We start from the raw sequence: 56616 nt of genomic DNA, 5'->3' as shown, positions 1-56616 counted from the left end.
GGCACGTCGACATCGCGGTCGGCGATATCGATGTGGTGTCCGGCGGCGGCCTCGGCGATCTCGCGTGCGACGTTGCCGGCGCTCTGCCCATGCCTGACCAGCCAGACTTCCTGTGGCCACGTTTGTTCCATTAGCTGCCCGTCTTCGATATTGACATGACGGCATCATAGACGGATTCTTCGGGCGCCAAGCGCACGATTGCAGCCCTTCCGCGCAGGCTCGCGGAAGCGTCGGAGCCCTCTTACAAAGAGGGCGAAATCACTCAGGCGACCTGTTCCTCGCTGTCCAGGTTGGCTTCGGCATCGCTGTGGAAGACCCGCAGGTCGGTCTGCCCCAGGATCCGGCTGGTGAGGGTGCCGGCCGTGATGGAACCGCTCACGTTGAGGGCGGTGCGGCCCATGTCGATCAGCGGTTCCACCGAGATCAGCAGGCCGGCCAGGGCCACCGGCAAGTCCATCGCCGACAGCACGATCAGGGCGGCGAAGGTGGCGCCGCCGCCGACCCCGGCCACGCCGATCGAGCCGAAGGCCACGATCGCCAGCAGCGGCAGCAGGAAGGATGCGGTGAACGGATCGATGCCGACGGTCGGCGCGATCATCACGGCCAGCATGGCCGGATAGATGCCGGCGCAGCCGTTCTGGCCGATGGTGGAGCCGAACGAGGCGGCGAAGTTGGCGATGCCTTCCGGCGTGCCCAGGCGCGAAGTCTGGGTGGCCACGCTCATCGGGATGCTGCCGGCGCTGGTGCGCGAGGTGAAGGCGAACACCAGCACCGGGAAGATGCGGGTCGCCCAGCGCAGCGGATTCAGGCCGCTTGCGCTCACCAGCAGCAGGTGCACGCCGAACATCAGCGCCAGCGCGCAGTAGGACGCGGCCACGAAGCTGGCCAGGCCCAGGATGTCCTGCAGGCTCGAACTCGCGACCATCTTCGCCATCAGGGCGAACACGCCGAAGGGCGTCAGGCGCAGCACCAGGGTCACCATGCGCATCACGATCACGTGCGCCATGTGGACGAAGTCGCTGAAGGACTGGAACGCTTCCGGCTTCTTGCCGGCGATGCCGGTGGCCGAGATGCCGATGAAGATCGCGAACACGACCACGGCGATGGTCGAGGTCTTGCGGGCGCCGGTCATGTCGAGGAAAGGGTTGGCCGGGATGAAGGAGAGCAGCATCGAAGGCAGCGAAATCTCCTTGGCCGCGGCCAGGTTGCCCTGCAAATATTCTCCGCGCGCCACTTCGGCCGTGGAGGCGGTCAGGCCGGCGGCGCTCAGGCCGAACAGCTTGGCCATCAGGATGCCGATCGCGGCGGCCACGATGGTGGTCGCGATCAGGATCCCGATCGTCAGGCTGCTGATGGTGCCGAGCGAGGCGGCATTGCGCAGCTTGAGGATGGCCTGCACGATCGAGACCATGATCAGGGGGATGATGATCATCTGGAGCAGCTTGACGTAGCCGCTGCCGAGCACGTCCAGCCAGGCGCCGGTGGCGGCGATCTCGGGTGCGGTCGCCCCATACACCGCCTGCAGCGCCGCACCGAGCACCACGCCGAGGCCGAGCCCGGTGAAGACGCGCTTGGTGAACGACACATGCTTGACTTGCAGCCAGTAGAGCAGGGCGCAGACGGCCAGCGCCACGCTCAGGTTGATCAGGACAGGAAAGTTCATTGGAGCCTTTTTGGGCAGCAAATACGCTGCGGAAATCATCGCAGCATTCTATAGCCAAAACAATATTGTCGCCTGAGCGCGGATACCGCCCGGCAGCCGGGCCGGGACCGTGCGGACCACGAAACATGTCAGCTTGTACAGACTTTGTGGTTGAGGGGCGACGGCGCGGCTGAATTCGCGCAAACCTGTCGATCTATTTCTCCGCTGGAGGGTAAGTTGTTTCTATAATTCAATTCGTGTTGCTTTTATTGCCGTCCAGCTATCCGAGCCCTTATGTTCAAACACCTCACCATCAAATCGCGCCTGATCTTCGTCATTGCGTTCCTGGCAGCCGAACTGGTTGCCGGCGCCGTCATCGGTATCTATAACCTGGGTGTCGCCAATGCGGAGCTGAAGAGCCTGCACGACGACCGTGTCGTCGCGCTCGGCCAGCTCGGGCGCGTGGTCCAGCTCACCACGACCAACCAGATGCTGGTCGCCACCGGCGCCGACCTCACCGACAATGCCGAGCGCAATGCGGCCCTGGCCGAGATCGACGCCAACCTGGCCAGCATCGCGAGCATCTGGAAAGCCTATGAGCAGACCACGATGACCAGCGAGGAAGCCGCGCTGGCGGCCAAGTTCAGCGAAGCGCGCGCCGCCTTCCTGGCGCAGGGCCTGCAGCCAGCCGTCGCAGCCTTGCGCGCGGGCGACAACGAACGCGCGAATGCGATCGCGGCCGGGGAGATGCGGCGCCTGTTCCAGCCAGTCGGGTCGCTCGGCGCCCAGCTGATGGTGCTGCAGCAGCGCATCGCCAAGGCCGACTATGAGCGCTCGCAGCGCACTTATGAAACCGTGCGCCTGGTGTGCCTGGCCGGCCTGGCCTTCGGCCTCGTGCTGTCGGCCGTGATCGGCTGGCTGCTGGTGCGCGCCATCGTGCGTCCGATCGAGGCGGCGGTGCGGATCGCCGGCGCAGTGGCAGCGGGCGACCTGACCCAGCAGATCGACGTCGCTTCGCGCGACGAAACCGGGCGCCTGCTGCAGGCCCTGAAGGACATGAACACATCGCTGGTGCAGATCGTCAGCCGCGTACGGGCCGGCACCGATACCATCGCCACCGCCTCGGGCGAGATCGCGGCCGGCAACCTCGACCTGTCGAGCCGCACCGAGCAGCAGGCCGGTTCGCTGGAAGAAACCGCCTCGTCGATGGAAGAACTGACCTCGACCGTGCGCCAGAACGCGGACAATGCGCGCCAGGCCAATGCGCTGGCGGCCTCGGCCCAGCAGGTGGCGGGCAAGGGTGGCGCCGTGGTGGAGCAGGTGGTGGAGACCATGGGCGCGATCAACCATTCGGCGACCCGCATCGTGGACATCATTTCGGTCATCGACGGCATCGCCTTCCAGACCAATATCCTGGCCCTGAATGCCGCCGTGGAAGCGGCGCGTGCCGGCGAGCAGGGCCGCGGTTTCGCCGTGGTGGCGGGCGAGGTGCGCAGCCTGGCCCAGCGCAGCGCCGCGGCGGCCAAGGAAATCAAGGGCCTGATCGACGATTCGGTCGAGAAGGTGCAGCACGGTTCGGTCCTGGTCGACCAGGCCGGCGCAACGATGGCCGAGATCGTGCAAAGCGTGGGCCGGGTGACCGACATCATGGCCGAGATCACCGCCGCCAGCCAGGAACAGACCGCCGGCATCGAGCAGATCAACAGCGCCGTGGTGCAGATGGACCAGGTGACCCAGCAGAACGCGGCGCTGGTCGAGCAGGCGTCTGCCGCGGCCCAGTCGATGCAGGAAGAAGCGGCTGCGCTGGCACAGGTGGTGGGCACGTTCCGGATCAATGCGCAGGCCGGCGCGGCAAGCGCGGCCCGCATGCCCGCGCTGAATGCCAGCCCGGCCATGAAGGCCACTGCGCTGACGGCTGGGAATCCGGCCGCAAAAGCAGCCGCAAGGGCAGCCGCGAAAGCAGCGGCGCCGGCGGCCAGGCCGGCCCGGCGTGCGCAAGCGGAGAAGGCGCTGAAGACCCCGAAGGCACAGGCAGCCGAGACCACTGAGGGCTGGGAAGAGTTCTGACGCCAGGTGGCGTGAATGCAAAAGGCAGCGCCAGCGGCGCTGCCTTTTTTTCATCCGGCGATGCCGGCCTTATTCGAGGACGATGACCAGCGCCGCCAGGCCGAGGCACAGGCCGATACCGACGCCGATGCGGGCACGCAGGCGGCGGCTACTGGAAACGACGCGCTTGGCGAAGCTGCGCTTGGGCGTGGCCGGAATGCTGCGGTCGGTCGCCGCGGAACGGATGCTTTGGTGCGAATGTTCGAGGTTCATGCTGGTTTCCTTGTTGCCATCTCCACCGGAGAAAGGCGTTCGACGTTGGTAAGACGGTATTGGATGGATTGGCTTCGTGGCGAGTTCCGGACGCGCGACAGGGAGGTGCTGGCGTGGCCGTCGTAAATATTATTCATTTTACATTTTTCCTTGTCGACTACAAGGGCGCGCACGATTGCTTCGGGTTTCAAGGGCTTTCTTCGATACAACAATATCCGGCCAGTCCACGACAAAGTCAAGCAATTACGGTAAGCAGTCGGCGCAAACCAACACTCACTGGATAAGGGTTCAGCAAGATGCGTCGAAGCGCTGATCCGGCAGATGCGAAATGATGCAAAAGCGGCAGGGTGCGTGCAGTGTTTGCATCATGTCCTTTCGGTCTGACTGCCCCCGGACCGAGACGGTTTCGTGATGTTGCCCGCATCGGCCTTGCGCGAGGCAGGCGCTGCCCTAGACTGGAATCGGGCGCCCTGCACGACGACAGGGCGCATTTTCCGTCCTGAAAGGAAATGATCATGCGTACCCTCAGTCTGGCACTTGCTTCCTCCCTGTTACTGCTGGCGGCCGATGCCGCCGCCCAGTCGCGACAGTATCCCGTCATCGACGAATCGCAGATCTCGAGCGTGCAGGTGACGGCACCGGCGCAGCCGGTGCGGGTCTTGCAGGAAGACCTGGACGCCGTCAGCGGCATGTATGGCATGTCGAACGGCTGGCGCCTGAAGGTCGACCCGCGCGGCAACGGCCTCATTGCCCGGATCGACCGCCAGCGGGCCATGCGCCTGCTACCCCTGTCGCGCGACCGCTTCGCTTCGCGCGACGGCAACGTGGTGATGCGCTTCAACCTGGGCGACAATGGCCAGGACATGGAGATGAGCTACGTTCCCGATTCACGCCTGGCGCAGGTGGTGGTAGTGCGGGCGACCCTGGCCCAGCGCTGACGGCCGCTTGGTGCCCGCTAGGTGACCGTTTATGCGCAGCGCGGCAAAAGCAAAAAGCCCACGAACCTGTCGTGGGCTTCCTGTGTATTCGTGGTAGGCCGTGCTGGGCTCGAACCAGCGACCAACGGATTAAAAGTCCGCTGCTCTACCAACTGAGCTAACGACCCGAAAGAAGCGAGATTATAGGATGTGCCGGGCGCCCTGTCAAATGCTGTGTTGCGGCCGGCGGCGGCCCGGACCCATCCCGTGGATCACTTGAGCGTGGCCAGGCGGTCCTTGGCGGTCTTGGCCGCGCTCGATGCCGGATACTTGGACACCAGCTGCTGCAGGGCCTTCTTCGCGTTCTTGCTGTCCTTCAGCAGGGCATAGCTGCTGCCGATGTTGAGCATCGCATCCGGCACCTTGGCGCTGCTGGCGTAGGTCGTGGTGACCACTTCCTGGGCCGCGATCGCCTTCTTGTAGTCGCCCAGCGCGTAGTAGGCGTTGCCCAGCCAGTACTGGGCATTGGCGGCGTAGGCCGAATCCGGGTAGCGCCGCACGAAGTCCTGCAGCGCGGTCGCGGCGCCCTTGTAGTCGCCCGCCTGGATCAGGGCATAGGCGCTCTCGTAGGCGGTCTTCTCGGCCGGCAGCACCTCGGCGGCCTGGCCATCCACGGTTTCCTGTTGCGGCTCGAGCTTGCGGATGCGCGCGTCGAGGTCGGCGTACAGCTGCTTCTGGCTTTCCTGGGCGCGGCTGATCTGGTTGGCCAGCACCTCGATCTGGCCGCGCAGGCGTGCGATCTCCTGCATGGTCTGCTCGTGCTGGTTCAGCATGTCGAGCTGGACGGTCTTGTCCGACTTGGACTCGAGGCGGCTGGTGAGGTCGCGGGTGATGGCATCGACCTTGGCGCGCAGGTCGAGGATGGCCTTGCGCGCTTCGCTGTCCTCGAGCAGGCCGGCTTGCGCCTGCAGCGGCAGCCAGGCCGCCAGGACCAGGGTGGCAAGACGGGACGGGGACAATTTCATCATGGCAGAGTTCTTTCCGGTTGCAGAGTAAAAACGGGGCGGATGCAGTCTGCACTGCCGTCCGCCCCGCTGTCAATCGGTCGTGGTGCCGACCGGCCGCCGACGCTTACTGGTAGACGATGTCGGCGCGGCGGTTTTCAGCCCAGGCCGCTTCGTTGCTGCCGGTGGCTTTCGGCTTTTCCTCGCCCAGCGAGACGGCTTCCATCTGGCTGTCCGACACGCCCAGTGCGGCCATCGCGCGACGCACGGCTTCGGCACGCTTCTGGCCCAGGGCCAGGTTGTACTCGGTGCCGCCGCGTTCGTCGGTGTTGCCCTGGATCAGGACCTTGCGGTTGCCGTTCTTGGTCAGGTAGGACGAGTGGTTGGCGACCACCGGCTTGCCGTCTTCGCGTACGACGAAGCTGTCATAGTCGAAGTAGACGCTGCGGTTGGCCAGCACGCCGCGCGGATCGTTGAGCGGATCGACGCTACCGGTCTCGACCGGCTGAACGGCGCGGGTGTCGGCCGCGGCCGGTGCCGGTGCCGGAGTCGGGGTCTTCTCGACCACCGGGGTTTCCTGCAGCTTGGTCGACGAGCAAGCGGTCAGCAGGATGGCCGAAGCGATGAGGGCTGCTTTCTGGAAAGTGCGCATGGTTTTTCTCCTTGTCTAATAAAGTTTTACTTCATGAAGGGGCCCCAGCTGGGCTCCCGAATGTTTCCCGCATTGGTACTCAAGCGCTGCTTGACCCGTCCATCCACCGAGACCACGGCCAGCGAGGCACGCCCGCCGCCCTTGATCGCATACATGATGTACTTGCCGTTAGGCGAAAAACTCGGTTCCGTGGCCCCATCGGCCAGGCGAAGTTCCTGGCCCGTGGCCAGGTCCATCGCATACAAGGAGAAATTGCCGTTGCGCTGGGAAATCCAGGCCAGTGTCTTGCCGTCGGCAGACACGCGCGGGCTGATGTTGTAGTTGCCATTGAAGGTGACGCGCGTCGCATTGCCGCCGCTCACGCTCATCTTGTAGATCTGCGGACCGCCGCTGCGGTCGCTCATGAAATAGATCGACTGGCCGTCGGCCGAGAACTGCGGTTCGCTGTCGATCGCCGGGTTGTTGGTCAGGCGGCGGTGGCCGGTGCCGTCCGGGCGCACGGTGTAGATCTCGGTATTGCCGTCGCGCGACAGCGCCACGGCCAGCATGCTGCCGTCGGGCGACCAGGCCGGGGCCGAGTTGTTGCCCTTGACGTTCGAGATCACGTTGCGCCGGCCCGTCATCAGGTCCTGCAGGTAGACCACGGGTTTGCGGTCTTCGAGCGAGACATAGGCCACCTTGGTGCCGTCCGGCGACCATGCCGGCGAAATGATCGACTCGCGGCCGTGGGCGGCCACGATCTCGTTCTCGCCGTCGGCGTCGGCCACCACCAGCGCATGCGCGCCCCCGGTGTCCTTGACGTAGGCGATGCGGGTCGAGAAGATGCCGCGCACGCCGGTCAGTTTTTCATAGACGTCGTCGGCGATGCGGTGCGCCTGCAGGCGGATGTACTTCGGCTGGACTTCGCCGCCCAGCTGCGAGATCGGGGCGCCCTTGACGGTGTCGTGCAGCTTGTAGCGCACGGCGAAGCGGCCGTCCGGCTGGCGGACCACGCTGCCGACCACCAGGGCGTCGGCGCCGCGCGCGCGGAAGGCCGCCAGGTCGACGTTGGCGCTGTCGCTGATGGCCTGGCCGGCGTCGATCACCTTGAATACGCCGCTGCGCTCGAGGTCGGCGCGGATGATGCGGGACACTTCGGCCGGGGCGATGCCTTCGTCGGCGAAGGCCGCGACCGCCACCGGGATCTGGTTGCTGCCGACACCGGCAATCTCGACCTTGATCTGGGCCTGGGCGAACTGGAGTCCGCTGGTGCCCATCAGGAGGGTGGCGCTGAACAGCAGGTAATGGAGTTTTTTCATAGTCTGTCTTTGAACCGGATCAGTCGTAGTCTTTCATCGAGAAATTGACGTCGAGCGTGCGTTCCACCGTGCCGTCCTTTTTCTTCGGCAGCGGGGATGCCTTTTTGATACCATTTTCCACTGCCCTGTCAAATTCCGGCACACCGCTGCTTTTTACCAGGCGCACCGACATGATTTCGCCGGTCGGCAACTGCTCGACCTTGAACACGGCCTTCGGATTGCCGGGCATGGTCGTGCTGCCGCCATAGGCGGTGGCGCTCTTGATGGCGGCGGTGATCGCGGCCACGTAGCCGGCGTCGGCCTTCGGGGCGGTGGACTTCACGGCGCTGCCGCCGCTGCCGAGCGCGCCGGCCATGCGCTTGAGGTCATCCTGACGTATCTTGTCCAGCCTTGCCTGTTCGGCCTTCTCTGCAGCAGCCTTCGCCTTGGCATCGGCCAGCGCTTTTTGTTTGCGCTCGGCGTCGTCTTTCTTGCGCTTGTCGTCGGCTTCCTTCTTGGCAGCGAGTTCCTTGCGATCGGCTTCCTCTTTTTCCTTTTTCTTCTTCTCGGCGATTTCCTGTTTGCGCAGCTCTTCCTTGCGCAACTCTTCCTTGCGCTGCTTTTCCTTCTCGGCCAGCTCGCGCTTGCGCTCTTCTTCCTTGCGCTGCTTCTCGCGCTCGAGATTGATGTCCGGCGGCGGAGCCGGGCGCTCCACCGGCGTCTCGGTCACGCGCGGTGGCGGCGGAGGCGGAGTCGGGACCGGTTCCGGCGCGGGGTCCGGCGCGGGCGGGGGCGGCAGCGGCGGGGCGGCCGCGGTCTGCACCGACATGTCCCACACTTCGGCCTCGACCGCCACCGGTTCGTTGTTCTGCCAGCTGATGCCGAACCACAGGAAGCCCAGCAGCACGGCGTGCACGGCCACTGCCAGCGCGAAGGCGGGCAGGCGGCTCGGTTCTGGCGGCACGCGGTAGGGCGTGCCGGCGGGGGCTGGCGTCATCGCGGACATATCACTTGGTGGCAAGTCCCACCCGGCTGATGCCCATCTTCCTGGCATCGGAGATCAGCTGGATCACATCGTTGTATTTGCTGTCGCGGTCGCCCGCTATCAAGACCGGATAGTCGGGATGTTCTTCGTGCAGCGCGCGCAGGCGCTCGAGCAGGGCGGTGCGGTCGGCCACGTCCTCCATCGGCACCCGGTCCTTGCCGCCGACGCCGATCGACAGCCGGTTCTCCGGCTGGATCGAGACCTGGATGTAGGTATCTGGCGGCAGCGCCGACTTCTCGGCGCTCGGCAGGTTGACCACGCTCGGCACTTCGTTGGCCGGCACGGCCATGAAGATGATGAGCAGCACCAGCATCACGTCGATGTAGGGCACGACGTTGATCTCGGACTTGAACTTGCGCTTGCGTCCGCCGCGCAGGCTGCTGCTGGAAAATGCCATCGCCAGTCTCCTCGTTCAGCGCGCCTGGCGCTGCAGGATGTTCGAGAATTCCTCGACGAAGCTCTCGAAGCGGATCGCCAGGCGGTCGATGTCGTGGGTGAAGCGGTTGTAGGCCACCACCGCCGGGATCGCCGCGAACAGGCCGATTGCGGTCGCGATCAGGGCCTCGGCAATGCCGGGCGCAACCACGGCCAGGGTGGCCTGCTGCACGTTGGCCAGGCCGCGGAAGGCGTTCATGATGCCCCACACGGTGCCGAGCAGGCCGATGTAGGGCGAGACCGAGCCGACCGAAGCCAGGAAGTTCAGGTGGATGTCGAGGGCGTCCAGTTCGCGCTGGAAGGCGGCGCGCATGGCGCGGCGCGAGCCGTCCAGCACCGGCGTCATGTCGCCGGCGTCGCGCGCGGCCTGCTTGCCCTTGATGAATTCGCCCATGCCGGCTTCGAAGATGCGGGCCAGCGGTCCGCTCTGGTCGCGCTGGGCGCTGGCGCTCTGGTGCAGGGTATGCAGGTTGCCGCCGGCCCAGAAGCTGCGTTCGAACTGCTCGGTCGCGGCCCGCGCCGCGCGCAGCGCCAACACCTTGCGGAAGATATAGGTCCAGCTGACCACCGAAAGCAGCAGCAACAGGGCCATGATCAGCTGGACCAGCAAGTGGGCGTTGGCGATCAGGGTAACGAACGAAAGGTCTTGGGTTGCGGTCATCGTGTGTTCTGTTGTCGTGGATCGTTTCAGCTGGACAGGTGCCTATGCGGCGCGCATTTTAGCAGCAGCACTATCGGGGAGCGAGCGCGGCCGCATGGTGGCGGTATCGACGCAGCCGACCTTCACGCTGGCAGTCGTCAGGAGCTGCTCGCCCTTCCAGGCCTGCTGGGAGAACTGGACCGAGGCGCGGCCGAGCTTCTCGACCGTGGTGCGGATGCTCAGCACGTCGTCCAGCCGGGCCGGGGCATGGTAGTCGAGGGATGCGCTCTTGACCACGAAAGCCGCGCCCTCGTCTTCGAGCAGCTGCTGCTGGCCAATCCCGGCGGCGCGCAGCCATTCGGTACGCGCGCGTTCGAAGAATTTCAGGTAATTCGCGTAGAACACGATGCCGCCAGCGTCGGTGTCTTCGTAGTAGACCCTCACTGTCCAGTCAAAAGCTACGGACATTTTTCCTGCCATTAAATGAATATAGGAAATATTTTACGCGATTTTAGGGCATCTTTATGTACGCATGCGCACATATAGGACGAAGCAAGGCATGCCTTCCGGAGGAGGCAGCATTGCTGAGCGGTAGTAGACGTGAAACATGGTCGAAACGCCAATGACTGTAACACTTTCTCACAACTACCGCTGGCCCGATACTTCCAGGCAAGCCGCGTTTGCCGGAATGCCTCAGCCCTGGCGCTTGATGGCAAAGGGCGAGAAGCCCTGGCAGGTCGGCATCAGTTCGATGCTGTTCACGTTCACGTGCGGCGGCAGGGTAGCGATCCAGTAGGCGGTGTTCGCGATGTCCTCGGCAGTGAGGGGAACCGTGCCTTCGTACACCTTGGCCGCGGCCACGTCGTCGCCCTTGAAGCGCACGTTCGAGAACTCGGTGCCGCCGCACAGGCCTGGCGCCAGGTTGGTGGCGCGCACGCCGCTGCCGGCCAGGTCGGCACGCAGGTTCAGGGTAAATTGCTCCACGAAGGCCTTGGTCGCGCCGTACACGTTGCCGCCCGGGTAGGGATAGTGGCCGGCCACCGAGCCCAGGTTGATGACCAGGCCGCTGCCACGGGCGACCATCGCCGGCAGCACGGCGCGGGTCATGCTGACCAGGCCCTGGCAGTTGGTGGCGATCATGGTTTCCCAATCTTCCAGTGGTACTTCATGGGCCGGCAGGGTATTCAGGGCCAGACCGGCATTGTTGATCAGCACATCGATCTCGCGCCAGCCTTCCGGCAGCGCGGCCAGGGCCGCCTCGATCGAGGCGCGGCTGGTCACGTCGAGCGTGACGGGCAGGGCGGCATCGCCCAGTTCGCGCGCCAGCGCCGCGATGCGCTCGCCGCGGCGCGCGGCCAGGATGGCGCGGTGGCCGTGGCGGACGAAGGTGCGCGCCATCGCGGCGCCGAAGCCGGCCGAAGCGCCGGTGATGAAGACGATCATGGTGGATCCCGGAAGCGGAAGAACGGAAAATTGTAGCCCAAATGGCCATGCGCGCGCTGGGCGGCCCCGGCTTGCCAGGACGACAGCGCTTTCCTTGCCCGAAACGGCCCGGATCACATACAATCTGCCCACCTACGTCTCACGTAACTGGCGAAACGCCGCGCGCAGCAGCCTTGCATGCCTGCGCGGCAAAGGTGGACATCCACCGGGGAACGTGAGATGCCATTCGCCGTTCGCCTGGGCAGCCACCGACTGGTACGTGACGTATCGCGGGCTGCCCGTGCGCCTGCCGGTCCCGCCGCTGCCCGTTGCCTGGTATTTCTCTCGATTGGAGTTTTACATGTTTGCAAAAGATCATACGCTTTCCAATATCGACCCGGACCTGTGGGATGCGATCCAGAAGGAAAACCTTCGCCAGCAAGACCACATCGAACTGATCGCGTCGGAGAACTACACCTCGCCGGCGGTGATGGAAGCGCAGGGCTCGCAGCTGACCAACAAGTATGCCGAAGGCTATCCGGGCAAGCGCTACTATGGTGGCTGCGAATACGTCGACGTCGCCGAGCAGCTGGCGATCGACCGCCTCAAGCAACTGTTCGGCGCAGAAGCCGCCAACGTGCAGCCGAACTCGGGTTCGCAGGCCAACCAGGGCGTATTCTTCGCCATGCTCAAGCCCGGCGACACCATCATGGGCATGTCGCTGGCCGAAGGCGGCCACCTGACCCACGGCATGGCCCTGAACATGTCCGGCAAATGGTTCAACGTCGTGTCCTACGGCCTGACCGAGCAGGAAGACATCGACTACGAGGCCATGGAAGCGCTGGCGCGCGAGCACAAGCCGAAGATGATCATCGCCGGCGCCTCGGCCTTTGCCCTGCGTATCGACTTCGAGCGCTTCGCCCGCATCGCCAAGGAAGTCGGCGCCTACTTCATGGTCGACATGGCCCACTACGCCGGCCTGATCGCCGCCGGCGAATACCCGAACCCGGTGCCGCACGCCGACTTCGTCACCTCGACCACCCATAAATCGCTGCGCGGCCCGCGCGGCGGCATCATCCTGATGAAGGCCGAGTACGAGAAGCAGATCAATTCGGCCATCTTCCCGGGTATCCAGGGTGGTCCGCTGATGCACGTGATCGCCGCCAAGGCCGTGGCCTTCAAGGAAGCGCTGATGCCGGAGTTCAAGGAGTACCAGAAGCAGGTGGTCAAGAACGCCGCGGCGCTGGCCAACACCCTGACCGAGCGCGGCCTGCGCATTGTTTCGGGCCGCACCGAGTCGCACGTGATGCTGGTCGACCTGCGCGCGAAAGGCCTGACCGGCAAGGAAGCGGAAGCGATCCTGGGCCAGGCGCACATGACCTGCAACAAGAACGGCATCCCGAACGACCCGCAGAAGCCCTTCGTCACCTCCGGCATCCGCCTCGGCAGCCCGGCCTTCACCACCCGCGGCTTCAAGGAAGAAGACGCGGTCAAGGTGGGCCACCTGATCGCCGACGTGCTGGACAACCCGCATGACGCCGCCACCATCGAGCGCGTGAAGGCGGAAGTCAAGCAGCTGACCGACAAGTATCCGGTCTACGCCAAGTAAGGCAAACCGGGGCCGCCGCCTAAGCGCGCGGCCCCTACGGGATCCGGCGCCATGAAATGTCCGTTCTGCCAGCATGAAGATACCCAGGTCCTCGACACCCGCGTGTCGGAGGAGGCGGATGCCATTCGCCGGCGCCGGCGCTGCACCAAGTGCGACAAGCGCTTCACCACCTACGAGCGCATCGAGCTGTCGATGCCGATCATCGTCAAGAAGAACGGCAGCCGCACCGAGTTCTCGTCCAACAAGCTGCGCGGCAGCCTGATGCTGGCGCTGAGGAAGCGCCCGGTCGCCGCCGAGGCCATCGACACCGCGGTCGCCACGATCGAGGAAAAGCTCCTGACCAGCGGCCGGCGCGAGGTCGATACCGGCTACGTGGGCGAACTGGTGATGCAGGAACTCAGGCGGCTCGACAAGATCGCCTACATCCGCTTTGCGTCGGTCTACAAGAATTTCGAGGACCTGGCCGAGTTCCAGGAAGCGCTGGCCGAAGTCGGCCATCCGCGCAAATAAGCACGCCAACCCGCACGCCAACCCGCACCCCAAGCACCACCCGCGCGCCGCTTATTCCGCTGCGGCGCGCGCTCGGGCAAGGCCGGCTATGCCTGCCCCGCAGTTCCCCTGACACGCTTGCAACAGCTCATGGCTGGCGCCCGCCTGCCTGATAACTTCGCAGCTCGCAGTCGGTGCGCGCCGCAAGGCGCCGCCGCGTTCCCGGTTCAGATCCAAGGGAGGCCGCCGTGCGGGTGCAAGGACAAGGATTCACGCTGGTCGAGGTGCTGGTAGCGCTGCTGGTGCTGGCCGTAGGCGTGGTCGGCGCGGGTGCCACCCAGCTCGGGGCGGAACGCACGCGCCAGCAGTCGGCGCTGAGGTCCGAAGCGGCCCAGCTGGCGGCGGCGCTGGCGGCGCGCATGCAGGTCAATCCGGCGGTGGCGGGCCTGCCGGATGGCGCCAATCCCTATCTCGGCTTTTCCTATGACGCGGCGGACGGCGCGCCGCTGGCCGCCGCCGGCTGCTTCGCCGCCCCCTGCACCCCGGCCGAGCTGGCGCAGTTCGACCTGCACGAGATGCGCCAGGCCGTGCATGCGCACTTTCCGCGCGGCCGCATCCTGGTCTGCCGCGACGGCGCGCCTTGGGACAGCGTGGCCGCGCGCTACCGCTGGGACTGCGACGGCGACGCGGGCGCGCTGCCGGTGGTCAAGCTGGGCTGGGACGGCACCGACGAGGCGCCCGGCTTCGTGGGTGTGCTGCCATGAAGGCGACTCCGCCGCGCCAGGCCGGCCTCGGCATCGCCGAGCTGCTGGTGGCGCTCGGGGTCGGCCTCGGCGTCCTGCTCGGCGCCGGCAGCCTGTTCGTCTGGGCCAGCCGCGCCTTCGCCGCCCAGGCCGAGACGGCGGCGATGGACGACGCCGGCCGCTACGCGCTGGAAGCGATCGCGCGCGCCGTGCGCCAGTCGGCGGCGTCCGACTGGGAGGTCAGCGGCGCAGGTCCCGACCCGACTGCCCCGGCGCCCCTGGCCGGCCTGGATGCGCATCGCGTGCCGCACAGTGGCTTCGGCCTCGACAATGCAACGTCAGCCGCGGTGAACGGCAGCGATGTGCTGGCGGTGCGCTTCCCGGGCGCGGGCGCGCCGCCCAACGGCGACGGCAGCGCGCTCGATTGCGCCGGCTTCAGCGTGCACCGCATGGAGGAAGGCTGGAGCATCTTCTACGTGGCGCGCAATGCCCAGGGCGAGGCCGAACTGCGCTGCAAGTACCGCGGCGCCAGCGCCTGGTCTTCCGATGCCGTGGTGGGCGCGGTCGACGGCTTCCAGGTGCTGTATGGCCTCGACGCCGATGCCGATGGCGCCCCGGAACGCTACCTGAACGCCAGCGCCCTGGACGAGCTCGATGCGGGCCTGGCGCTGGCCGGGGCCACCGCGGCCGAGCGCGAGCAGGACCTGCGCCGGCGCACCCACTGGAAGCAGGTGGCGAGCGTGCGGGTGGCCCTGCTGCTGCACGGCCCGGCCAGCCCGCTCGCGTCGGCGGGTGCGTTCGTGCACGAGCTGTTCGGAGCGGACTACGGCGCGCTGGCGGACGACGACGATCCCGGCGTGCGCTTGCGGGAAGCCGAGCTGGCTGGTGGCGCGGCGCCACGCTACCGCAAGGTGTTCGGCACCACCATCGCGCTGCCGGCGCGCGCCAGGTGAGGGCGGCATGGCGGCTTCCCACGGGCCATCCACGCGCCGCCGGCAAGGCGGGATCGCGCTCCTGACGGCCCTGCTGCTGATGCTGGCGATCCTGATGACCTGCGTCGCCGCCGCCCGCACGGCCCTGAGCGGCGCGCGCGCGGCCGGGCACGAGCGCGACCGCATGCTGGCCCTGCAGGCCGCCATGGCGGCACTGGCCGATGCCGAGCGCGACATCGAAGGCGGGCTCGATCCGTCTTCGGCACGCGCCGCGGCGCTGGCCAGTGCCGGCGCGGCCAGCGCGGCCGCCTTCGCTCCCGGTTGCGAGGGTGGCGCGCCCTACGAAGGCCTGTGCGCGCAGGCGGCGCACAGCGGGGAGATCCTGGCCGCGCTGGCGGACGAGTCCGGTCCGGCGCTGGCGCTCGGCAGCTTCACCGGCGCCGCGATGCCCGCGCTGGCAGCCCAGGCGCCACGCTATCTGATCGAGCGCCTGCCGTCCGCGCCGGACACGCTGCTCTACCGCATCAGCGCGCTCGGCTTCGGCGAGGCCGACACCACGCAGGTGGCGCTGCAGGCCTATTACCGCAAGCTGCTGGCCGCAGCCCCGGCGCCGGCAGGCGGGACCGGCGGGACGGGCGGGGTGGACGGGGGAGAGGAGGGCCCGGCCGGCGCGGCACCGGCACCGGCACCGGCACCAACCGCCGTGCCCGGCAGTCCGGGCGGACCGGGCCTGCGCGTCGGCTGGCGCGAAATCGCGAACTGGCAGGATCTCGCCGCGGCGGGCGGCTAGGAGGAGGGAACATGTGGCACATGCAGCGCAACAGGCAGCGCAGGTCCGGCTTCAGCATGATCGAGCTGCTGGTGGTACTGGCCATCGTCGCCATCCTGGGCGCGATGGCGTATCCGGACTACGCGCGCTACCTGGTCCGCACGCGCCGGGTCGAGGCGCAGCTGGCCCTGGTCGAGGCGATGCAGCGGCAGGAACAGTACCGCGCCCTGCACCATACCTATGTCGCCTTTTCCCGGGACTCCGAGGAGCCCGACAGCCTGGATTTCCACTGGTGGATCGGGGCCCGCCCGGAAGACAGCGCCTACGAGCTGGATGGCCAGGCCTGCGCCGGGCGCGAGATCAGCCAGTGCATCGCGCTGCGCGCCCGTCCGGGCACCGAGAACGTCGATACGGACTTCAGCGATCCCGAATGCGGGGTGCTGAGTCTCGACAGCACCGGCGCGCAGGGTGCCAGCGGCGCCGGCGCGCCTGCTTCGCGGTGCTGGCCATGAAGCGCCCCCGCCACGGCGGCGCCACGCTGGCCGAACTGACGGTCGTGCTGTGCATTGCGGCGGTCCTGTTCGCCATGGCCGCGCCCGACCTGCAGGCCCTGGTGCGCGCCCAGCAGCTGCGCGCCGCGTCCGGCGAACTGCTGGATGCGGTGGCCCATACCCGGGCCCAGGCGATTGCCCGCAACCAGCGCGTCAAGCTGATGCCGCAGGACCCGCAGGGCGCCGACTGGAGCCAGGGCTGGACGGTGTTCATCGATCGCGACGGCGACCGTGAGCCGGGACCGCTCGACGAGGTGCTGGCGGTGCATGGTCCGCTGCCGCAGGGAATGCGGATCGGCTTTTCCTTCACCCAGTCAGCGCCGCCGCAGTACATCGCCTACAATGGCGCCGGGCGCAGCTGCAGCGACACGAACAGCGGCGCATCCCGGCCCGGCACCCTGTCGCTGTTCCACGGCGGGCAGATCCGGCGAATCAAGATCAACATGCTCGGGCGCGTGCGGATATGCAATCCGGCACGCGACGACGGCTGCGACGGCATGCGCGCGCCGCCCTAGCAGGGCAGGCAGGGCGAGCGCCAGCGCAACAATGGCTGGACGAGGCAATGGCAGAACCGAACACGGAAGCGAACGACACGACAAGGATCGCCAGCGACAGCGAGGGCATGGCGCTGGCGCTGGCCTGGGCCGAGAAGGGCATGTACCTCACGGCGCCCAACCCGCGGGTCGGCTGCGTGATCGTGCGCGACGGCGTGGTGATCGGCGCTGGCCATACCCAGCCGGCCGGACAGGCCCATGCCGAGGTTCAGGCGCTGCGCGATGCCGCGGCGCGCGGCGCCGACGTGCGCGGCGCCACCGCCTACGTCACGCTGGAACCGTGCAGCCACCACGGACGCACGCCGCCCTGCGCCGACGCGCTGGTGCAGGCCGGGCTGGGACGGGTGGTGGCCGCCATGACCGATCCGAATCCGCTGGTGGCCGGCCGCGGCCTGGCCCGCCTGGAAGCGGCCGGCATCGCGGTCAGCGCCGGCCTGCTGGCCGAACCGGCCCGGGAGCTGAACATCGGCTTCTTCTCGCGCATGCAGCGCGGCCTGCCGTGGGTGCGCCTGAAGGCGGCCGCCAGCCTGGATGGCGCCACCGCGCTGGCCGATGGCGAAAGCCAGTGGATCACCGGGCCCGAGGCGCGCGCCGACGGCCATGCCTGGCGCGCACGCGCCCAGGCCATCCTGACCGGCATCGGCACCGTCAAGGCCGACGATCCCCAGCTCACCGTGCGCGGCATCGACACGCCGCTGCCGCCGCGCCGGGTGATCGTCGACAGCCGCCTGGAAATCGAACCCGGAGCCCGCATCCTGCAGGGCGCTCCATGCTGGATCGTGGCCGCCAGCGCCGACCCTGGCAAGGCGGCGGCGCTGCGCGCCGCCGGCCACGAACTGATCCTGCTGCCGAACCCGCATGGCAAGGTCGACCTGCCGGCCCTGATGCGCGAGCTGGGCCGGCGCGACATCAACGAAGTGCATGTCGAAGCCGGCGCCAGGTTGAATGCCTCGCTGCTGCGCGAAGGCTGCGTCGACGAACTGCTGGTCTACCTGGCCCCGAGCCTGATCGGGCCGGGCATGGGCATGTTCGCGCTGCCGCCGCTGGCGCGCCTGGCCGAGCAGCGCCGGCTGCGCTTCCACGACCTGGCGCGGGTCGGCGAGGACATTCGCATCCTGGCCAGGTTCGCCCCGGCCGCCACCGCTATCAACCCTGAGGAATAAGTGCATGTTTACTGGAATCGTCGCCGCAGTCGGCAAGATCACATCGGTCACCCCCCTGGTGGGCGGCTCTTTCGCCGGCGTGCGGCTCGCAGTCGACGCCGGCCCGCTGCCGCTGGCCGACGTCGCGCTGGGCGACTCGATCGCCATCAATGGCGCCTGCATGACCGTGGTCGAGAAGGACGGGAGCAGCTTCAGCGTGGACGTCTCGCGCGAAAGCCTGAACAAGACCGCCGGCCTGGATGCGGTGGGTGAGGTGAATCTGGAAAAGGCGCTGACCCTGGCCGAGCGCCTGGGCGGGCACCTGGTGTCCGGCCACGTGGATGGCTTGGGCACGGTGCACAGCTTCGAACCGGTGGGCGAATCGCGCGAACTGGTCATCGACGCGCCCTGGGAGCTGGCCAGGTTCCTGGCCTACAAGGGTTCGGTGGTCGTGAATGGCGTGTCGCTGACCGTGAACCGGGTCGACGATGTCGAGGGTGGCGAGGGTGGCGGCAAGGTCTGCCGCTTCTCGATCAACCTGATTCCGCACACGATCGAGGTGACTACCCTGAAGCACTTGCATGCCGGATCGCGCGTGAACCTGGAGATCGACCTGATCGCGCGCTACGTGGAGCGCATGCTGTCGGTGCAGGCGCAGGGATAGGAAGGGGCGGGCAGCCTCCCGCCCGCGCCCTCAGCCGCCCGGGAGCGGGGCCGGCGCCGCAGCCTGGACGCCCGAGGCCGCCATCGTCGCGGCCGCCTGCGTTTCGGGATTGAGCACCACCTGCACGTAGTTCTGCCGGTTGAAGTAGCGCCGCGCCGCGCCGCGGATGTCGGCGCTTGACAGCGCCTGCACCTGTTTTTCCACCTGCAGGATCGCGGCCGGATCGGTGCCTTCGCTGAGCGCCGTTTGCAGGTGGCCCAGCCAGTAGCCGTTCTCGCGCAGCGAGCGGCGGTGGTTCTGGATCCAGTTGCTTTTCACCTTGTCGAGATCGGCCGCGTCCGGCCCGTCCTGCTGCAGCTTCTCGATCTCGGCAAAGGTCGCCGCGATCACCTTGTCCACGTGTTCCGGGCCGGTCGGCAGGGTCACGCCGATCGAATAGTTCCCGTAGGGGATCTTGCTCAACACGCCAGATGCGCCGCCGCCGTAGATCAGGGCCATCTTTTCGCGCAGCACGTCGATGATGCGCAGGTTCACCACTTCGAGCAGGGCCGACAGGCGCAGCTGCTCGGCTTCGCTGAACTCGGCCATGCCGGTGAAGGTGAGCGAGATCGTGCTCTTCGGTTCCGAACCGCTGCGCACTTCGCGCTTGACCACGCCCTGCGCCGGGCGCAGGCCGACGTCGCGGTAGGCCACGGTCAGTTCCGGTGTCGGCAGGCTGCCCAGGTAGGTCGCCAGCAGCGGCTTGATGGCGGCCAGGTCGAAGCTGCCGACCAGGATGAAGCCAAGATCGCGCGCCGACGAGAAACGTTCGCGGAAGATGTCGATGCTGCGGTCGAGGTCGATCTGCTCGTACTCCTCGGCGCGCAAGGTGCGCGGGGCGCGCGGGTGCTTGTTGTACAGCGCCTCCATGACGGCGTCGCCGAAGCGCGCGCCGGGCTGGGCGGTCTGGTTCCTGGCCTGCTCGACCTGCTTGCCGACGTAGGACTTGAACAGGTCTTCGTCGCGCCGTACGCCCTGGAACTTCAGCCAGGTCAGCTGCAGCATGGTCTCGATGTCGGTCGCACCCGAGGCGCCGACCACCACGTCGGTGTAGTTGGCCAGGCCGACGTTGACCTGGGCCGCCTTGCCGGCCAGGATCTTGCGCATGTCGAGCGGACTGAACTCGCGCACGCCCATGCTGGCCACGATCGCGTTGGCGAAGCGCGCATTCAGGATGTCCTGGTCACCGAACAGGCTCTGGCCGCCGAAGCGGGCGGCGCTCATCAAGACCTGGTCGTTGCGGAAGTCGGTGGGTTTCAGGATCACCTTGACGCCATTCGACAGTTCGAGCCGGGTCAGGCCGAGCGCCTTGTCATGGGTCTCGGACACGATCGTGCCGGCCTTGGGCGGGCGCTCCATCAGGCGCGTGGCGACCGCCTTGTCGTCGTGCGGATGCAGCCGGGCGCGCTCGGCGCCGGCCACCGCCCCCAGCAGCTGGGCGCCCTGGGGCGTATCGGGCCGGGTGACGCCCGTGTACAGCACCAGCTTGCCGGAATCGGCCGGGATGGTGCGGCGCGCATAGGCATTCAGTTCTTCCAGCGTGATGCCGGGCACCAGTTCGCGCACGTAGCGGTATTCGGTGTCGATGCCGGGAATCGCCTCCTGCTGCAGGAAATTGCGGATGTACTCGGCCGCGTAGGTGGCGGAGTCGCTCTTGGCGCGCTCGTTCCAGGCCTGCTCGTAATTGCGCATCAGGCTCTTCTTGACCCGCTCCAGCTCGGCCGCGCTGAAGCCGAAGCGGCGCGCCCGCTCGTTCTCCTCGACCAGGGCGGTAAGGGCCGCTTCGGCGCCGCGCGGTCCGAGCGCGGCCGAGGCGTTGTAGGAACGGTAGCGCGGGGTCAGCTTGCCGAGCGAGCTGCTGGCGCCCATGTAGGGCGGTTCCGGCAGCTGGGACAGCTCTTGCAGGCGCTGGTTCAGCATGCTGGAGAACAAGGCCTGCACCAGGTCGTCGCGGTAGGCGCGTATGGTGCCGGCTTCGACCACCGGCTGCACCGGATAGCGGATCAGCACGGCGTTGCCGGTGGCTTCCTGATCGGTCACGACGAGGGCTTCGGTGGCCTGGCGCGCCGGGATCTCGGCATAGGGGCGCGGACGCGCCGGCACCGGATTCTTCAGGCGCGCGAAATGCGACTTGACCAGCTGCTCGGCGCGGGCCGGCTCGATGTCGCCGACCACCACCACCGCCATCAGGTCGGGGCGGTACCAGTCGCGGTAGAAGCGCGTCAATGCCTCGGGCTGGAAGCTGCGCAGCACCTCCTCGGTGCCGATCGGCAGGCGCTCGGCGTATTTCGAGCCGTTGAAGATGGCCGGCATGATCTGCTTGCCCATGCGGTCCGAGGCGCCCTTGCCCAGGCGTAGCTCTTCGAGCACGATGCCGCGTTCCTTCTCGATCGCATCGAGGTCGAAACGCAGGCCATGGGCCCAGTCTTCCAGCACCTGGAAGGCCTTGGCCACGTGTTCCGGCTTGTCGGTCGGGATCGGCAGGATGTAGACCGTCTCGTCGAAGGAGGTGTAGGCGTTCAGGTCGGCGCCGAAGCCGACCCCGATGCTCTGCAGGTAGGAGACCAGCTCATGCTTGTGGAAATGGGTCGAGCCATTGAAGGCCATGTGCTCCACGAAGTGGGCCAGGCCGCGCTGGTCCTCGTCCTCGAGGATGGAACCGGCCTTGACCACCAGGCGCAGCTCGAGCTTGCGTTCCGGGCGCGCATTGCGCTGGATGTAATAGGTCAGCCCGTTGGCGAGCTTGCCCACCTTGACCTGCGGTCCGACCGGAATCGGGGCGTCCAGGCGCAGCGGCGCGGTGGCGGCGGGGGCCGCGGTGGCGCGCGCCGCCGCGGCCGGCGGCTTGGCGTTCAGCGCCGGGTGCGCGAACAGCATGGCGACCATGCACAGGCCGCGCACGAAATACTTGCTCATCGAAGATCCAATTCTGTGGGCGAGCACGCATTTTACCGTGCGTGCCCGGGGAAACTGTTGCGTAGGTACACAGGTTCAGGGGCATGGATGGCCGCTCATACTGCGACGCGTCCCTTGGCCAGCAGCTGGGCCATCTCGTGCGCGGGCACTGGCCGGCTGTACAGGTAGCCCTGCATCACGTCGCAGCCGATCAGCCCCAGGAAATCGCGCTGGCCGACCGTCTCCACGCCCTCGGCCACCACCGACAGCGACAGGCCCTGGGCCAGCGCGATGGTGGCCTGGGCGATGGCTGCGCTGCGCCCCTCGGTGGTGATGTTGCGCACGAAGGTCTGGTCGATCTTGAGCTTGTCGAGCGGGAAGCGGGACAGGTAGCCGAGCGAGGAGTAGCCGGTGCCGAAGTCGTCCAGCGAGAGCGAGACGCCCATCGCGCGCAGCTCGGCCATTTGCGCCTCGGCGGCGGCGCTGTCGCCCAGCATCACGCTTTCGGTCAGCTCCACTTCCAGGTAGCGCGGCGCCAGGCCGCTGTCGGCCAGGGCCTTGCGCACGATCGCGCACACAGCGCCGGACTTGAACTGGTTGGCCGAGACATTCACCGCCACCCGCACCGGTGCCAGGCCGGCATTCTGCCAGGCCTTGTTCTGGAAGCAGGCACGGCGGATCACCCATTCGCCGATCGGATGGATCAGGCCGGTATCCTCGGCGAGCGGGATGAAGTCGCCCGGCGGCACCGCGCCGATTTCCTCGCTGCGCCAGCGCAGCAGGGCTTCCATGCCGACCACGCTGCCGTCGATGCGCGAGACCTGCGGCTGGTAGTGCAGCGCCAGCTCCTCGCGTTCGATGGCGCGCCGCAGCCGGGTTTCCAGGGCCAGCCAGCGCAGCGCCTGGGCATTCATCTCGCCCTTGAAGAAGCGGAAGCCATTGCGTCCCGACCGCTTCATGTCGCCCAGGGCGGCGTCGGCGGCCTTCAGCAGGTCGCCCGGCGCGCCGCCGTCGCGCGGGAAGATGCTGATGCCGACGCTGCCCGTGACCACCACGTCGTGCCCGCCCACCACGTGCGGCTGGGCGATGGCGTCGATCAGGCGGCGCGCGGCCAGGATGATGTCCTCGTTGTCCTGGCAGCTGGTGAGCAGCAGCACGAACTCGTCGCCGGACAGGCGCGCCAGGGTGTCGGTGGGACCGGCGATCTCGCCGACCCGCCGCGCCACCTCGCGCAGCACGGCGTCACCGGCCGCATGGCCGAGGCTGTCGTTGATGCGCGACAGGCGGTCGACGTTGAACAGCAACAGCGCCAGCTGGCCTTCGCCCAGGCGCGCCGCCGCCATCGCCTGCTGCAGGCGGTCGTTGAATAGCGACCGGTTCGGCAGCAGGGTAAGCGCGTCGTGGTTCGACAGGAAGTCGAGCTGGTGGTGGGCCGCCTTCAGTGCCGACAGGTCGCTCGACACCGAGACGTAGGCGGTGCGCTGGCCGGATTCGTCGCGCACGGCGCTGATGCTGAGCCGCTCGGGATAGACCTCGCCGTTCTTGCGGCGGTTCCAGATTTCGCCGCGCCATTGTCCGTCCTTTTCCAGGCAGTGCCACATGTCGCGGTAGAAGGTGGCGTCGTGGCGCCCCGAACGCAGCACGCGCGGGTTGCGGCCCAGCACGTCCGCCTCGCGGTAGCCGGTAATCTCCTCGAAGGCGGGATTGACCGCGACGATGTTGGCGTCGGCATCGGTCATCATGATGCCTTCCTGGGTGCTGTCGAACACCTGACGCGCCAGTTCGAGCCGGTGTTCGCTCTCGCGCAGGGCGGCGTCGGCGTCGGCGCGCGCCAGCGCCTCCAGTTGCAGCTGGGCGGCGTGGCGCTGCACCACGTCATACAGGTTCAGGTTCTCGTAGGCCACCGCCAGCTGGGCGGCGAGGGCGCTGGCCCAGCGCTCCTCCTCGTCGCTGAAGGCGGGCGCGCCCGGGCTGCGCGCGCAGTACAGCCAGCCGTGCGGATGCTGCAGGTCATGCACCTGCAGGCCGAGGAAGCTGCCGAGCGGCGGATGGCAGCCCGGCAGGCTGTCGAGTGCCGGGTCGCCGCTGGCCAGGCGCAGCGGGGCGCGTGCACGCAGCAGCATGCCGGGCAGGTGGGTTTCGTCGAGCGCGTGCGCGGCCAGCAAACCCCTGTCGAGCGACCATGTGTCGAGGTGGCGCACGCTGCGTTCGTCGCGGTCGAGCAGGCACAGGGCGGCGCAGTCGGCGTGCAGCACGCGCCGGGCGGCGTCGAGAAAGGAAGCGGCCAGGGTCTCGACCCTGCGCTCGCCGATCAGCGCCAGGCACATGCGCTCCAGCTCGCTCAGGCGCGCGCCCAGGTCGAAGGGCAGGGCGCGGTCGTTTTCCGGCGCCGCGGGCAATGGCGTGGTACCGGCGGCCACACCCAGTTCGGCCTGCACGGCGTCGAGGATGTCCTGCGGATCGGCCGGCTTGGGCAGGACGGTGGCGACGCCGCAGCGCGCCGCCATCGCCTGGGTCTCGCGTTCGGCGTAGACGGCGGAGAAGAAGATCACGCGGATCTCGCGCAGGCGCGCATCTTCACGGATCTTCTGCGCCAGTTCATAGCCATCCATGACCGGCATCAGGAGGTCGGTAATGACCAGGTCGGGAAATTCGGCGTGCACCAGGGCCAGCGCTCTCGCGCCGTTTTCCGCTTCCAGCAGGCGATGGCCGGTAAAGCCCAGCAGCGCATGCAGGAAGGCGCGGTTGCTTGGCCTGTCGTCGACGATCAGGATCGTGGCCATCGGTGCCACCTTTCTATCGGGGCCGCGCAGCGACTATCTACAGGTCGACCTGCCATCATGGCAACTCCGGTCGGGACGGCAATGCCGTCAGCAAATAGCCGCAACGACATTTTTAGTCGTAATATTTTTATCATAATCGAGTTAACGACAAAGATGTTGCTTCGTTGCGTGCAGGAAATTGGAGCTTAACAAATATATTTCCGGGCATGCATCGCAATCTTGCATTGTTACCTTCTGGCAACAATGATTGACGAATCGGCGATCTCATGCTGTGGCAAACATCGGCCATCGGTTGAAAGGCGGTAAATCCTTTAAAATAGCGGATTAAGCAAACATTCCCCGTTTCAAGGAAATCCCGTATGTCTATCTCCAGCACCGAGGAAATCGTTGCCGAGTTGCGCGCAGGGCGCATGGTCATTCTCGTCGACGAAGAGGACCGTGAAAACGAAGGCGACCTGGTGCTTGCCGCCGACTTCGTCACACCGGAAGCGATTAATTTCATGATCCGCCATGCGCGCGGCCTGGTCTGCCTGACGCTGACCGAAGAGCGCTGCGACGCGCTGGCCCTGCCGATGATGACCTCGAAGAACGGCACTTCGTTCGGCACCAATTTCACGGTGTCGATCGAAGCGGCCGAGGGCGTGACGACCGGCATTTCCGCGGCCGACCGCGCGCGCACCATCCAGGTGGCCGTAAACAAGGGCACGACGCCGGACGACCTGGTGCAGCCGGGCCACATCTTCCCGCTGCGCGCCCAGAAGGGCGGCGTCCTGATGCGCGCCGGCCATACCGAGGCCGGTTGCGACCTGACCGAGATGGCCGGACTGACCCCGGCCTCGGTGATCTGCGAGATCATCAAGGAAGACGGCACCATGGCGCGCCTGCCGGACCTGCTGGAATTCGCCAGGGAACACAATCTGAAGATCGGTACCATCGCCGACCTGATCCACTACCGCAGCCAGAACGAAAGCCTGGTCGAGCGCGTGGCCGAGCGCCAGCTGCACACGCCCTACGGCGAATTCAAGCTGCTTGCCTTCCGCGACAAGCCGAGCGGCGCGGCCCACCTGGCCCTGGTACACGGCGAGATCGCGCGCGACAAGGAAACCCTGGTGCGGGTGCACCAGCCGGTGTCCATCCTCGACGTGCTCGGCGACTGCGCCTCGACCCACTCCTGGGACCTGGCCTCGGCCATGAAGACGGTGCAGGCCGGCGACAGCGGCGCCATCGTGCTGCTGAACTGCGGCGAGACGGCCGACGAGCTGTTCTCCCAGTTCGCACCGCGCGAGACCAGTGCCAGGACCTCCCGCGCGGCCTCGATGGACCTGCGTACCTATGGTATCGGCGCCCAGATCCTGCGCCACCTGGGCGTGGGCAAGATGCAGCTGCTGGCCAACCCGCGCAAGATGCCGTCGATGACCGGCTTCGACCTGGAAGTCACGGGCTACCTGCCGCAGCCGAGCGCGTGATGCGGCGCGTCCGCACGCGAAATCACACTAATATAACTACATACCAATCGAGAAGAAGAGGTCAGCCATGACGGTAGGAACGTTTGAAAGCAATCTGGCGGGTGAAGGCCTGCGCATCGGCATCGTGCAGGCACGGTTCAACGCCGACATCGGCCACGGCCTGCTGTCGTCCTGCCTGGCCGAACTGAAGCGCCTGGGCGTGGCCGACGAGGACATCCTCCACATCACCGTGCCGGGTGCGCTGGAAGTGCCGCTGGCGCTGCAGAAAATGGCCGAAACCCAGCAGTTCGATGCGCTGGTCGCGCTGGGCGCGGTGATCCGCGGCGAGACCTACCACTTCGAGCTGGTCTCGAACGAATCGGGCGCGGGCATCACCCGCATCGCCCTCGACTACGGCATGCCGATCGCTAACGCCATCCTCACCACCGAGAACGACGAGCAGGCCGAGGCCCGCATGGCCGAGAAGGGCCTGGAGGCGGCGCGCGTCGCGGTCGAGATGTCGAACCTGCTGTTCGCGCTGGAAGAGCTGCAGGCTGAGGAAGAGTAACAGCGAGAATAAGGAAGTAAACACATGACCGACAAGACCACGCATGCCAACCCGAGCAAGAACCGCACCCCGCGCCACCGCGCGCGCGAGTTCGCGCTGCAGGGCCTGTATCAATGGCTGCTCAACAATGAACCGGCCCGCACGGTCGTTACCAATATCCGCGGCGCGCATGGCTTCGACAAGGCCGATGGCGAGTTCTTCAGCGAGCTGCTGAACGGCGCCATCGCCACCTCGGTCGAGCTGCGCGAAGCCATCGCTCCGCTGATCGACCGCGGCATCGCCGAGCTGTCGCCGATCGAGCACGGTGTGCTGCTGCTGGGCGCCTACGAGCTGAAGAACCATCCGGAGATCCCCTACCGCGTCGTCATCAACGAGGCGGTCGAGCTGACCAAGTCCTTTGGCGGCATCGATGGCCACAAGTACGTCAATGGCGTGCTGGACAAGCTGGCTTCAAACCTGCGTCCGGACGAGGTAGGGGCGGACGCGCGCCGCTGAGCGCAAGCTTTCCTCTATCTATATAGAAGCCACTGGCCATGCCAGTGGTTTTTTTTCGTCTAGCGGTCGTTGCACGGCTGCCATGCGCGCGTCCATCGTCCCTGTGATCAGGGCCGCCTCTCCAACGCAAAAAAAAACCACCGCACAGGGCGGTGGCTTTCGGTGAGGAGTGTGTCCGTCCGGCTTACAGGGTCGCCAGCGCTTCCGACTGGATCTCGGCCTTGGCCGGGGCGGATGCCGGCGCTTCGGCGGCCGGGCCGGCGGCGGGCGACTGCTTCGCGACGACGGTCGGGGCCGGTGCAGCCGGTGCCGGCGGATTCCTGGTCGGCACCTTGTGGCCGCGCGCCACCATCTTCAGGCGCTTGTATTCGGCCAGCACCTTGGCGCCATAGCCGGAATCGCTTTCCAGGTCGGCGGCGCCGACGTAGGTCTTCAGGCCGCCTTCGACGGAACCGGTGCGCTTGACGTAGTCTTTCAGGATCAGGGCGCCAACCTTGATGTTGGCAGCCGGATTCAGGGCCGCCTGCTGGCCACCCACTTTTTCGAACTTGTCATGGTGAACCTTGGCCATGACCTGCATCAGCCCCTTGGCGCCCATCGCGCTCTCGGCGAAGGGATTCAGGCCCGATTCGATCGCCATCACCGCCAGGATCAGGAGCGGATCCAGCTTGACCTCATGCGCCGTCATGTAGGCGGTCGAGACCAGCATGTTGGCAGCGTCGCTGGCGACGCGGTAGCGCTTGCTCAGCCAGTTGGTCACCCATTGCTGCTGCTTGCTGTTGCCGATGTACTGGCTGTCGATCGGCTTCGACGCGGCCGGGGCCGACGCCTGCGCGGTGACTGGCGCCACCACGACCGGGGCCGCATCCGCTGCGGCGAGCACGGCAGGCTGTGGATCCAGCACATCGGAAACACGCTTGGCGAGGTCTTCGTTGGTAAAGAGCAGGGCCAGCATGGCAACTGCGGAAAGACCGAAAATACTCAGGGTGTTGCGTGCGGTGTTCAAGACACCACGTGCCGTTTTGCTCACGGAAGACCACGTGACTGGCTGGCTGGCCATGGATTGCACGAACCTTGCGTTCGTGATGAAACGATGGATCATCGAATTCCCCTTGTCGCGGCAAAAAGGACTCCTGTCACGGCGTGTAAACAAATACGCGCTGTGTCGGGTAACTGATTGCCGTGCATCAGAAATATCGTAGGTCGCCGCATCGCGGCCGACTAACGCCGTCATTGCCTTGCTACAGCTGGCTGCTTTGAAACCCAGGCGGGTGGAACCAGTGGCTCAACAACTGTCTCGGGGGGATTGGGCAGACGCCCAGTGAAAACACTCCTCAAAAATGTCATGTGGGGCCCCGACCCCGTGAATGCATGAGAACAGCTAAAATCGTGTCGGAAAGACTGCCTGCCTCATCAAGTAGGACGGATTCTAGTGGCTCGCTTATACCAAGTCAACCCTAGCACGATCCGCTCTTATTACTTTTAGGTCTGATTGCCAAGCCGAAATTTTTAAAAGTCTTCAAAATCAGCTACTTGGCATGCTGCCTTGAACCAGCTTCTACTGACGAGATAACGATCAAAACTTGATGAAATATTCAGATTTACGGGATTTTATGGCGCAACTCGAGCGCATGGGCGAGCTGAAGCGGGTCGGTGTACCGGTCTCGCCCCACCTCGAGATGACGGAAATCTGCGACCGTACCCTGCGCGCCGAAGGCCCCGCCCTGCTGTTTACGCAGCCGGCGGGACACACGATTCCCGTTCTGGGCAACCTGTTCGGCACCCCGCGCCGGGTGGCGCTCGGCATGGGCGCCGAGGACGTGGGTGAACTGCGCAAGATCGGCCACGTGCTGGCGCGCCTGAAGGAGCCGGAGCCGCCCAAGGGCTTCAAGGACATCATGGGACTGGGTTCGCTCGTCAAGGCGGTCTGGGACATGGCGCCAAAAGAAGTGCGCGGCGCCCCCTGCCAGGAAATCGTCTGGGAAGGGCAGGACGTGGACCTGGCGCGCCTGCCGATCCAGCACTGCTGGCCGGGTGACGTCGCGCCGCTGATCACCTGGGGCCTGGTCATCACCAAGGGACCGCACAAGAAGCGCCAGAACCTGGGCATCTACCGCCAGCAGGTGCTGGGCCGCAACAAGGTGATCATGCGCTGGCTGGCGCACCGCGGCGGCGCCCTCGATTTCCGCGAGCATGCGCTGGCCAATCCGGGCAAGCCCTATCCGGTGGCGGTGGCGCTGGGTGCCGACCCGGCCACCATCTTGGGCGCCGTCACGCCGGTACCGGACAGCCTGTCGGAATACCAGTTCGCCGGCCTGCTGCGCGGCCAGCGCACCGCGCTCACCAAGGCCATCGGCAGCGAACTGCGGGTGCCGGCGTCAAGCGAGATCGTGCTGGAAGGGCATATCTATCCGGACGCCAACCACCCGTCCGGCTTCGAGCACGCACTCGAAGGTCCGTACGGCGACCACACCGGCTATTACAACGAGCAGGACAGCTTCCCGGTGTTCACCATCGACCGCATCACGATGCGGCGCGATCCGATCTACCACTCGACCTATACCGGCAAGCCGCCCGACGAGCCGGCGGTGCTGGGCGTGGCGCTGAACGAAGTCTTCATTCCGCTGCTGCAGAAGCAGTTCAGCGAGATCACCGACTTCTACCTGCCGCCGGAAGGCTGCAGCTACCGGATGGCGGTGGTGCAGATGAAGAAGCAGTACGCGGGCCACGCCAAGCGCGTGATGTTCGGGGTGTGGAGCTTCCTGCGACAGTTCATGTATACGAAGTTCATTGTCGTGGTAGACGAGGATGTCGACGTGCGCGACTGGAAGGAAGTGATCTGGGCCATCACCACCCGGGTCGACCCGACCCGCGACACGGTCCTGGTCGACAACACGCCGATCGACTACCTCGACTTCGCTTCGCCGATCAGTGGCCTGGGCAGCAAGATGGGGATCGACGCCACCAACAAGTGGCCGGGAGAGTCCAACCGCGAATGGGGCGTGCCGATCGCGATGACGCCGGAAGTCAAGGCGCGCGTGGACGACATCTGGGGCACGCTGGGCCTGTAGTCCGGCTCCCGTGCGTCGCGCGGGGCAGGGGGCGGCTAGACTGCCCTTTTCCCAACGACCCTGCAGTGGAGGCTGGATGAACATCCTGATGGTGCTGACTTCGCACGACCGCCTCGGCGACACCGGCAAGAAAACCGGATTCTGGCTGGAAGAGTTCGCCGCGCCCTATTATGTGTTCAAGGATGCCGGCGCGCGCTTGACGCTGGCCTCGCCCAAGGGCGGCCAGCCGCCGCTCGACCCGAAGAGCGACGAACCGGACGCCCAGACCGAGGCGACCCGGCGTTTTCGCGCCGACCCGCAGGCCCGGCAGGCGCTGGCGCAGACGGTGACCCTGTCGGGCGTGCGGGCGGAAGAGTTCGACGCCGTGTTCTATCCTGGCGGCCACGGCCCCCTGTGGGACCTGGCCACGGATGCCGACTCGATCCGCCTGATCGAGGCCATGATCGCGTCCGGCAAGCCGGTGGCGGCCGTGTGCCACGCCCCCGGGGTACTGGCGCGCGTCAGGGGCGTGGATGGCGATTTGCTGGTCAAGGGCAAGCGCGTGACCGGCTTTACCAATACCGAAGAGGAGGCGGTCGGCCTGACCAGGGTCGTGCCTTTCCTGGTCGAGGACATGCTGGTGAAAAACGGCAGCCAGTACAGCAAGACGGATGACTGGCAGCCCTATGTCCTGACCGACGGGCTCCTGGTCACGGGACAGAATCCTGCATCGTCCGAAGAGGGCGCGCGTGCCTTGCTGGCGCTGCTGAAGGACCGTCCCTAGTCATCGCAAGATGCGGCCCCAAAAACCATGGGGTCGGGTATAATGGCCGCTGGCGGGCCCCTGCGCATTGCGGCATGGTTTACCTGGTCAGGTCGGGAACGAAGCAGCCAAAGCCGTTCACCGCAAGTGCCGCAGATCAGGCTCGCCTCCTTCGCTTCTCCGTTTTTTTCTTTTCTCTTCCCCTTCTTCAGCGCGCTTGTTCTTGCATCGCCGGCCATCCAGGCGCTCATTCCGTTCGATTGCATGTCGTTCAATCGGTACAGGTGTTGTTATTCGCCACGCATGAACCTCTCTTGTCTCGCACACGGTATAAAATTTCCCCTAAGAAATTTCTATTCTGATTGAATAGAGGTTTTGTCTTGCCGGGAGAAGTGTGGTGCCGTACAGCGTTGACGATGTATTGAAGGGGGCGCAATTGCAGGCCGACCGGTTGATGTGCGCCATCCTGTGGATCCTGTTCGTCCTGGGACTGGCCTTGTCCAGCCTGCACGACACCTTGTCCTGGGCCCTGCTGGTCGGATTGCCGGCAGCCCTGCTGCCCACCCTGGCAATGCTCGTGCACGGCGGCAGCCGGCCGACGCGCCTGATGGTCGGGGCGGCGATGATGGTGTTCTGCGCCCTGCACATCCACCAGGCGGCTGGCCGCAGCGAGCTGCACTTCGGGATCTTCGTGCTGCTGGCCTTCCTGCTGGTCTACCGCGACTGGGCCGTGATCGTCGCCGCCGCCGCCACCGCGGCCGTGCACCACCTGTCGTTCAATTATTTGCAGGAACTCGGTTTCGGCGTGCGCTGCCTGGCCGAGCCCGGCCTTGCCAACGTGCTGGTGCATGCCGCCTATGTGGTGGCGGAGACTGCGGTGCTGTGCGTGCTGGCCGGGATGCTGCGGCGCGAGGCGCTGCAGTCGGCCGAACTGCGCGCCAGCGTGGCGGCGATGGCGAACGAGGGCGGCCGGATCGACCTGCGCGCCGACAGCCTGCCTGCCGGCAGCGACAGCGGGCGTGCGCTGCGCCAGGTGGTGAGCATGCTCGAGCAGGCGCTCTCCAGCGTCCAGCGCAGCGTGCAGGCGACCAGCGTCACCGCGGTCCGGATGGCCGCCGGCAATGCCGAACTGGCTGCTCGTACCCGGGCCCAGGCCGAGTCGATCCATGCCACCGTGGCCTCGATGGACGCGCTGACCGGCACCGTGCGCCAGAACGCGGACCGCGCCAGCGCCGCGAGCGAACTGGCCGGCAATGCCGCCGAGGTCGCGGCGCGGGGCGGCGCCGTGGTCGGCCGCGCGGTGGAGCGCATGACGGCCGTCGATGCCTCGGCGCGCAAGATCGCGGACATCATCACGGTCATCGACGGCATCGCCTTCCAGACCAATATCCTGGCGCTGAACGCAGCCGTCGAGGCGGCCCGCGCCGGCGAACAGGGGCGCGGCTTCGCCGTCGTCGCCGGCGAAGTGCGCAACCTGGCCCAGCGCTCGGCAGTGGCGGCGCGCGAGATCAAGGCGCTGATCGGCGAATCGGTGGCCGAGGTCGCGGCGGGCAGCGAGCTGGTGCGCCAGGCCGGCACCACCATGGAACAGGTGGTGGACAGCGTGCGCCAGGTCTCGGCCCTGATCTCCGGCATCAGCAGCGCCAGCCGCGCGCAGGCGGGCGGCATCGCCGCCATCGGCGAGGCGATCGGCGCCATGGACGCCGCCACGCGCGACAACGCGCGCATGGTGGAGGGTGCCGCCAGCTCGGCCGATGCGCTGGAAGAAGAAGCGCGCCGGCTGGCCGAGGTGGTCAGCGTGTTCCGCCTGGGGGAGGCGCCGGTGGCACAGCCGGCGGCGGCCGCCCGTCCGGCCCTCGCGGCCCGCTGATATTGTCGGCAGGCACGCCGGGGAAAGTTCGCCCCGGGCCTCAACTGCGGTAAAATCGCGGCATGTCCTATCAAGTCCTCGCCCGCAAATACCGTCCCAGGAACTTCGACACGCTGGTCGGCCAGGAGCACGTCGTCCGTGCCCTGACCCATGCGCTGAAAACGGGCCGCCTGCACCACGCCTACCTGTTCACGGGCACGCGCGGGGTCGGCAAGACGACGCTGTCGCGCATCCTGGCCAAGTCGCTCAACTGCGTGGGCCCGGACGGGCAGGGCGGGATCACGCCCGAGCCCTGCGGCCAGTGCGAAGCCTGCCGCGCGATCGACGCCGGGCGTTTCGTGGACTACATCGAGATGGACGCGGCCTCCAACCGCGGCGTCGACGAGATGGCCCAGCTGCTGGAACAGGCGGTGTACGCGCCGAGCAATGCGCGCTTCAAGGTCTACATGATCGACGAGGTGCACATGCTCACCAACCACGCCTTCAACGCGATGCTGAAGACGCTGGAAGAACCGCCGCCGCACGTGAAATTCATCCTCGCCACCACCGACCCGCAGAAGATCCCGGTCACGGTGCTGTCGCGCTGCCTGCAGTTCAACCTCAAGCAGATGCCGCCCGGCCACATCGTCGGCCACCTGGAAAACATCCTCGGACAGGAGGGCGTCACCTATGAGCAGCCGGCCCTGCGCCTGCTGGCGCAAGGCGCCCACGGCTCGATGCGCGATGCGCTGTCGCTGACCGACCAGGCGATCGCCTACGCCGCCGGGCAGGTCACGCTGGAAGCCGTGCAGGGCATGCTGGGCGCGCTCGACCAGTCCTACCTGGTGCGCCTGCTGGACGCACTGCTGGCGCAGGACGGTGCCGACCTGATGGCGGTGGCCGACGAGATGGCCAGCCGCAGCCTGTCATACAACGGCGCGCTGCAGGACCTCGGCACCTTGCTGCACCGGATCGCGCTGGCGCAGTCGGTGCCCTCGGCGGTGCCCCAGGACTTGCCGGAACTGAACGACATCCTGCGCCTGGCGCAGGCCTTCGACGCGCAGGAAGTGCAGCTGTATTACCAGATCGCGGTGCATGGCCGCAACGAGATCGGCCTGGCGCCGGACGAATACGCGGGTTTCACCATGACCCTGCTGCGCATGCTCGCTTTCCGTCCGGGGCAGGGTGGTGCCGAGCAGGCGGCGGCGCCCGCCGCGGCTGCCGGCGCCAGCCCGGCCCCAGCCCCGGCGGCGCGCGCGGCGGCGGTGGCCGCGGCCAGCCATGCGGTGGCACCGGCGCCGGTGCCCGGGCGTCAGACTCCGCCGGCCGCACCGCAGGCGCGGGACCAGGCAGCGCCGGAACGTGCGCCAGTTGCCTCCAGCCCGGCTCCTGCCATGAGCTCGGCGCGCGCCGCGATCAATGCGGCGCTGGAAGCGGCGCGTGCCGCGTCCGGCCGCAACGGCGGCGGGGGCGCCAGGCCGCGCGCCGAGGCGCCGGCCGCCAGCGCACCGGCTGCCAGCCCCGCCACCGCTCCTGCCGCACCGGCAGCCCCGGCGCCCTCCGCGCCGCCGTCCGCGCCAGGCCCATCCGCCGCGCAGCAGGGCGCAGCGGCCGCCCGGCCAGGACCTGGCGCCAGTCCGCCATGGGACGCGGCGGCACCGCAGGCGGCCCAGCCGCAGCGGCAGGCGCCCCAGGCCCGCATGCGTCCGGCGCCGGCCGATGACGAGCCGCCGTCCTGGGTCACCGAGTTTTCCGACGATACCGCCGTAGCCGCCGATGCGCCCGCCGTGACCGGCGCGCCGCAGGCGGCGAACGCGCCGGTGCAGGCGCGCGCCCCGGCCGCGCCGCCGCACGCCTACGTCGTCACGCCGGTACCCGTCATCGGCTGGGACGGCAACTGGCCGGCGCTGGCCGCCAACCTGCCGCTGCGCGGCGTGGCCCAGCAGCTGGCCTTGCAGACCGAGCTGATCGACTGCGTGGCGCACGAGGGCGCCGCGACCTTCCGCCTGCGGGTGCCGGTCGATACCCTGCGCGCCAGCGGCAACAGTGAAAAGCTCAGCGCCGCCCTGCAGGAACATTTTCCGCAAGTGCGGATCAACCTCGATACCGAGATCGGTCCGGTCTGGTACACCGCCGCGGCCGAAGCCAAGGCCGCGCGCGAGGAGCGCCAGCGCCAGGCCGAAGCCCTGGTGGCCGCCGATCCCTTCGTGCAGGCGATGGAACGCACGTTCGACGCCTTCGTCGTGCCCGGCTCGGTGAAGCCGGCAGCCGCCTGAAAAATACTTAACCCATCCGGAACTTATTGGAGAAACCGACCATGATGAAAAACCAGCTCGCAGGCCTGATGAAACAGGCGCAAGCCATGCAGGACAACATGAAGAAGGCGCAGGAGCAGCTGGCCCAGATCGAAGTCGAAGGCCAGTCGGGCGCCGGCCTGGTCAAGGTCGTGATGACCTGCAAGAACGACGTCAAGCGCGTCACCATCGACCCCTCGCTGCTGGGCGACGACCGCGACATGCTGGAAGACCTGGTCGCGGCCGCCTTCAACGACGCCGTGCGCAAGGCCGAAGCCACCGCGAGCGAGAAGATGAGCGGCCTGACCGCCGGCATGCCGCTGCCGCCCGGCTTCAAGATGCCTTTCTAAGCAAGGATTTTGCCATGTCCAGGTCGCTCGACTTCCTGACCGAGGCACTGCGGCGCCTGCCCGGCATCGGTCCCAAGTCGGCGCAGCGCATGGCCTTCCATTTGCTGCAGCATGACCGCGAAGGCGCGGCCATGCTGTCGCGTGCGCTCTACCAGGCGGTGGATACCGTGCACCACTGCGCCATGTGCAATACCTTCTCCGACACCGAGGTGTGCGAACTGTGCGCCGACGAGAGCCGCGAGCGGGCCCTGCTGTGCGTCGTCGAAACCCCTGCCGACCAGATGATGATCGAGCAGACCCTGACCTACAAGGGCCTGTACTTCGTGCTGATGGGGCGGCTCTCGCCACTGGACGGCATCGGCCCGCGCGACCTGCACCTCGACAAGCTGGTCGGCCGCGCCAGCGATGGCGTGGTCGAGGAAGTGGTGCTCGCCACCAATTTCACCAACGAGGGCGAAGCGACCGCCCACTACATCAGCGAGATGCTGAAGGCGCGCGGCCTGAAGGTCAGCCGGCTGGCGCGCGGCGTCCCCGTCGGGGGCGAGCTCGAGTATGTCGACGCCGGTACGATAGCGCGCGCCATGCTCGATCGCCGCAGCGCATAATCCCCTGCAAGACGACCCGGTAGCAGAACCCGCCAGGCTGCGTGCGCGCAAGCCCGGACGGTGGGCCGCTGCCATCGTGGCACTTTCAGCGGATCCACCATGCATCTTGTCGACATCACGATGTTCTATGCCGCCGAAGGTGGCGGCGTCAGTACCTACCTGAATGCCAAGGCGCGCTGGCTCGCACGCTTCGGCTGGGCGCGGCACACGATCCTCAGCCCCAACGTGGGCGAGGACGACGGCCCCGGCCTGGTGCGGGTCCCCGCCGTGTCCTTGCCTGGGATTAATGGTTACCGTATGCCACTGTCGGTGGCCGCCGCCGCGCGGCGCCTGCGCGCGGCCCGCCCCGACCTGATCGAGGCGGGCGACGCCGGGCACTGCGCCTGGGCCGCGCTGCGCCTGCGCCAGCAGCTCGGCATTCCCGCCATCGCCTTCTACCATTCCGACCTGCCGCGCCTGGTGCGCAACCGCTTCGGCGACACCCTGTTCCACGGCACCCGCCGCTACCTGGCCCACCTGTACCGCGAATTCGACACCGTGCTGGCACCCAGCCGGCTGATGGTGCGTCAACTAGCCGAAATGGGCGTGACCCGGGTCCTGCACCAGCCCCTCGGCATCGACAGCCAGGTGTTTCATCCGGACCGGCGCCGCGCCAGCCTGCGCCGCGAACTGGGCCTGTCGGAGGGCACCCGCCTGCTGGTCTATGCCGGCCGCTTCACGGCCGACAAGAAACTGGGCATCCTGATCGAGGCCGTGCGCCGCCTCGGCTCACCCTACCACCTGCTGCTGGTGGGCGGAGGAGATGCGCTGCCGCGCCACCCGCAGCTGAGCTTCATGCCGTTCCGGCGCGACCAGCGCGCGCTGGCCGGCGTGCTGGCCAGCTGCGACCTGCTGGTGCATCCGGGAGATTGCGAGACCTTCGGACTGATCGTGCTGGAAGCCATGGCCTGCGGCCTGCCGGTGGTGGGCACGGACGGCGGCGGAGTCGCCGAACTGGTGGATGAAACAACCGGCCTGCTGGCCCGTCCGGATGACGCCGCCAGCCTGGCCGGCGCGATCGAGGCCATGTATGGCCGCGACCTGGCGCGCCTGGGCGCGCAGGCGCGGCGCAAGGCGCAAGGCTACGACTGGAACCAGGTTTTTCCGCAGCTGATGCACCGCTACGGCAGCCTGCTGGCGGCCCGGGCGGATGTGCGTCCCGTGCCGGAGCGTATCTGTGTTCCCGACTGAATCCGCAGGGGCGGAACGCGACACCGCACACGCCGCCGTGGACAGCCGTGCGCCCGCGTTATGCGTGTCGATCCACGACGTGGCCCCCGCCACCTGGGACGCCTGCGCCCGCCTGGCCGAGGCCGTGCGCGAGGTGGCCGATATTCCGCTCACCTGGCTGGTGGTGCCGCAATACCACCGCCCCGGCGGCGACGCGGCCAGGATGGAGGCAGGGCTGGCGCAGGCGCTGGCGCGCGGCGACGAACTGGCCCTGCATGGCTTCACCCACCTCGATACCGCCCCGCGCGCAACTGGCCTGGGCGAACGCTTCCTGCGCGGCACCTACAGCCGCGAGGGGGAATTCGCGGCCCTGGGCGCCGCCGAAGCGGCGCGCCGCATCCAGTGCGGACTCGACTGGTTCGCCGCGCGCGGCTGGCCGGTGCGCGGCTTCGTGCCGCCAGCCTGGCTGATGGGGGAGGGCGCCTGGCAGGCGCTGCGCGGCTTCGACTTCGACTACACCACCAGCTTCCGGCATTTCCACCCGCTGCGCCGCGCGGCCCACGCTGGCGCGCAGGATCCGCCACCGCTGTTCTCGCCCTCGCTCGTGTATGCGGCGCGCAACCGCAGCGGACGGCTGGCTTCGCCCGTGCTGGCCGACCTGCTGGCCCTGGTGCTGGCGCGGCGGCCCCTGGTTCGCCTCAGCCTGCATCCGCCCGACCTGCGCTATCCGCGCCTGCTGCGCCATGCGCAGGCCACGGTCGAGCGTATGCTGGCGCAGCGCACGGCGCTGACCAAGGCCGCCTTCGCGCAGCGCCTGCTTACCAGTACGGACCCCAGTAGCCCCCGCCCCGCCAGTAGCGTCCACCCCAGCCGCCGTAATAGGTCGGACCAGTCTGGCGTAATTCCTCGCGCGTACTGAGCTGCAGCACGCAATGGCGCCACTGGTCGCTGTTCTCGGCGTAGCCAAGGCGTGAGCAGGCCGGACCGTAAATGGTCATCAGCTCCGCCATTTCGGCCTGCATGCGTTCGGCGCGCTGCTGCGGCGTACTGCAGGCCGCCAGCGCCATCGTCATGGCGAGCACCGCTGTTTTCGAGAGATTCATGATTTACTCCTCTGTCCGCCGTCCTGGCGGCCCGCTTCCAGTATAGGACGGCGCCGCAATGTCCGTTGACCGCGTCCCAATCGTGCTTGACCCCGGTCCGCGCCGACAGTTTTTCTGGCAAGATACTCTTCAAACAAAAGAGGGGACAAGATGCGACTGCGCCGCTGGAAAACCTGGACCCTGCGTGCCCTGGCCGGGCTGCTGGTGCTGGTCGTGCTGGCGCTCGCCGCCGCCTGGCTGATCCTGCGCGCCAGCCTGGCCCAGCTCGAAGGCGAGCGCCGCGCGCCCGGCCTGGACGGCCCCGTGACGGTGGCGCGCGACGCGGCCGGCGTGCCCCTGATCAGCGGCAACAGCCGCGCCGACGTCGCCTACGCGACCGGTTTCGTCCATGCCCAGGAACGTTTCTTCCAGATGGACCTGCTGCGCCGTACCGCCGCCGGCGAGCTGGCCGAGCTGTTCGGCCCGCGCGCGCTGCCGCTCGACCGCGCGCGCCGCCTGCACCGCTTCCGCGCCCGCGCCGACGCGGCGCTGGCGCGCCTGGACGCGAAGGAGCGGGCCCTGCTGGAGCGCTATGTCGCCGGCGTCAACGACGGCCTGGGCGCGCTGCGGTCCCGGCCCTTCGAATACCTGCTGACCGGGACCGAAGCGCGCCCCTGGCGCGCGGCCGATTCGCTGCTGGTGGTGTGGGCCATGTACATCGACCTGCAGGACAGCCAGGCAGAGCGCGAGCTGGCGCGCGGCTGGCTGCGCACGCACAGCACCCCGCAGCAGCTCGCCTTCCTGCTGCCGGAGGCGAGCCGGTGGGACCATACGCTGGACCGTACGCTGGACGATACGCCCGGCGCCGCCGCGCCCGGGCCCGTGCCCATCCCCGCCACCGCGCCCGCCTGGTGGGGCGCAGCTGCCGGCCAGGGGCAGCGTCTGGCCGGCGCCGACTCCGTCGATGCGGTCGGCAGCAACAACTACGCCGTGGCCGGCAGCCGCAGCGCCAGCGGCGCCGCGATCGTCTCCGACGACATGCACCTCGGCCTGCAGCTGCCCAATATCTGGTACCGGCTGGCGCTGCGCTTTCCCGATCCGCGGGGCGGCCAGCGGCGCCTGGCCGGGGTCAGCCTGCCGGGCGCGCCGCCGTCGGTCATCGTCGGCAGCAATGGCCAGGTGGCCTGGGCCTTTACCAACAGCTATGCCGACCTGCTCGACCTGGTGGTGCTCGGGCGCGGTCCATCCCGTCCCGGACAGCTGCGCTTGCCGGGCGGCTGGGAGACGCCGACGACCCACGTGGAGCTGATCGCGGTGAAAGGAGCGGCACCGGAACGCTTCGTCGTGCGCGAGACCTCGCTCGGCCCGGTGCGCGAAGCGGGCGGACGCGCCTACGCCGTGCACTGGATCGCGCACGATCCGGCCGCGGTCAACCTGCGCCACCTGGCGCTGGAACGCGCCGCCAGCGTGGAGGAAGCGCTGGCGCTCGCCAACGTGGACGGCATCCCGGCCCAGAACTTCGTGGCCGGCGACGCGGCCGGCAATATCGGCTGGACCATCGCCGGCCCGCTGCCGCAGCGCAGCACGCCGGCGCCGGCCGCCAGCTTCCCGCTGGAAGAGGGCGTGCCCACCTGGAGCGCGCTGCTGCCGCCGCAGCGCTACCCGCGCGTGCTGAACCCGGGCGACGGCCAGCTCAGCACCGCCAACAGCCGCCAGCTGATGGGTGCGGGTGCCGGCCTGATCGGCGACGGCGGCTTCGACATCGGCGCGCGCAACCGCCAGCTGGCCGACGGCCTGCGCGCGCTCGGCACCGGGGTCGGCGTGGCGCGCGCTTTCGACGTGGCGCTCGACGACCGCGCCCTGTTCATCGCTCCCTGGCGCGGGCGGGCGCTGGCCGCGCTCGACCAGGCCGCGCTGGCCGGCCACCCGCAGCGCGCCGAGTTCCGGCGCCTGCTGGAGCGCAGCTGGGATGGACGCGCCAGCGTCGACTCGGTCGGCTACCGCCTGGCGCGCGGCTATATGTGGGCCCTGCACGATTTGCTGTATGGCGGCGCGCGCGCCGCGCAGCAGGCGGAGGATCCCAAGTCGGGTCCGGTGGCCGGCACCAGCCGCTGGCCCGAGGTGGTGGCGCGCCTGCTCGATGCCCGGCCCGCCGCCTGGCTGCCGCCCGCCTACGCCGACTGGCGCGCGCTCGAGCTGGCGGCGGTGGACCGGGTGATCGCCGAGCTGACGCAGGATGGCCAGGCGCTGGCCGGGGCCAGCTGGGGGCGGCGCAACACGGCCGCGATCGCGCATCCGGTCAGCATCGCGGTGCCGGCCCTGAAGCGCTTCCTGGGCGCGCCCGCCGACCAGCTGCCGGGCGACGCCCACATGCCGCGCGTGGCCGGGCCGTCCTTCGGCCAGTCGCAGCGCCTGACGGTGTCGCCCGGGCGCGAAGAGGAGGGCCTGTACAACATGCCCGGCGGGCAGAGCGGCCATCCGCTCTCGCCCTTCTTCCTGGCCGGGCATGCCGAATGGGCGGCCGGCCGGCCGGTACCCCTGCTGCCCGGGCATGCGCGCCATACCTTGCGCCTGCTGCCGGCGCGCTGAAGCGCGGCGCGGCTCATTTCGCCGCCAGCGGCAGCCGGGCGGACAGCATGCCGGCGATCGCATCGGCCGGTGCGGGGTGGCCCAGGTAGTAGCCCTGCACCATGTCGCAGCCATACTCCTCGAGCAGGCGCAGCTGCTCGCCGGTTTCGACGCCTTCCGCCACCACCGCCATCCTGAGCCCGTGCGCCATCGCGATGATGGCGCGCGTGATGGCCGCGTTCTGCGCATCCTGCGGCAGGCCGTGGATGAAGCTGCGGTCGATCTTCAGCGTGCGCAGGTCGAAGCGCTTCAGGTAGCTCATCGACGAGTAGCCGGTGCCGAAGTCGTCGATCGACAGCTGGACGCCGATCGCGCGCAGCTGCTCCAGCGTGGCCAGGGTGGCCAGCGCATCGTCCATCAGGGTGCCTTCGGTCAGCTCGAGCTCCAGCAGGCGCGGATCGAGGCTGGCGTCGAGCAGGGCCGAGTGCACGATCTGCGCCAGGTTCTCGTCCTTGAACTGGCGCGCCGACAGGTTGACCGCGATGCGCGGCGTCCGCCCGCCCAGCTTTTGCCAGCTGCGCGCCTGGCGGCAGGCGGTGCGCAGCACCCATTCGCCGATCGGCACGATCAGGCCGGTGTCCTCGGCCAGCGGGATGAACTCGGCGGGCGACACCAGGCCGCGCTCCGGATGGCGCCAGCGCACCAGCGCCTCGACCCCGACGATGTCGGCGCTGCGCACGTCGCGCTGCGGCTGGTAGAGCAGGTACAGCTCGCCGTTCTGCAGGGCCTTGCGCAGCCCCACCTCGAGCTTCACCTGGCGCATGATCTGCATGGTCAGCGCGGCGCTGTACAGCTTGGCGTTGTTCTTGCCGCAGTTCTTGGCGTGGTACATCGCGGTGTCGGCGAACTTGAGCAGCGAGCCGCTATCCTCGGCATCTTCGGGGAACAGCGAGATGCCGATGCTGGCCGTGACGAAGATCTCGTGGCAGTCGAGGGCGAAGGGCCGGCGCATCGCTTCGCGCACGCGGCTGGCCACGTTCAGCGCATCCTCGGCCCGTTCGAGGTCCGGGAGCAGGATGGTGAACTCGTCGCCGCCCAGGCGCGCCAGCTCGGCCGCTCCCTGCGCTTCGCCATCGGCGCGCGCCACCAGGTCGCGCGGACGGATGGTGTCGCGCAGGCGTTCCGAGACCAGCTTGAGCAGCATATCGCCGGCATCGTGGCCAAGCGTGTCGTTGATGCGCTTGAAGGCGTCCAGGTCCATGAACAGCACCGCGAACTTGCGCTTGGCGCGCCTGGAGCGCTGCAGCTCGCGCTCCAGCGTTTCGAGGAAGGCCTGGCGGTTCGGGATGCCGGTCAGGCCGTCGCAGTAGGCCAGGCGCCGGATCTGTTCTTCCGCGCGCTTGCGCTCGCTGATATCGCGCACCAGGCCGAGCACCTGCGACGCGCCGGTGGCGACCAGGCGCGCCTCGACATGCTGGAGCGCGCCGTCCCGTTCCAGCGCGTACTCGACCGAGCGCAGTTCCCCCGTGGCCAGCACGGTGCGCATCTGCCCGAGCATGCGCGCGGCGACCGCGGCCGGCAGGACCTCGGTGATGTGCCGGCCGGCGCACGGCACGCAGGGAGCGCCTGCGGAGCAGGCGGCGGGCAGGGCGGCTTCCTGTTCCAGGCCGGGGGCATAGTCGAGATAGTAGCCGTCGCGGTCGAGCCGGAAGAAGCTGTCGGGGATCGCGGCCAGCACCGCGCGGTTGTGCGCGTCGGCCAGGCGCAGGCGCGCGATGGCGTCGCTGGCGCGCAGCACGTACAGCACGCGGTGGCCAAGGATCGGCCAGTTGATCGGCTTGGACACGAAGTCGGTGGCGCCGGCTTCATAGGCGCGCGTTACCGCCTCCAGGTCGTCGCTGCCGGTGACCATCACGATCGGCACGCCGCCGCCCCCGCCTTCACCCCGGCCGTCCGCGCCGGCTGCGCTGCCGCTGCGCCGGATCGCCGCGCAGGCCGCGAAACCGTCCATGCGCGGCATCTCCACGTCCAGCAGGATCAGGTCGGGCGCGTGGCGGCGCGCCAGTTCCACCGCGGCTTCGCCGTCGGCCGCCTCGATCGCCTCCAGCCCGACCTGGGCCAGCATTTCGCGCATCAGCATACGCATTACCGGATCGTCGTCGGCGACCAGTACCGTGCCACGCCGCATGGTTGGAGCAGGCATATCAGGTTTCCTTTTCAAGCATGGCATGCAGCGCGGTGCGCACTGCCTCGAATTCGCGTTCCATGTCGGCCAGGACGGCCAGGATGGCCGCCTGGCCCGCGTCCGCGCCGGCGCGTCCGAGCAGTTCGAACTCGCGGCACAGGGCGGCCAGGCGCAGCGCGCCGACGTTGGCGCTGGCCGACTTCAGGCCGTGGACCAGGCGCCGCAGCAGCGCCGCGTCGGGCCCGCCGAGCGCCTGGCGCAACGCGGCGAGCTGGCGCGGCGCTTCGGCCATGTAGGCCTGGACCACTTTCTGCACCAGGTCCGCGCCGGCGTCGCAGCTGAGTGCGCGGATATTGTCGAGCGCGGCGCGGCTGACGGCGGCGCAGCGCGGAGCTGGTCCTGGTCCTCGTCCTGGTCCGGCATCGCGCGCCGGTTGTGGCGCCACGTCCGCCGGAAGGCTGGCACGCGGCAGCGCGACCCAGCGTCCGAGCACGGCCGCCAGCTGCTGCCGGGTGAAAGGCTTGGACAGGTAGTCGTCCATGCCCGCAGCCAGGCAGGCGCCGCGGTCGCCCTGCAGGGCGTTGGCGGTAAGCGCGATCACCGGCAGCGGCCCGGCGTGGCCCGCTTCGCGTTCGTGGCGGCGGATGGCGGCGGTGGCGGCAAAGCCGTCCATGACCGGCATCTGGCAATCCATCAGCACCGCATCGAAGCCGCCGGCGCGCAGCGCATCCAGGGCTTCCTGGCCATTACCGGCGCAGTGCGCCTCGAGCCCGAAATTCTCCAGCATCGCCTTCGCGACTTCCACGTTGACCGGGTTGTCCTCGGCCAGCAACACGCGTGGCGCGCGGCGCGGTCCCGCCGGAAGGGGATCGGCGGCTGCGGCGATGCCGGCCGGCGCCGCAGGCGGCAGGGCTAGGCGGGTAGCGCCGGTGGCCAGGCAGGCGACCAGGTCGGCCGCGCGCGCCGGCTTCACCAGCTGGTACGCGACGCCGGCCATGCGGCGCTGCACCGGGTCCGCCGCCAGCCGTCCGGGGCTGAGCAGCACCAGGCGGGTGGATACGTGCAGGCCGGCCGGAAGCTTGGACCTGAGGGAAGCCGCCAGCGCCAGCCCGCTGGTGTCGCGCAGCTCCATGTCGATCACGGCGGCATCGTAGGGCTGGCCGGCGCGCGCCGCGCCAAGCAGGCTGTCGTGGCCCAGCACCGCGCTGGCGGCGCCGTGCGCGCTGGCGCCCCAGCCCTGCAGCTGGCCCAGCAGCTCGGTGCGGCTGTGTTCGTGTTCGTCGACGACCAGCACGCGCAGCCCGGCCAGCGGCCGCGGGCGCTGGCCGGGCGCATGCGCCGTATCCGGGTGCACGCGGCGCTTGTCGAAGCCGAGCGTGAACCAGAATACCGCACCCTGTTCAGGTGCGTTGTCGGCGCCGATCGCGCCGCCCATCAGTTCCACCAGCTGCCTGGAAATCGCCAGCCCCAGGCCAGTGCCGCCATAGCGGCGGGTAGTCGACGCGTCGGCCTGCGCGAAGGCCTCGAACAGGTGCGCACGCGCCGCACGCGCGATGCCGATGCCGGTGTCGTGCACCTCGAAGCGCAGCGTGACCTGCTGCGCATCCTCGCGGCTGACCCGCACGCGGACCTGGATCCGGCCCTCCCCGGTGAACTTGACCGCATTGCCCAGCAGGTTGGCCAGGACCTGGCGCAGCCGGTTCGGATCGCCGCAGATCGCCACCGGGATGTCGTTGGCGATGTCGAAGCCGAAGCCGATGTCCTTGGCCGCGGCCTGCGGCGCATAGACCTTGTGCAGCTCGTCGAGCAGGTCCCACAGGTTGAAGTTGAGGTACTCGATGGCCAGCTTGCCCGCCTCGATCTTGGAAAAGTCGAGGATGTCGTTGATGATCACCAGCAGGTGTTCGCCCGAGCGCTTGACCAGGCTGGCGTAGTTGCGCTGGACCTCGGTGAGCCCGGTCGCGAGCAGCATATCGGTCATGCCCAGCACCCCGTTCATGGGGGTGCGGATCTCGTGGCTCATGGTGGCCAGGAAGGCGCTCTTGGCGCGGCTTGCCGCTTCTGCGGCGTTCTTCGCCTTTTCCAGCTGTGCGGTGCGCACGCCGACCTGGCGCTCCAGTTCGTCGCGGTGCTGCAGCAGGGCCGCGCCGCGATCCTCGATCTGGGCCAGCATGGTATTGAAACTGTCGATCAGCTGGCCCAGCTCGTCGCTGCGCGCATGCGCGATGCGCAGGCTGTAGTCCTGGCTGGCGGAGACCTGGCGCGCCGTCCCGATCAGCCGGGACACCGGTTCGGCGATGCTGCGCGTGAAGCGGCCGGCCATGGCCACCGCCACCACCAGCGCGACACCCATGGCCAGCGCCATCAGCGCCAGCCCGGCCACGATCTCGGTCCAGGCTCCCGCCAGGTCGGTCTCGATCATCACCACGCCCACCTGCAGGCCGGGGCTCGCTACCGGCTGGTACACGCGCAGGTGGCGCGCCAGCAGGTGCTGGCCGGCGGCGTTCGCAGCGGCCAGGGCGGCGCCGTCGATACCGTCCAGCACCGGGGAGATGGGACGGTTGCTGGCGCCGGCACGGTACTGGGCGAAGACCTGGCCGTGGCGGTCGTACAGGGCAGCGGCGGAGATGTCGCGTTTGCCGGCCAGCGCGGCCAGGGCCGCCTGGGCGCGCGGACGGTCGCGCAGCAGCAGGTGGTCGGCACTGCCGGCCGCGATCACCTCGGCCAGGGCCGACAGCTGGGCCGCGGCGTCCCGGCGCTGGCTGGCCACCGAGGCCGCCGCCAGCACCGTGAACACGAACACCAGCGCGGTCGCGGTGGAGAACAGCGAGATGGTGGTCAGCTTCTGGTTCAGGCTGGAACGCGCGAAAGTCGGCATGCTGATCCCGCAGGACGGCAGGAACGGCCCGGCGCCGGACGGCGCAGGGCTTCCTTTGCGGAGTGCAAGTTCCCGCAAGAAAAAAATATACGTTCAGGGGGGAGAGGTGGGATTGAGAGATATCAAAGCGCCGCCGTGCCGCGCAGAGCGGAAGGGGCGCCGCAGCGCCCCTTCGTCGTGGATGCGGGCCGCCGTGCTTCAGCAGCAGGTGGCCCGCTTGCCGCCATACCTGGCTTCCTGGCGCTCGCGGAAGAATTCCTCGTAGCTCATCGGCGTTTGGTCCGGATGGGTGCGTTCCATGTGCGCCAGGTAGGTGTCGTATTCGGGCAGGCCGACCATCAGCCGCATGCTCTGGCCAAGGTATTTGCCGGCCTGCTTGCCGGCGTCGAGCAGGGTGCCGAACATCATGACACCTGTGGCGTGGGCATGGCCACGTACGGGGTTTCCTTCACGGTCGGGCCGCTGCTGGCGCGCGCCGCCAGCACGGTGCGGATGCCGTACACCAGCACCGCCAGCACCACGACCATGAAGAAGCCGGCCAGCGCGGCGTCGACGTAGTCGTTGAAGATGATGCGCTCCATCTGCTCCACCGTCTTGGCCGGGGCCAGCACGGTGCCGGCATCGTGCGCCTCCTGGAACTTCCTGGCGTGGGCCAGGAAGCCGACCTTCGGGTTGGCGTCGAAGATCTTCTGCCAGCCGGCGGTAAGGGTGCAGGCCAGCAGCCAGAGGGTGGGCACGATCGTCACCCAGGCGTACTGGGCGCGCTTCATCTTGAACAGCACGCAGGTGCCGAGGATCAGCGCGATCGCGGCCAGCATCTGGTTGGCGATGCCGAACAGCGGCCACAGGGTGTTGATGCCGCCCAGCGGATCGACCACGCCCTGGTACAGGAAGTAGCCCCAGGCCGCCACGCACAGGCCGGTGGCCAGCAGGTTGGCCGGCAGCGACTCGGTGCGCTTCAGCGAAGGCGAGAAGGCGCCCAGCAGGTCCTGCAGCATGAAGCGGCCGGCGCGCGTGCCGGCGTCGACCGCGGTCAGGATGAACAGCGCCTCGAACAGGATCGCGAAGTGGTACCAGAAGGCCATCATGGCCTGGCCGCCGATCACGTTCGACAGGATGTGCGCCATGCCCACCGCCAGGGTCGGGGCGCCGCCGGCGCGCGAGATGATGGTGTGTTCGCCGACGTCGCGCGCCATCTGGTCCAGTGTTTCCGGCGTGATCACGAAGCCCATCTGCGATACGGCGGCCGCGGCCGATTGCGCGGTGGTGCCCAGCAGCGCGGCCGGGCTGTTCATGGCGAAGTAGACGCCCGGGTCGATGGTGGCCGCCGCCACCAGCGCCATGATGGCGACAAAGGATTCCATCAGCATGCCGCCGTAGCCGATGAAGCGGGCGTGGGTTTCGTTCTCGATCATCTTGGGCGTGGTGCCCGAGGAAATCAGGGCGTGGAAGCCGGACACGGCGCCGCAGGCGATGGTGATGAAGAGGAAGGGGAACAGGTTGCCCGACCAGACCGGGCCGCTGCCGTCGATGAACTTGGTGACGGCCGGCATGCGCAGGTCGGGGGCAACGATCACGATGCCGATCGCCAGCGCCACGATGGTGCCGATCTTCAGGAAGGTCGACAGGTAGTCGCGCGGCGCCAGCAGCAGCCACACGGGAATCACGGAGGCCACGAAGCCGTAGCCGATCAGCATCCAGGTCAGCTGGGTGCCGGTGAAATTGAAGGTCGCGCCCCAGGTCGGCGAATCATGCACCCACTGCCCGCCGACGATGGCCAGCATCAGCAGCACAAAGCCGATGAGCGAGACTTCGCCGATGCGGCCGACGCGCACGAAGCGCGAATACAGGCCCATGAACAGCGCGATCGGGATCGTCGCCATGACCGTGAACGTGCCCCAGGGCGAGCCGGTGAGCGCCTTCACGACGATCAGGGCCAGCACTGCCAGGATGATCACCATGATCATGAAGCAGCCCAGCAGCGCGATCAGGCCCGGGATCTCGCCCATCTCCGACTTGATCAGGTCGCCCAGCGAGCGGCCGTCGCGGCGGGTGGACATGAACAGCACGATGAAGTCCTGAACGGCGCCGGCGAAGACGACGCCTGCCAGGATCCACATCATGCCCGGCAGGTAGCCCATCTGGGCGGCCAGCACCGGGCCGACCAGCGGGCCGGCGCCGGCAATCGCCGCGAAATGGTGCCCGTAGAGTACGTACTTGTTGGTCGGTACGTAGTCGAGGCCGTCGTTGTACTTGTGGGCCGGGGTCTGGCGGCTGGGGTCCAGGCCCAGCGCCCGGTAGGCGATGAACCTGCTGTAGAAGCGGTAGGCGATCAGATAGACGCAGACGGCCGCGGCGACGATCCAGATCGCGTTGATGGTCTCGCCGCGCTTGACCGCGACGAAACCGAGCGAAAAGGCGCCGAGGACCGCCAGCGCAATCCAGCCGAGCGTACTCGACAATTGTTTCATGGTGCTCCTCCGAAGATGGCAGCGACAGGCTGGGACGGCCTGCCAGCCGCCGCAGATTGGACAGCCTGGCTTGCAGTATGTTGCACGAATATCAGCACTGCAAGCGCATGATTACGCGCCGGGATGCGGCGCGCACCATCCGTGTCGCGGTTGTTTTCCTGCATTGACAGGAAGTATCCGTGGAGAAACAAAATAGTTGCGTTCTCATAATCGGTCGAATAAGATTGCCCGAATACTATTGAGAGCCCATCCAATGGCCGCGCTGGACCCCGCCCCATTTCCACTGGTAGTAATCGACCCGGTCGCCAATGGGCAGAACGAATGGGTGGCCCTGTGCCTGCGCCTGGAGGCGGGGGAGGGCTTGCCGCTGCGCCTGCAGGCGGTGTTCGGCGCGCCGGACCTGCTGGCCGCGATCGCGCCGCTCGACGCCCTGCTGCTGCTGGACGACCCCGCCGCGCTGACGCCGCCGGTGCTGGCCCTGCTGCCGGCCAACCGCGTCGGCTTCGTGGTCGCTGCCAGCGTCCTCGCCCTCGACGGCGTCGCGCGCCGGCTGACCGAACTGCACGAACTCGGCTACCGCCTGTGGCTGGAAGGCCCGCTGCCGCCCGGCGTGGCGGCACCGTCCGCGCTGCGTACCGTCACCCACGACTGCGCCCGCGCGCCGCTGCCGGCGGGACGTCTAGCGGCCCTGTTCGGCCCGCACCTGGCGCGCGGCGTCGATACGGCGCGCCACTTCGCCGACAGCGAGATGGCCGGCTTCGACTGGTTCTGCGGCGCCTATCCGCAGGACCCGGCCCTCGCCGCCGGGGAAAACCAGGACGGCAGCTCGCGCCGCCGCATCCTGACCCTGCTTGGCCTGCTGTCGCGCGACGCCGACTCGCGCGAGATCGAACTGCAGCTCAAGCAGGATCCGACCCTGTCCTACCACCTGCTGAAGCTGGTGAACTCGGCCGCCTTCGCGGTCAGCACCCGCATCACCAGCTTCCACCAGGCCATCAGCCTGCTCGGCCGGCGCCAGCTGCAGCGCTGGCTGCAGCTGCTGCTGTACGCGCGCCAGCAGCCCGATGGCCTGCCCAACCTGCTGCTACCGCTGGCGGCGCGCCGCGGCGCCCAGCTCGAATCGCTGTGCAAGCAGGACGGCGGCGAGCGCGACGAGTGCGACCTGGCCTATATGACCGGCGTGTTCTCGCTGCTCGACCGCCTGCTGCACATGCCGATGCGCGAGATCGTCGCCGAACTGCACCTGCCGCCGCACGTCACCGATGCCTTGCTGGCGCGCGGCGGCGTCCTCGGGCGCTGGCTGCGGCTGGCCGAAGCCCATCCGGCCCGGGCGGCGCTCGACGAGGCCGAGATCGACGCGGCCGACTGGTGGTACAGCCAGTTGCAGGCCTATCACTGGGCGATCCAGGTGGGGCGGAACGTCTGACATGCACGAGGTCGCACCAGTTGACGCAGCAGTGAATTTCGTCGGCGGTTCGACCGCCGTGTGCGACGCCGTCCTGCGCCTGCGCGGCGAGGCCCTGCATGCGGAACTGGGCCGGATCGCGGCCGCGCTGCTGGCCAGTCCGGTCGGCCGCTTCCTGCCGGGCGCCGGCATCGGCGCGCCGGCCGGCAACGGGCCGCTACTGCGCCAGGTGGTGGCCGGCAGCGCGGAACAGTTCGGGATCTACGAGGTGGCCGGACGCGCCGCCTATGCGGCCGAGGACGCGCGCCAGCTGGCCGGCCTGGCCCACCTGACCGCGTCGCTGCTGCAGGTGCACTCGCTGGCGGTGCGCTCGACCCACGCCTACGCGCAGATGGAAGCGCAGCTGGCGCACCAGTCGCAGATCCTGGACCAGATCCACGAGTCGGTACTGACCATGGACCAGATGGGCTACATCACCAGCTGGAACCGCGGCGCCGAGGAACTGTTCGGCTACACCGCGCTGGAAGCGATCGGTCGCAACATCCTGTTCCTGTACGCCGACGAGGACGAAGGTTTCGAGGACAGCTTCGTGGAGCAGGGCGGGCGCATGATGGAGGTGCGGCGCCGGAAAAAATCGGGCGAGGTGTTCTGGGCCAGCCTGTCGCTGTCGCCGCTGCGCGACCTGGCCGAGCGCCCGATCGGGCTGATCGCCTACCTCACCGACATCACCGAGCGCAAGCAGGCCGAGGAAAGGCTGCACCACCTGGCCTACTACGACGAGCTGACCGGGCTGCCCAACCGCACCCTGTTCGCGCGCCTGGTCGACCAGGCCCTGATCGTCGCCCAGCGCAACGAGACGGCCGGCTGCCTGTTGTTCGTCGACCTGAACCGCTTCAAGCGCATCAACGACACCCTTGGCCGGCGCATCGGCGACGAGCTGCTGCGCCAGGTGGCGCAGCGCTTCCGCGCTACCTTGCGCGACGAGGACGTGGTGGCCCGCCTGTCCGGCGACGAGTTCGCGGTGGGCCTGTTCGACATGCGCCAGCACTTCGAGGCCACCACCGTGGCGCAGAAACTGCAGGCTGCGCTCGACGCGCCCTTCCTGATCGGCGGCCACGACCTGCGCGTGGGCGCCAGCATCGGCATCAGCGTCTACCCGCAGGACGGCAACGAAGCCGAGACCCTGCTCGGCCTGGCCGACATCGCGATGGAGCGCGCCAAGCAGCTCGACGCCGACCCGGACCGCAGCGTCGCCTTCTACAGCCAGGACATGAACCAGGGCATGCAGGACCGCATGCGCATCGAGTCCGGCCTGCGCCAGGCGCTCGGCAACGGCGAACTGATCCTGTATTACCAGCCCAAGTTCGAGATCGGCACCGACCGCCTGGTGGGCGCCGAGGCGCTGGTGCGCTGGCTGGACCCGGCGCGCGGCATCGTGCCGCCGGGCGAATTCATCCCGCTGGCCGAGAGCACCGGCCTGATCGTGCAGGTGGGCGAGTGGGTGCTGGAACAGGCCTGCGCCCAGGCCGCGCTCTGGCAGCGCGCCGGGCTGCCGCCGTTCCGCCTGGCGGTGAACGTGTCGGCGCGCGAGTTCACCGCGTCGCTGCCGGCGCGCGTGGCGGCCACGCTGGCGCGCTACCGGCTCGACGCGTCCTGGCTGGAGCTGGAGATCACCGAGAGCACCCTGATGCACGACTTCGGGCGCGTGACGGCGATCATGGACGATATCCACCGGCTGGGCGTGGCGCTGTCGCTGGACGACTTCGGCACCGGCTATTCGAGCCTGTCCTACCTGAAGCGCTTCCCGATCGACACCCTCAAGATCGACCGCTCGTTCACCACCGGAATCCCGGGCGACCCGAGCGACTGTGCGATCGCGGGCACCATCGTCAGCATGGCGCAGCAGCTCGGGCTGCGCGTGATCGCGGAAGGGGTAGAGACGGTGGAGCAGCTGTCCTTCCTGCGCGAATCGGGCTGCGACGAAGTGCAGGGCTACCTGTACAGCAAACCGCTGCCGGCCGACGACTTCGAACGCAGCCTGCGCGAGAACTGGCTGCTGGTGGCCTGAATCTGCTGTCCGGCGCGGACGGTTTATGTATAATGCCGGTTCCTCAAGGGAAGCGTGGCCGAGTGGTTGAAGGCAGCAGTCTTGAAAACTGCCGACGGGGGAACCCGTTCGTGAGTTCGAATCTCACCGCTTCCGCCAAGCATACTGAACAAGAGCCCCACAAGTTGGGGCTTTTTTTCGTCTCCTCATAGGAGAAATGTCAAAATCGGTGTCCATCGACGTCCACTAGAATCTACCTGCATCCCGCTCTTCAGAGTGGGTAGGGCGGTGGGTAGGTTTGAGAGTGAAGAATGTGGTCGAAAGGTGGGTACACCGATGAGCTACACGATCAACAAGCTTTCTGCGATCAAGGTGCGTTCCGTGACACGCCCAGGGCTTTACGGTGACGGCGGCGGATTGTGGCTGCAGGTGTCCAGGAGCGGATCGAAGAGCTGGATCTTTCGCTACGATCTCGCCGGACGGCGCCGCGAGATGGGACTTGGTTCCTGCATCACCGTCGACCTGGCGCTGGCGCGTGAGAAGGCGAGGGAATGCCGCCTGCTTCTGCTGGATAAGCGCGACCCGCTAGACGAACGGGATAAAACCCGAGCCGAGCATGCGCAGCGCCAGGCCAAGCGCGTGAGCTTCGACGAATGCGCTGCATCGTACATCGACGCGCACCGTGGCAGCTGGAAGAGTGCAAAACACGCGGCGCAGTGGGAGACCACGCTCGCCATGTATGCCAGCCCTGTCATTGGCTCACTGCCGGTGGCCGACGTGGACACGGACCTGATCGTGAAAGTGCTCAGCCCCATCTGGAAAGCGAAAACTGAGACCGCGACACGCCTGCGCGGACGCATCGAGAGCATCCTGGACTGGGCGGCCACGCGCAAGTTACGTCATGACGTAAATCCTGCGCGCTGGCGCGGACACCTGGAAAACCTGCTCGCCAACCCGAACAAGATCGCTCCGGTGAAGAACCATCCCGCGCTGCCATGGCGTGAAGTGGGCAGCTTCATGACGGAGCTGCGCAAACGCGAAGGTGTCTCGGCTCGTGCGATCGAGTTTGCGATCCTGACGGCGTGCCGGTCGGGCGAGGTGCGCGGCGCGACCTGGGATGAGATCGACCTTGAAGCGAAGCTGTGGACCATCCCCGCCGGGCGCATGAAGGCAGGGAAGGAGCACCGCGTGCCGCTGTCCACCGGTTCGATAGTCCTCCTGCGTGCGTTGGAGCGCCGTGGGGCCTTTGTTTTTCCAGGGCGAGACGCGAAGACGACGTTGTCGGACATGAGCCTTACGGCCGTCCTGCGGCGAATGGGGCGAAGTGACATCACCGTCCATGGCTTCCGCTCGACGTTCCGTGACTGGTGCGCGGAGTGGGAAGGCAACTCGTTCCTGCGCGAGGTATGCGAGCACGCGCTGGCGCACAACCTGCCGGACAGGGTGGAGGCGGCATACAGGCGCGGAGACCTGCTCGACAAGCGTGTGATCCTGATGCAGGCATGGGCCGACTATTGCGCAAGCGACCAAACCGCGGCGTTAATCGCGCAAGAACGCAGGTGAGTGGCTTTTAACACTCTGGAGGATTACGTCATGACGTAATCAGCTGCGCCGCGTTGCCAATCAAGTGTAGTCTGGGGTAAGTACAAGCTGCTCCTTGATTGCGCCTGGTTCCCATGGACGCAAACCCTGATCCTTTGCCAAGCGAATGCGCTGTACCTTCATCGCATCGATCAGGTCTGCCGGCGAAGCGGCAGTCTCCAGCATTGGCAGGGTTTGCTCGGCTTCGAGGAAGAAGCGGTGACGCGCCTCGCTTCCCGCCGACAGGAAGGCTTCTTCCCACCATTCGGTGATCCGATCGCTGGCGCGTACCAGTCCGGTCTGAGTGACCAGACGGTTCGACTTCTCGTTGTTGATCCGCTTCGATGCGGGCATCAAGTTCCAGGCATCTCCGCAGGGCCATGCAGCAAAGGGAAAGCAATGGTCGATGTCGTAGTCATCCCGCAGGCGCTGGCCCGACCAGACGCAGTAGATGGACTTGCCCCGCGTGCGAAGCTGTTCGACAGCGGCGCGCGCAAAGCTGGTGTCGCGCTCGGGATTTGCCCAGGCAAACAGCGAGTACGCAGTCTGGCCAAGTGCCGGGCCAAGTTGGCCCGCGTAGGACTCCATCAGGCGCACCCACTCCGCAACGAGGACCGGTTCGACCCACACGTTGTAGTGGCTGAGCGCATCCCAGATCTGGAGCGGAACGTGAAATTCGCCGAAGCTCCACAGGAAAGGGTCATCAATGCGCAGGCTTGATGGGGTCGATGTACGGCGTTGGTGTCTGATGTGGAAGATGTTCTCGTCGCTCGCCGGCCAGCGCAGGTACTTGACCGGCATTTCGCGGATCAAGCGGGAGATCTCCCACAGGCTTCCATGAAGGTGCCGCGCTGTGTCGTTGTAGAACGCCATCCCCGCACGAAGGTCCACCGGGCGAATGGGACGCAAGGCCGTAAAGTTGTTGGTCACGAATCCCGGTACGTTCCCGGCCCGGTTGGGTGGCATTTGAGGAAGCCCACCCTCGATGAGCGGCTTGTACATGCGTAGCCAAAAGAGCGCCACCAGGCCCATTGGCAGGACAACGGAGTCCGATTCATGGCGGGCAGCTCCGGCCGCGGTATCGGCGATCCTGGCGAGGATACGTAGCAGCGCAATCTTGTAGGTCGATGACTTCCCGTCGGTGAGGATCAAGTGGCGTAGAAGCGGAAGTGCGCCCAAGCCATCATCCGGTAGGCCAAGGACCGCAGTCGTCCACGAAATGCTCGGCCGGCCCAGCCTGTCTGGGCTGTCGTCGGTGCGTACCAGCCTGAGGCCGAACTGCTGCGCCATCGCCGTCAGCTCCGAGAGCGTCACCTCGTACATGGCGCGGTCGGTATCGGGTGGGCCGATGCGAAGGCTGATGGCGATGCGTCCGTTTGGCGACAGCAGCGTCGCCAGCTTTCGCAGGGCACGCTGGCGGGCAGTCGGTGGAACGTGCATCCAGACCGCAGAGAGCAGGATCAGATCGAAGGTAAGTCCCAGCCGGCGTACCTGGGCCAGGTCCGGCAGGGTGTCAGCCACCCAGTGAATGCGTGGCGAAGGATGGCGCTGGCGCGCCAGCGTACGCATCGCTTCCGAGGGCTCGGCGGCGACGACATCGTATCCTTTGGCCGCAAACCAGGCAGCGTCCCTTCCGGAACCGGCGCCGACGTCCAGAATCGTCGCGCCGGGCAGTGGTAGCAGATCCAGCAGGGCAGGGTGCACATGCTCGAAGCTCAGCGATTCGTACTGGGAGACAAGCTGCTCGGCGTTCTGATCGTAGTGAGGAATGGTCTGCATGACCTTCGGTATGATTTGTCGACTCATCAATTGTATGCCGAAGCATGCTGCCGCAGAGCAATCGATATGTTTGCAATCGTATGCAAATCCAATGGATTCGATGCCTTCAGTCTTCATCCAGTTCAGGCACACCAGAATAGGAGATATTGAACAAAATGTCGGCATATATGGATAAGTGCCGATGTTTTGTGTAGCCTGGCTTCATGAGTCAACAAGCTGAACGAATTCTTGAGCTTGCCCGGTCCAAAGGCATACTGCGTACACGAGATGTGGACAGTGCCGGTGCACCGCGCGCACTGCTGGCATCGCTGACCGACGAAGGCCGGCTGCTCAAACTTGGCCGAGGCCTGTACACATTGCCCGACCGGTCTGCGTCCGAGTACGAGAGCTTTGCCGAGGTAACAACACGTAGCGGAAGCGGGGTGCTATGCCTGCTTTCCGCGCTGCATTTTCACGATCTGACCACGCAGCAGTCATCCGACATCTGGCTCGCCATACCGCACAAGGCACGTGCTCCGCGTTTCGATTATCCGCCGCTGCGGGTAGTCCGCATGTCGGGACCGGCGATGACCGAGGGCGTCGACATTGCAGACCTTGCTGGCGCCCAGGTGCGCGTGTTTAGCGTGGCGAAGACAGTTGCTGACTGTTTCAAGTTCCGTAACAAGATTGGCCTGGATGTTGCGCTCGAAGCCATGCGCGAAGCCTGGAACGGTAAGCGGGCGACAATGGACGAACTGTGGCGCTATGCGGAGATCTGCAGGGTAGCAAACGTCATGCGTCCGTATCTGGAAGCTGTGGGGGCGGCATGAAAGCAGCGAATCGCGCTGCATCGGTTCGCGCATGGCTTCTGAACCGCACACGGGCCGACAGGACGGACTTCAACCTGATCCTGACGCGGTATTCGCTCGAGCGGCTGCTATACCGGTTGAGCGTGTCGCCTTGGGCCGATCAGTTCCTGCTGAAGGGGGCGCTCCTCTTCGACCTGTGGTTCGACCAGCCGCACCGGCCAACCCGGGAGATCGACTTGCTTGGCTTCGTACCTTCCGAGCTTGACGGCCTCATCGAGGTCTTCAGCAGGTCTGGGTTGAGCCATCCGATGACGGGATGGTCTTTGACCAGGGCAGCGTGCAGGCGGCGCGGATTCGCAAAGAAGCCAACCATGAAGGCGCGCGAGTTACACTGCTCAGCACACTGGATGGTGCGCGCTGCTCGGTGCAGATCGAGGTTGGATACAGCGATGCCGTGACGCCTGTAGCAGACATCTTGCAGTTTCCAGCGCTTTTAGAGAATGTCGCGCCACCACCGTTGCGTGCCTATCCCATGTACACCGTCATCGCTGAAAAGTGAAATAGCCCCTTGATTCACCAGACACAGTTGATGCTGTATCCTTACGGATAGGAATAAGACTGTGAGTATGACTAGTAACAAGCAAACCATCGAAGTCGTGACGGTGTCCGAAGAGCGACGCC

The 56616-nt window shown here is 67.4% G+C and carries 48 protein-coding genes, 2 tRNA genes, 1 other RNA gene, 1 pseudogene and 1 riboswitch (1 of these 53 only partly in view); of the genes and pseudogenes, 31 read left to right on the top strand and 21 right to left on the bottom strand.

Annotated features, from left to right (window positions below):
* Positions 1-131 carry the 5' end (the start) of a histidine phosphatase family protein gene (locus LE190_RS18085; protein WP_225240007.1) on the bottom strand. The gene continues 631 nt to the left of window position 1, outside the view, so the window shows 131 of its 762 coding nt (coding positions 1-131); the start codon lies at positions 129-131; its stop codon lies off the left edge, out of view.
* Between the two features lie 131 nt (positions 132-262).
* On the bottom strand, positions 263-1663 hold the full coding sequence (locus LE190_RS18080; protein WP_225240006.1) for an L-cystine transporter: 1401 nt from the start codon (positions 1661-1663) through the stop codon (positions 263-265).
* A gap of 273 nt (positions 1664-1936) precedes the next feature.
* Here LE190_RS18080 and LE190_RS18075 point away from each other — a divergent pair, with 273 nt between their 5' ends.
* Positions 1937-3709, top strand: coding sequence for a methyl-accepting chemotaxis protein (locus LE190_RS18075; RefSeq protein ID WP_225240005.1), 1773 nt, complete (start codon positions 1937-1939; stop codon positions 3707-3709).
* A gap of 69 nt (positions 3710-3778) precedes the next feature.
* On the opposite strand, the gene LE190_RS18070 is transcribed toward LE190_RS18075, so the two are convergent.
* Positions 3779-3961 carry a hypothetical protein gene (locus LE190_RS18070; protein WP_225240004.1) on the bottom strand — a complete coding sequence of 61 codons (183 nt, stop codon included), beginning with the start codon at positions 3959-3961 and terminating at the stop codon, positions 3779-3781.
* A gap of 515 nt (positions 3962-4476) precedes the next feature.
* On the opposite strand from LE190_RS18070, the gene LE190_RS18065 reads away from it, so the two are divergent.
* On the top strand, positions 4477-4899 hold the full coding sequence (locus LE190_RS18065; RefSeq protein ID WP_225240003.1) for a hypothetical protein: 423 nt from the start codon (positions 4477-4479) through the stop codon (positions 4897-4899).
* Positions 4900-4990: 91 nt separating this feature from the next.
* Here the strand turns inward: LE190_RS18065 and LE190_RS18060 are convergent.
* The 9 genes from LE190_RS18060 to LE190_RS18020 form a co-directional block, all read right to left on the bottom strand.
* Positions 4991-5066 (bottom strand) — tRNA-Lys (locus tag LE190_RS18060).
* 84 nt (positions 5067-5150) lie between these two features.
* On the bottom strand, positions 5151-5906 hold the full coding sequence (ybgF, locus tag LE190_RS18055) for a tol-pal system protein YbgF (protein WP_225240002.1): 756 nt from the start codon (positions 5904-5906) through the stop codon (positions 5151-5153).
* 103 nt (positions 5907-6009) lie between these two features.
* Positions 6010-6534 (bottom strand): peptidoglycan-associated lipoprotein Pal, encoded by a 525-nt coding sequence (gene pal / locus LE190_RS18050; RefSeq protein ID WP_225240001.1) that lies wholly within the window; start codon positions 6532-6534, stop codon positions 6010-6012.
* A 26-nt stretch (positions 6535-6560) separates the two neighbouring features.
* A complete protein-coding gene (gene tolB / locus LE190_RS18045) occupies positions 6561-7832 on the bottom strand; it encodes a Tol-Pal system beta propeller repeat protein TolB (protein ID WP_225240000.1) in 1272 nt (423 codons plus the stop codon).
* A gap of 19 nt (positions 7833-7851) precedes the next feature.
* Complete coding sequence (gene tolA, locus LE190_RS18040; protein WP_225239999.1) at positions 7852-8808, bottom strand: cell envelope integrity protein TolA; 957 nt, start codon at positions 8806-8808, stop codon at positions 7852-7854.
* Between the two features lie 10 nt (positions 8809-8818).
* Positions 8819-9253 (bottom strand): biopolymer transporter ExbD, encoded by a 435-nt coding sequence (locus LE190_RS18035; protein WP_225239998.1) that lies wholly within the window; start codon positions 9251-9253, stop codon positions 8819-8821.
* A gap of 15 nt (positions 9254-9268) precedes the next feature.
* Complete coding sequence (gene tolQ, locus LE190_RS18030) at positions 9269-9952, bottom strand: protein TolQ (protein ID WP_225239997.1); 684 nt, start codon at positions 9950-9952, stop codon at positions 9269-9271.
* Positions 9953-9994: 42 nt separating this feature from the next.
* Positions 9995-10399 (bottom strand): tol-pal system-associated acyl-CoA thioesterase, encoded by a 405-nt coding sequence (ybgC, locus tag LE190_RS18025; RefSeq protein ID WP_225239996.1) that lies wholly within the window; start codon positions 10397-10399, stop codon positions 9995-9997.
* A 225-nt stretch (positions 10400-10624) separates the two neighbouring features.
* On the bottom strand, positions 10625-11374 hold the full coding sequence (locus tag LE190_RS18020; protein WP_225239995.1) for an SDR family oxidoreductase: 750 nt from the start codon (positions 11372-11374) through the stop codon (positions 10625-10627).
* Positions 11375-11507: 133 nt separating this feature from the next.
* Positions 11508-11624, top strand: a riboswitch (ZMP/ZTP riboswitch).
* A 90-nt stretch (positions 11625-11714) separates the two neighbouring features.
* Between LE190_RS18020 and glyA the strand changes: the two genes are divergently transcribed.
* The 9 genes from glyA (at position 11715) to LE190_RS17975 (ending at position 18806) form a co-directional block, all read left to right on the top strand.
* The gene (gene glyA / locus LE190_RS18015; protein WP_225239994.1) at positions 11715-12962 is read left to right on the top strand and encodes a serine hydroxymethyltransferase; all 1248 of its coding nucleotides are present in this window, start codon (positions 11715-11717) and stop codon (positions 12960-12962) included.
* A 51-nt stretch (positions 12963-13013) separates the two neighbouring features.
* Positions 13014-13472, top strand: coding sequence for a transcriptional regulator NrdR (gene nrdR / locus LE190_RS18010; protein WP_225239993.1), 459 nt, complete (start codon positions 13014-13016; stop codon positions 13470-13472).
* Between the two features lie 227 nt (positions 13473-13699).
* Positions 13700-14215, top strand: a complete 516-nt coding sequence (pilV, locus tag LE190_RS18005) for a type IV pilus modification protein PilV (protein ID WP_225239992.1) — start codon at positions 13700-13702, stop codon at positions 14213-14215.
* Positions 14212-15147 carry a PilW family protein gene (locus LE190_RS18000; protein WP_225239991.1) on the top strand — a complete coding sequence of 312 codons (936 nt, stop codon included), beginning with the start codon at positions 14212-14214 and terminating at the stop codon, positions 15145-15147. Before pilV ends, LE190_RS18000 begins: the two co-directional genes overlap by 4 nt.
* 7 nt (positions 15148-15154) lie before the next feature.
* Complete coding sequence (locus tag LE190_RS17995) at positions 15155-15916, top strand: pilus assembly protein (protein WP_225239990.1); 762 nt, start codon at positions 15155-15157, stop codon at positions 15914-15916.
* Positions 15917-15927: 11 nt separating this feature from the next.
* On the top strand, positions 15928-16407 hold the full coding sequence (locus tag LE190_RS17990; RefSeq protein ID WP_225239989.1) for a type IV pilin protein: 480 nt from the start codon (positions 15928-15930) through the stop codon (positions 16405-16407).
* A complete protein-coding gene (locus LE190_RS17985; RefSeq protein WP_225239988.1) occupies positions 16404-16961 on the top strand; it encodes a GspH/FimT family pseudopilin in 558 nt (185 codons plus the stop codon). The genes LE190_RS17990 and LE190_RS17985 overlap by 4 nt, the downstream gene beginning before the upstream one ends.
* Positions 16962-17008: 47 nt before the next feature.
* Positions 17009-18163, top strand: a complete 1155-nt coding sequence (gene ribD / locus LE190_RS17980; RefSeq protein ID WP_225239987.1) for a bifunctional diaminohydroxyphosphoribosylaminopyrimidine deaminase/5-amino-6-(5-phosphoribosylamino)uracil reductase RibD — start codon at positions 17009-17011, stop codon at positions 18161-18163.
* A 4-nt stretch (positions 18164-18167) separates the two neighbouring features.
* A complete protein-coding gene (locus LE190_RS17975; protein ID WP_225239986.1) occupies positions 18168-18806 on the top strand; it encodes a riboflavin synthase in 639 nt (212 codons plus the stop codon).
* A 30-nt stretch (positions 18807-18836) separates the two neighbouring features.
* Here LE190_RS17975 and LE190_RS17970 read toward each other — a convergent pair whose 3' ends face one another.
* Positions 18837-21761 (bottom strand): M16 family metallopeptidase, encoded by a 2925-nt coding sequence (locus LE190_RS17970; RefSeq protein WP_225239985.1) that lies wholly within the window; start codon positions 21759-21761, stop codon positions 18837-18839.
* A gap of 95 nt (positions 21762-21856) precedes the next feature.
* On the bottom strand, positions 21857-24523 hold the full coding sequence (locus tag LE190_RS17965) for a two-component system response regulator (RefSeq protein ID WP_225239984.1): 2667 nt from the start codon (positions 24521-24523) through the stop codon (positions 21857-21859).
* A gap of 359 nt (positions 24524-24882) precedes the next feature.
* Here LE190_RS17965 and ribBA point away from each other — a divergent pair, with 359 nt between their 5' ends.
* The 3 genes from ribBA to nusB all read left to right on the top strand — a co-directional run bounded on the left by ribBA (position 24883) and on the right by nusB (position 27031).
* Complete coding sequence (ribBA, locus tag LE190_RS17960; protein ID WP_225239983.1) at positions 24883-25989, top strand: bifunctional 3,4-dihydroxy-2-butanone-4-phosphate synthase/GTP cyclohydrolase II; 1107 nt, start codon at positions 24883-24885, stop codon at positions 25987-25989.
* Positions 25990-26056: 67 nt separating this feature from the next.
* The gene (gene ribH, locus LE190_RS17955) at positions 26057-26536 is read left to right on the top strand and encodes a 6,7-dimethyl-8-ribityllumazine synthase (RefSeq protein WP_225239982.1); all 480 of its coding nucleotides are present in this window, start codon (positions 26057-26059) and stop codon (positions 26534-26536) included.
* A 24-nt stretch (positions 26537-26560) separates the two neighbouring features.
* The gene (gene nusB / locus LE190_RS17950; RefSeq protein ID WP_224947763.1) at positions 26561-27031 is read left to right on the top strand and encodes a transcription antitermination factor NusB; all 471 of its coding nucleotides are present in this window, start codon (positions 26561-26563) and stop codon (positions 27029-27031) included.
* Between the two features lie 184 nt (positions 27032-27215).
* On the opposite strand, the gene LE190_RS17945 is transcribed toward nusB, so the two are convergent.
* On the bottom strand, positions 27216-27986 hold the full coding sequence (locus tag LE190_RS17945) for a transglycosylase SLT domain-containing protein (RefSeq protein ID WP_225239981.1): 771 nt from the start codon (positions 27984-27986) through the stop codon (positions 27216-27218).
* A 631-nt stretch (positions 27987-28617) separates the two neighbouring features.
* On the opposite strand from LE190_RS17945, the gene ubiD reads away from it, so the two are divergent.
* The 9 genes from ubiD (at position 28618) to LE190_RS17900 (ending at position 38070) form a co-directional block, all read left to right on the top strand.
* Positions 28618-30102, top strand: coding sequence for a 4-hydroxy-3-polyprenylbenzoate decarboxylase (ubiD, locus tag LE190_RS17940; RefSeq protein WP_225240092.1), 1485 nt, complete (start codon positions 28618-28620; stop codon positions 30100-30102).
* 76 nt (positions 30103-30178) lie between these two features.
* Positions 30179-30865 (top strand): type 1 glutamine amidotransferase domain-containing protein, encoded by a 687-nt coding sequence (locus tag LE190_RS17935; protein WP_225239980.1) that lies wholly within the window; start codon positions 30179-30181, stop codon positions 30863-30865.
* 51 nt (positions 30866-30916) lie between these two features.
* Positions 30917-31015: signal recognition particle sRNA small type (ffs, locus tag LE190_RS17930), an RNA gene on the top strand.
* 226 nt (positions 31016-31241) lie between these two features.
* Positions 31242-32714, top strand: coding sequence for a methyl-accepting chemotaxis protein (locus tag LE190_RS21945; protein WP_225239979.1), 1473 nt, complete (start codon positions 31242-31244; stop codon positions 32712-32714).
* Between the two features lie 62 nt (positions 32715-32776).
* Positions 32777-34969 carry a DNA polymerase III subunit gamma/tau gene (locus LE190_RS17920; RefSeq protein WP_225239978.1) on the top strand — a complete coding sequence of 731 codons (2193 nt, stop codon included), beginning with the start codon at positions 32777-32779 and terminating at the stop codon, positions 34967-34969.
* A gap of 41 nt (positions 34970-35010) precedes the next feature.
* The gene (locus tag LE190_RS17915; protein WP_121561271.1) at positions 35011-35337 is read left to right on the top strand and encodes a YbaB/EbfC family nucleoid-associated protein; all 327 of its coding nucleotides are present in this window, start codon (positions 35011-35013) and stop codon (positions 35335-35337) included.
* Positions 35338-35351: 14 nt separating this feature from the next.
* Complete coding sequence (gene recR / locus LE190_RS17910) at positions 35352-35942, top strand: recombination mediator RecR (protein WP_225239977.1); 591 nt, start codon at positions 35352-35354, stop codon at positions 35940-35942.
* Between the two features lie 99 nt (positions 35943-36041).
* Entirely contained in the window at positions 36042-37172 is a 1131-nt protein-coding gene (locus LE190_RS17905) for a glycosyltransferase family 4 protein (RefSeq protein ID WP_225239976.1), read from the top strand.
* A complete protein-coding gene (locus tag LE190_RS17900; RefSeq protein WP_225239975.1) occupies positions 37159-38070 on the top strand; it encodes a polysaccharide deacetylase family protein in 912 nt (303 codons plus the stop codon). The genes LE190_RS17905 and LE190_RS17900 overlap by 14 nt, the downstream gene beginning before the upstream one ends.
* Here the strand turns inward: LE190_RS17900 and LE190_RS17895 are convergent.
* Positions 37970-38254 (bottom strand): hypothetical protein, encoded by a 285-nt coding sequence (locus LE190_RS17895; protein WP_225239974.1) that lies wholly within the window; start codon positions 38252-38254, stop codon positions 37970-37972. The two genes, LE190_RS17900 and LE190_RS17895, sit on opposite strands and share 101 nt — an antisense overlap.
* A 150-nt stretch (positions 38255-38404) precedes the next feature.
* On the opposite strand from LE190_RS17895, the gene LE190_RS17890 reads away from it, so the two are divergent.
* Positions 38405-40822 carry a penicillin acylase family protein gene (locus LE190_RS17890; RefSeq protein WP_225239973.1) on the top strand — a complete coding sequence of 806 codons (2418 nt, stop codon included), beginning with the start codon at positions 38405-38407 and terminating at the stop codon, positions 40820-40822.
* A gap of 13 nt (positions 40823-40835) precedes the next feature.
* Here the strand turns inward: LE190_RS17890 and LE190_RS17885 are convergent, their stop codons facing one another.
* The 4 genes from LE190_RS17885 to LE190_RS17870 form a co-directional block, all read right to left on the bottom strand.
* Positions 40836-43004 (bottom strand): putative bifunctional diguanylate cyclase/phosphodiesterase, encoded by a 2169-nt coding sequence (locus LE190_RS17885; RefSeq protein WP_225239972.1) that lies wholly within the window; start codon positions 43002-43004, stop codon positions 40836-40838.
* A 1-nt stretch (position 43005) separates the two neighbouring features.
* Entirely contained in the window at positions 43006-45864 is a 2859-nt protein-coding gene (locus LE190_RS17880; protein ID WP_225239971.1) for a hybrid sensor histidine kinase/response regulator, read from the bottom strand.
* Positions 45865-46062: 198 nt separating this feature from the next.
* Positions 46063-46269 (bottom strand): YbdD/YjiX family protein, encoded by a 207-nt coding sequence (locus LE190_RS17875; protein WP_225240091.1) that lies wholly within the window; start codon positions 46267-46269, stop codon positions 46063-46065.
* Entirely contained in the window at positions 46269-48335 is a 2067-nt protein-coding gene (locus LE190_RS17870; protein ID WP_225239970.1) for a carbon starvation CstA family protein, read from the bottom strand. Before LE190_RS17870 ends, LE190_RS17875 begins: the two co-directional genes overlap by 1 nt.
* A gap of 238 nt (positions 48336-48573) precedes the next feature.
* Here LE190_RS17870 and LE190_RS17865 point away from each other — a divergent pair, with 238 nt between their 5' ends.
* The 4 genes from LE190_RS17865 to LE190_RS17850 all read left to right on the top strand — a co-directional run bounded on the left by LE190_RS17865 (position 48574) and on the right by LE190_RS17850 (position 53350).
* Entirely contained in the window at positions 48574-49761 is a 1188-nt protein-coding gene (locus LE190_RS17865; RefSeq protein ID WP_225239969.1) for an EAL and HDOD domain-containing protein, read from the top strand.
* A 1-nt stretch (position 49762) separates the two neighbouring features.
* Positions 49763-51808 carry a putative bifunctional diguanylate cyclase/phosphodiesterase gene (locus tag LE190_RS17860; RefSeq protein ID WP_225239968.1) on the top strand — a complete coding sequence of 682 codons (2046 nt, stop codon included), beginning with the start codon at positions 49763-49765 and terminating at the stop codon, positions 51806-51808.
* Positions 51809-51856: 48 nt separating this feature from the next.
* Positions 51857-51946, top strand: a tRNA-Ser gene (locus LE190_RS17855).
* Between the two features lie 177 nt (positions 51947-52123).
* Entirely contained in the window at positions 52124-53350 is a 1227-nt protein-coding gene (locus LE190_RS17850) for a tyrosine-type recombinase/integrase (protein ID WP_225239967.1), read from the top strand.
* A 60-nt stretch (positions 53351-53410) separates the two neighbouring features.
* On the opposite strand, the gene LE190_RS17845 is transcribed toward LE190_RS17850, so the two are convergent.
* Complete coding sequence (locus LE190_RS17845; RefSeq protein WP_225239966.1) at positions 53411-55264, bottom strand: class I SAM-dependent methyltransferase; 1854 nt, start codon at positions 55262-55264, stop codon at positions 53411-53413.
* Between the two features lie 86 nt (positions 55265-55350).
* Between LE190_RS17845 and LE190_RS17840 the strand changes: the two genes are divergently transcribed.
* The 3 genes and pseudogenes from LE190_RS17840 (at position 55351) to LE190_RS21840 (ending at position 56494) form a co-directional block, all read left to right on the top strand.
* Positions 55351-55956 carry a type IV toxin-antitoxin system AbiEi family antitoxin domain-containing protein gene (locus LE190_RS17840; RefSeq protein ID WP_225239965.1) on the top strand — a complete coding sequence of 202 codons (606 nt, stop codon included), beginning with the start codon at positions 55351-55353 and terminating at the stop codon, positions 55954-55956.
* Positions 55953-56165: pseudogene (locus LE190_RS22035) on the top strand (nucleotidyl transferase AbiEii/AbiGii toxin family protein); the annotation flags it as partial. The gene LE190_RS17840 and the pseudogene LE190_RS22035, both read left to right, overlap by 4 nt.
* Positions 56166-56251: 86 nt before the next feature.
* Positions 56252-56494 (top strand): nucleotidyl transferase AbiEii/AbiGii toxin family protein, encoded by a 243-nt coding sequence (locus LE190_RS21840; protein WP_267875339.1) that lies wholly within the window; start codon positions 56252-56254, stop codon positions 56492-56494.
* The last annotated feature ends 122 nt before the right edge of the window (positions 56495-56616 follow it).

Origin of the sequence: Massilia hydrophila, from assembly GCF_020208145.1 — a bacterium.
In the GTDB taxonomy this organism is placed as follows: Bacteria; Pseudomonadota; Gammaproteobacteria; order Burkholderiales; family Burkholderiaceae_D; genus Telluria; species Telluria hydrophila.
Note: the sequence above shows the minus strand (reverse complement) of the source record. Positions and strands in the feature narration are given on the sequence as shown.

Bases quoted from the DNA above. Each gene is read 5' to 3' on its own strand.
- LE190_RS18065 (WP_225240003.1), top strand. From the start codon at position 4,477: ATGCGTACCCTCAGTCTGGCACTTGCTTCCTCCCTGTTACTGCTGGCG.
- LE190_RS17845 (WP_225239966.1), bottom strand. From the start codon at position 55,264: ATGAAGACTGAAGGCATCGAATCCATTGGATTTGCATACGATTGCAAA.
- LE190_RS17905 (WP_225239976.1), top strand. From the start codon at position 36,042: ATGCATCTTGTCGACATCACGATGTTCTATGCCGCCGAAGGTGGCGGC.
- ubiD (WP_225240092.1), top strand. From the start codon at position 28,618: ATGAAATATTCAGATTTACGGGATTTTATGGCGCAACTCGAGCGCATG.
- LE190_RS17975 (WP_225239986.1), top strand. From the start codon at position 18,168: ATGTTTACTGGAATCGTCGCCGCAGTCGGCAAGATCACATCGGTCACC.
- LE190_RS17880 (WP_225239971.1), bottom strand. From the start codon at position 45,864: ATGCCGACTTTCGCGCGTTCCAGCCTGAACCAGAAGCTGACCACCATC.
- ribH (WP_225239982.1), top strand. From the start codon at position 26,057: ATGACGGTAGGAACGTTTGAAAGCAATCTGGCGGGTGAAGGCCTGCGC.
- LE190_RS17995 (WP_225239990.1), top strand. From the start codon at position 15,155: ATGGCGGCTTCCCACGGGCCATCCACGCGCCGCCGGCAAGGCGGGATC.
- recR (WP_225239977.1), top strand. From the start codon at position 35,352: ATGTCCAGGTCGCTCGACTTCCTGACCGAGGCACTGCGGCGCCTGCCC.
- LE190_RS17840 (WP_225239965.1), top strand. From the start codon at position 55,351: ATGAGTCAACAAGCTGAACGAATTCTTGAGCTTGCCCGGTCCAAAGGC.
- ybgC (WP_225239996.1), bottom strand. From the start codon at position 10,399: ATGTCCGTAGCTTTTGACTGGACAGTGAGGGTCTACTACGAAGACACC.
- LE190_RS18080 (WP_225240006.1), bottom strand. From the start codon at position 1,663: ATGAACTTTCCTGTCCTGATCAACCTGAGCGTGGCGCTGGCCGTCTGC.
- LE190_RS17885 (WP_225239972.1), bottom strand. From the start codon at position 43,004: ATGCCTGCTCCAACCATGCGGCGTGGCACGGTACTGGTCGCCGACGAC.
- LE190_RS17920 (WP_225239978.1), top strand. From the start codon at position 32,777: ATGTCCTATCAAGTCCTCGCCCGCAAATACCGTCCCAGGAACTTCGAC.
- LE190_RS17850 (WP_225239967.1), top strand. From the start codon at position 52,124: ATGAGCTACACGATCAACAAGCTTTCTGCGATCAAGGTGCGTTCCGTG.
- LE190_RS17915 (WP_121561271.1), top strand. From the start codon at position 35,011: ATGATGAAAAACCAGCTCGCAGGCCTGATGAAACAGGCGCAAGCCATG.
- LE190_RS18035 (WP_225239998.1), bottom strand. From the start codon at position 9,253: ATGGCATTTTCCAGCAGCAGCCTGCGCGGCGGACGCAAGCGCAAGTTC.
- LE190_RS17895 (WP_225239974.1), bottom strand. From the start codon at position 38,254: ATGAATCTCTCGAAAACAGCGGTGCTCGCCATGACGATGGCGCTGGCG.
- pal (WP_225240001.1), bottom strand. From the start codon at position 6,534: ATGCGCACTTTCCAGAAAGCAGCCCTCATCGCTTCGGCCATCCTGCTG.
- tolA (WP_225239999.1), bottom strand. From the start codon at position 8,808: ATGACGCCAGCCCCCGCCGGCACGCCCTACCGCGTGCCGCCAGAACCG.
- nrdR (WP_225239993.1), top strand. From the start codon at position 13,014: ATGAAATGTCCGTTCTGCCAGCATGAAGATACCCAGGTCCTCGACACC.
- LE190_RS17990 (WP_225239989.1), top strand. From the start codon at position 15,928: ATGTGGCACATGCAGCGCAACAGGCAGCGCAGGTCCGGCTTCAGCATG.
- nusB (WP_224947763.1), top strand. From the start codon at position 26,561: ATGACCGACAAGACCACGCATGCCAACCCGAGCAAGAACCGCACCCCG.
- ribBA (WP_225239983.1), top strand. From the start codon at position 24,883: ATGTCTATCTCCAGCACCGAGGAAATCGTTGCCGAGTTGCGCGCAGGG.
- LE190_RS18075 (WP_225240005.1), top strand. From the start codon at position 1,937: ATGTTCAAACACCTCACCATCAAATCGCGCCTGATCTTCGTCATTGCG.
- LE190_RS21840 (WP_267875339.1), top strand. From the start codon at position 56,252: ATGGTCTTTGACCAGGGCAGCGTGCAGGCGGCGCGGATTCGCAAAGAA.
- LE190_RS17860 (WP_225239968.1), top strand. From the start codon at position 49,763: ATGCACGAGGTCGCACCAGTTGACGCAGCAGTGAATTTCGTCGGCGGT.
- ybgF (WP_225240002.1), bottom strand. From the start codon at position 5,906: ATGATGAAATTGTCCCCGTCCCGTCTTGCCACCCTGGTCCTGGCGGCC.
- LE190_RS18070 (WP_225240004.1), bottom strand. From the start codon at position 3,961: ATGAACCTCGAACATTCGCACCAAAGCATCCGTTCCGCGGCGACCGAC.
- LE190_RS18020 (WP_225239995.1), bottom strand. From the start codon at position 11,374: ATGATCGTCTTCATCACCGGCGCTTCGGCCGGCTTCGGCGCCGCGATG.
- tolB (WP_225240000.1), bottom strand. From the start codon at position 7,832: ATGAAAAAACTCCATTACCTGCTGTTCAGCGCCACCCTCCTGATGGGC.
- LE190_RS17875 (WP_225240091.1), bottom strand. From the start codon at position 46,269: ATGTTCGGCACCCTGCTCGACGCCGGCAAGCAGGCCGGCAAATACCTT.
- LE190_RS17890 (WP_225239973.1), top strand. From the start codon at position 38,405: ATGCGACTGCGCCGCTGGAAAACCTGGACCCTGCGTGCCCTGGCCGGG.
- LE190_RS17945 (WP_225239981.1), bottom strand. From the start codon at position 27,986: ATGCTGGCCCTGCTCTTTACCAACGAAGACCTCGCCAAGCGTGTTTCC.
- LE190_RS17970 (WP_225239985.1), bottom strand. From the start codon at position 21,761: ATGAGCAAGTATTTCGTGCGCGGCCTGTGCATGGTCGCCATGCTGTTC.
- LE190_RS18000 (WP_225239991.1), top strand. From the start codon at position 14,212: ATGAAGGCGACTCCGCCGCGCCAGGCCGGCCTCGGCATCGCCGAGCTG.
- ribD (WP_225239987.1), top strand. From the start codon at position 17,009: ATGGCAGAACCGAACACGGAAGCGAACGACACGACAAGGATCGCCAGC.
- LE190_RS17935 (WP_225239980.1), top strand. From the start codon at position 30,179: ATGAACATCCTGATGGTGCTGACTTCGCACGACCGCCTCGGCGACACC.
- LE190_RS17985 (WP_225239988.1), top strand. From the start codon at position 16,404: ATGAAGCGCCCCCGCCACGGCGGCGCCACGCTGGCCGAACTGACGGTC.
- LE190_RS17870 (WP_225239970.1), bottom strand. From the start codon at position 48,335: ATGAAACAATTGTCGAGTACGCTCGGCTGGATTGCGCTGGCGGTCCTC.
- tolQ (WP_225239997.1), bottom strand. From the start codon at position 9,952: ATGACCGCAACCCAAGACCTTTCGTTCGTTACCCTGATCGCCAACGCC.
- glyA (WP_225239994.1), top strand. From the start codon at position 11,715: ATGTTTGCAAAAGATCATACGCTTTCCAATATCGACCCGGACCTGTGG.
- LE190_RS17965 (WP_225239984.1), bottom strand. From the start codon at position 24,523: ATGGCCACGATCCTGATCGTCGACGACAGGCCAAGCAACCGCGCCTTC.